Annotated in this window: 52 protein-coding genes and 1 tRNA gene (1 of these 53 only partly in view); 34 read left to right on the top strand and 19 right to left on the bottom strand. The window is 54.7% G+C overall.

Annotated features, from left to right (window positions below; genetic code table 11):
• Nucleotides 1-156: 156 nt before the first annotated feature.
• Nucleotides 157-558 carry a GNAT family N-acetyltransferase gene (locus OCA8868_RS15985; protein ID WP_093997600.1) on the bottom strand — a complete coding sequence of 134 codons (402 nt, stop codon included), beginning with the start codon at nt 556-558 and terminating at the stop codon, nt 157-159.
• Between the two features lie 318 nt (nt 559-876).
• On the opposite strand from OCA8868_RS15985, the gene OCA8868_RS15980 reads away from it, so the two are divergent.
• From OCA8868_RS15980 to OCA8868_RS15945, 8 genes are all read left to right on the top strand, one after another.
• Nucleotides 877-2,436 (top strand): 2-isopropylmalate synthase, encoded by a 1,560-nt coding sequence (locus OCA8868_RS15980; RefSeq protein ID WP_093997586.1) that lies wholly within the window; start codon nt 877-879, stop codon nt 2,434-2,436.
• Nucleotides 2,437-2,660: 224 nt separating this feature from the next.
• A complete protein-coding gene (locus OCA8868_RS15975) occupies nt 2,661-3,029 on the top strand; it encodes a hypothetical protein (protein WP_093997585.1) in 369 nt (122 codons plus the stop codon).
• A 113-nt stretch (nt 3,030-3,142) separates the two neighbouring features.
• Nucleotides 3,143-4,180 (top strand): rod shape-determining protein, encoded by a 1,038-nt coding sequence (locus OCA8868_RS15970; protein ID WP_093997584.1) that lies wholly within the window; start codon nt 3,143-3,145, stop codon nt 4,178-4,180.
• Nucleotides 4,181-4,195: 15 nt separating this feature from the next.
• On the top strand, nt 4,196-5,116 hold the full coding sequence (mreC, locus tag OCA8868_RS15965; protein WP_093997583.1) for a rod shape-determining protein MreC: 921 nt from the start codon (nt 4,196-4,198) through the stop codon (nt 5,114-5,116).
• Nucleotides 5,109-5,741, top strand: a complete 633-nt coding sequence (locus OCA8868_RS15960) for a rod shape-determining protein MreD (RefSeq protein ID WP_093997582.1) — start codon at nt 5,109-5,111, stop codon at nt 5,739-5,741. The genes mreC and OCA8868_RS15960 overlap by 8 nt, the downstream gene beginning before the upstream one ends.
• 10 nt (nt 5,742-5,751) lie before the next feature.
• Nucleotides 5,752-7,716 carry a penicillin-binding protein 2 gene (mrdA, locus tag OCA8868_RS15955; protein WP_093997581.1) on the top strand — a complete coding sequence of 655 codons (1,965 nt, stop codon included), beginning with the start codon at nt 5,752-5,754 and terminating at the stop codon, nt 7,714-7,716.
• A complete protein-coding gene (gene rodA / locus OCA8868_RS15950) occupies nt 7,716-8,855 on the top strand; it encodes a rod shape-determining protein RodA (protein ID WP_093997580.1) in 1,140 nt (379 codons plus the stop codon). The genes mrdA and rodA overlap by 1 nt, the downstream gene beginning before the upstream one ends.
• Nucleotides 8,856-8,866: 11 nt before the next feature.
• Entirely contained in the window at nt 8,867-9,793 is a 927-nt protein-coding gene (locus tag OCA8868_RS15945) for a 2-hydroxyacid dehydrogenase (protein WP_093997579.1), read from the top strand.
• Between the two features lie 47 nt (nt 9,794-9,840).
• Here OCA8868_RS15945 and OCA8868_RS15940 read toward each other — a convergent pair whose 3' ends face one another.
• Nucleotides 9,841-10,632, bottom strand: a complete 792-nt coding sequence (locus tag OCA8868_RS15940) for an SseB family protein (protein ID WP_093997578.1) — start codon at nt 10,630-10,632, stop codon at nt 9,841-9,843.
• The gene (locus OCA8868_RS15935; RefSeq protein WP_370738005.1) at nt 10,625-11,233 is read right to left on the bottom strand and encodes a uracil-DNA glycosylase family protein; all 609 of its coding nucleotides are present in this window, start codon (nt 11,231-11,233) and stop codon (nt 10,625-10,627) included. The genes OCA8868_RS15940 and OCA8868_RS15935 overlap by 8 nt, the downstream gene beginning before the upstream one ends.
• A 192-nt stretch (nt 11,234-11,425) precedes the next feature.
• Between OCA8868_RS15935 and OCA8868_RS15930 the strand changes: the two genes are divergently transcribed.
• From OCA8868_RS15930 to OCA8868_RS15910, 5 genes are all read left to right on the top strand, one after another.
• Nucleotides 11,426-12,121, top strand: a complete 696-nt coding sequence (locus OCA8868_RS15930; RefSeq protein ID WP_093997577.1) for an ABC transporter ATP-binding protein — start codon at nt 11,426-11,428, stop codon at nt 12,119-12,121.
• A complete protein-coding gene (locus tag OCA8868_RS15925; protein WP_093997576.1) occupies nt 12,063-13,733 on the top strand; it encodes a KpsE/RkpR family capsule polysaccharide export protein in 1,671 nt (556 codons plus the stop codon). Before OCA8868_RS15930 ends, OCA8868_RS15925 begins: the two co-directional genes overlap by 59 nt.
• Before the next feature lie 156 nt (nt 13,734-13,889).
• Nucleotides 13,890-14,723, top strand: coding sequence for a 3-deoxy-8-phosphooctulonate synthase (kdsA, locus tag OCA8868_RS15920; protein WP_093997575.1), 834 nt, complete (start codon nt 13,890-13,892; stop codon nt 14,721-14,723).
• A 70-nt stretch (nt 14,724-14,793) separates the two neighbouring features.
• Complete coding sequence (locus OCA8868_RS15915; protein WP_093997574.1) at nt 14,794-16,119, top strand: mechanosensitive ion channel domain-containing protein; 1,326 nt, start codon at nt 14,794-14,796, stop codon at nt 16,117-16,119.
• 62 nt (nt 16,120-16,181) lie between these two features.
• Nucleotides 16,182-16,256, top strand: a tRNA-Gln gene (locus OCA8868_RS15910).
• Nucleotides 16,257-16,581: 325 nt separating this feature from the next.
• On the opposite strand, the gene OCA8868_RS16710 is transcribed toward OCA8868_RS15910, so the two are convergent.
• Together OCA8868_RS16710 and OCA8868_RS15905 are read right to left on the bottom strand one after the other, a co-directional pair.
• On the bottom strand, nt 16,582-16,758 hold the full coding sequence (locus OCA8868_RS16710; protein WP_179214880.1) for a hypothetical protein: 177 nt from the start codon (nt 16,756-16,758) through the stop codon (nt 16,582-16,584).
• Nucleotides 16,759-16,792: 34 nt separating this feature from the next.
• Nucleotides 16,793-16,975, bottom strand: coding sequence for a hypothetical protein (locus OCA8868_RS15905; protein WP_093997598.1), 183 nt, complete (start codon nt 16,973-16,975; stop codon nt 16,793-16,795).
• A 384-nt stretch (nt 16,976-17,359) separates the two neighbouring features.
• On the opposite strand from OCA8868_RS15905, the gene OCA8868_RS15900 reads away from it, so the two are divergent.
• The 8 genes from OCA8868_RS15900 to OCA8868_RS15865 all read left to right on the top strand — a co-directional run bounded on the left by OCA8868_RS15900 (nt 17,360) and on the right by OCA8868_RS15865 (nt 26,099).
• Nucleotides 17,360-17,848 (top strand): hypothetical protein, encoded by a 489-nt coding sequence (locus tag OCA8868_RS15900; protein WP_093997573.1) that lies wholly within the window; start codon nt 17,360-17,362, stop codon nt 17,846-17,848.
• 599 nt (nt 17,849-18,447) lie between these two features.
• Nucleotides 18,448-19,479, top strand: coding sequence for a LacI family DNA-binding transcriptional regulator (locus OCA8868_RS15895; RefSeq protein ID WP_093997572.1), 1,032 nt, complete (start codon nt 18,448-18,450; stop codon nt 19,477-19,479).
• 116 nt (nt 19,480-19,595) lie between these two features.
• Nucleotides 19,596-20,876 (top strand): ABC transporter substrate-binding protein, encoded by a 1,281-nt coding sequence (locus tag OCA8868_RS15890; protein ID WP_093997571.1) that lies wholly within the window; start codon nt 19,596-19,598, stop codon nt 20,874-20,876.
• 158 nt (nt 20,877-21,034) lie between these two features.
• The gene (locus OCA8868_RS15885) at nt 21,035-21,973 is read left to right on the top strand and encodes a carbohydrate ABC transporter permease (RefSeq protein WP_093997570.1); all 939 of its coding nucleotides are present in this window, start codon (nt 21,035-21,037) and stop codon (nt 21,971-21,973) included.
• A gap of 12 nt (nt 21,974-21,985) precedes the next feature.
• Complete coding sequence (locus tag OCA8868_RS15880) at nt 21,986-22,819, top strand: carbohydrate ABC transporter permease (protein ID WP_093997569.1); 834 nt, start codon at nt 21,986-21,988, stop codon at nt 22,817-22,819.
• Nucleotides 22,820-22,828: 9 nt separating this feature from the next.
• Nucleotides 22,829-23,833 carry an ABC transporter ATP-binding protein gene (locus OCA8868_RS15875; protein ID WP_093997568.1) on the top strand — a complete coding sequence of 335 codons (1,005 nt, stop codon included), beginning with the start codon at nt 22,829-22,831 and terminating at the stop codon, nt 23,831-23,833.
• Nucleotides 23,830-24,603: an L-iditol 2-dehydrogenase gene (locus OCA8868_RS15870; protein WP_093997567.1), complete on the top strand. Its 774-nt coding sequence runs from the start codon at nt 23,830-23,832 to the stop codon at nt 24,601-24,603. The genes OCA8868_RS15875 and OCA8868_RS15870 overlap by 4 nt, the downstream gene beginning before the upstream one ends.
• Nucleotides 24,603-26,099: a mannitol dehydrogenase family protein gene (locus OCA8868_RS15865; protein ID WP_093997566.1), complete on the top strand. Its 1,497-nt coding sequence runs from the start codon at nt 24,603-24,605 to the stop codon at nt 26,097-26,099. Before OCA8868_RS15870 ends, OCA8868_RS15865 begins: the two co-directional genes overlap by 1 nt.
• Before the next feature lie 478 nt (nt 26,100-26,577).
• Here OCA8868_RS15865 and OCA8868_RS15860 read toward each other — a convergent pair whose 3' ends face one another.
• The gene (locus tag OCA8868_RS15860; protein ID WP_093997565.1) at nt 26,578-28,353 is read right to left on the bottom strand and encodes a beta-N-acetylhexosaminidase; all 1,776 of its coding nucleotides are present in this window, start codon (nt 28,351-28,353) and stop codon (nt 26,578-26,580) included.
• 1 nt (nt 28,354) lies between these two features.
• Complete coding sequence (locus tag OCA8868_RS15855) at nt 28,355-29,110, bottom strand: GntR family transcriptional regulator (RefSeq protein WP_093997564.1); 756 nt, start codon at nt 29,108-29,110, stop codon at nt 28,355-28,357.
• A 218-nt stretch (nt 29,111-29,328) separates the two neighbouring features.
• Here OCA8868_RS15855 and OCA8868_RS15850 point away from each other — a divergent pair, with 218 nt between their 5' ends.
• The 12 genes from OCA8868_RS15850 (at nt 29,329) to OCA8868_RS15795 (ending at nt 41,983) form a co-directional block, all read left to right on the top strand.
• Nucleotides 29,329-30,273, top strand: a complete 945-nt coding sequence (locus tag OCA8868_RS15850) for a carbohydrate ABC transporter permease (RefSeq protein ID WP_179214879.1) — start codon at nt 29,329-29,331, stop codon at nt 30,271-30,273.
• A 1-nt stretch (nt 30,274) separates the two neighbouring features.
• Nucleotides 30,275-31,117, top strand: a complete 843-nt coding sequence (locus tag OCA8868_RS15845) for a carbohydrate ABC transporter permease (RefSeq protein WP_093997562.1) — start codon at nt 30,275-30,277, stop codon at nt 31,115-31,117.
• 41 nt (nt 31,118-31,158) lie between these two features.
• A complete protein-coding gene (locus tag OCA8868_RS15840; protein ID WP_093997561.1) occupies nt 31,159-32,358 on the top strand; it encodes an ABC transporter substrate-binding protein in 1,200 nt (399 codons plus the stop codon).
• 87 nt (nt 32,359-32,445) lie between these two features.
• Nucleotides 32,446-33,546: an ABC transporter ATP-binding protein gene (locus tag OCA8868_RS15835; RefSeq protein WP_093997560.1), complete on the top strand. Its 1,101-nt coding sequence runs from the start codon at nt 32,446-32,448 to the stop codon at nt 33,544-33,546.
• A 10-nt stretch (nt 33,547-33,556) separates the two neighbouring features.
• Nucleotides 33,557-34,816 carry a Gfo/Idh/MocA family protein gene (locus OCA8868_RS15830; protein WP_093997559.1) on the top strand — a complete coding sequence of 420 codons (1,260 nt, stop codon included), beginning with the start codon at nt 33,557-33,559 and terminating at the stop codon, nt 34,814-34,816.
• Entirely contained in the window at nt 34,813-35,814 is a 1,002-nt protein-coding gene (locus OCA8868_RS15825; RefSeq protein WP_245848315.1) for an SIS domain-containing protein, read from the top strand. Before OCA8868_RS15830 ends, OCA8868_RS15825 begins: the two co-directional genes overlap by 4 nt.
• A complete protein-coding gene (locus OCA8868_RS15820) occupies nt 35,811-36,863 on the top strand; it encodes an SIS domain-containing protein (protein WP_093997558.1) in 1,053 nt (350 codons plus the stop codon). Before OCA8868_RS15825 ends, OCA8868_RS15820 begins: the two co-directional genes overlap by 4 nt.
• A complete protein-coding gene (locus OCA8868_RS15815; RefSeq protein ID WP_093997557.1) occupies nt 36,860-37,765 on the top strand; it encodes an ROK family protein in 906 nt (301 codons plus the stop codon). Before OCA8868_RS15820 ends, OCA8868_RS15815 begins: the two co-directional genes overlap by 4 nt.
• Nucleotides 37,758-38,987 carry a class II D-tagatose-bisphosphate aldolase non-catalytic subunit gene (locus tag OCA8868_RS15810; protein WP_093997556.1) on the top strand — a complete coding sequence of 410 codons (1,230 nt, stop codon included), beginning with the start codon at nt 37,758-37,760 and terminating at the stop codon, nt 38,985-38,987. The genes OCA8868_RS15815 and OCA8868_RS15810 overlap by 8 nt, the downstream gene beginning before the upstream one ends.
• The gene (locus OCA8868_RS15805; protein WP_093997555.1) at nt 38,984-40,123 is read left to right on the top strand and encodes an N-acetylglucosamine-6-phosphate deacetylase; all 1,140 of its coding nucleotides are present in this window, start codon (nt 38,984-38,986) and stop codon (nt 40,121-40,123) included. Before OCA8868_RS15810 ends, OCA8868_RS15805 begins: the two co-directional genes overlap by 4 nt.
• Nucleotides 40,110-40,853 (top strand): copper homeostasis protein CutC, encoded by a 744-nt coding sequence (locus OCA8868_RS15800; protein WP_179214878.1) that lies wholly within the window; start codon nt 40,110-40,112, stop codon nt 40,851-40,853. Before OCA8868_RS15805 ends, OCA8868_RS15800 begins: the two co-directional genes overlap by 14 nt.
• A gap of 29 nt (nt 40,854-40,882) precedes the next feature.
• Nucleotides 40,883-41,983: an MFS transporter gene (locus OCA8868_RS15795; protein ID WP_143849667.1), complete on the top strand. Its 1,101-nt coding sequence runs from the start codon at nt 40,883-40,885 to the stop codon at nt 41,981-41,983.
• 41 nt (nt 41,984-42,024) lie between these two features.
• Here the strand turns inward: OCA8868_RS15795 and OCA8868_RS15790 are convergent, their stop codons facing one another.
• From OCA8868_RS15790 to OCA8868_RS15750, 9 genes are read right to left on the bottom strand one after another with little or no spacing between them, the layout of a single operon-like run.
• Nucleotides 42,025-42,807 (bottom strand): aldolase/citrate lyase family protein, encoded by a 783-nt coding sequence (locus tag OCA8868_RS15790; protein ID WP_093997552.1) that lies wholly within the window; start codon nt 42,805-42,807, stop codon nt 42,025-42,027.
• 13 nt (nt 42,808-42,820) lie between these two features.
• On the bottom strand, nt 42,821-43,621 hold the full coding sequence (hpaH, locus tag OCA8868_RS15785) for a 2-oxo-hept-4-ene-1,7-dioate hydratase (RefSeq protein ID WP_093997551.1): 801 nt from the start codon (nt 43,619-43,621) through the stop codon (nt 42,821-42,823).
• Nucleotides 43,618-44,472: a fumarylacetoacetate hydrolase family protein gene (locus OCA8868_RS15780; RefSeq protein WP_093997550.1), complete on the bottom strand. Its 855-nt coding sequence runs from the start codon at nt 44,470-44,472 to the stop codon at nt 43,618-43,620. The genes hpaH and OCA8868_RS15780 overlap by 4 nt, the downstream gene beginning before the upstream one ends.
• On the bottom strand, nt 44,469-45,866 hold the full coding sequence (locus OCA8868_RS15775) for a pyridoxal phosphate-dependent decarboxylase family protein (protein ID WP_093997549.1): 1,398 nt from the start codon (nt 45,864-45,866) through the stop codon (nt 44,469-44,471). Before OCA8868_RS15775 ends, OCA8868_RS15780 begins: the two co-directional genes overlap by 4 nt.
• A gap of 3 nt (nt 45,867-45,869) precedes the next feature.
• Nucleotides 45,870-47,339, bottom strand: a complete 1,470-nt coding sequence (locus OCA8868_RS15770; RefSeq protein ID WP_218822690.1) for an NAD-dependent succinate-semialdehyde dehydrogenase — start codon at nt 47,337-47,339, stop codon at nt 45,870-45,872.
• Nucleotides 47,336-48,319, bottom strand: coding sequence for a 3,4-dihydroxyphenylacetate 2,3-dioxygenase (gene hpaD / locus OCA8868_RS15765; protein WP_093997548.1), 984 nt, complete (start codon nt 48,317-48,319; stop codon nt 47,336-47,338). Before hpaD (OCA8868_RS15765) ends, OCA8868_RS15770 begins: the two co-directional genes overlap by 4 nt.
• 9 nt (nt 48,320-48,328) lie before the next feature.
• Complete coding sequence (gene hpaD / locus OCA8868_RS15760; protein WP_093997547.1) at nt 48,329-49,183, bottom strand: 3,4-dihydroxyphenylacetate 2,3-dioxygenase; 855 nt, start codon at nt 49,181-49,183, stop codon at nt 48,329-48,331.
• Nucleotides 49,183-50,694, bottom strand: coding sequence for a 5-carboxymethyl-2-hydroxymuconate semialdehyde dehydrogenase (hpaE, locus tag OCA8868_RS15755; protein ID WP_093997546.1), 1,512 nt, complete (start codon nt 50,692-50,694; stop codon nt 49,183-49,185). The genes hpaD (OCA8868_RS15760) and hpaE overlap by 1 nt, the downstream gene beginning before the upstream one ends.
• Complete coding sequence (locus OCA8868_RS15750; protein ID WP_093997545.1) at nt 50,691-51,080, bottom strand: 5-carboxymethyl-2-hydroxymuconate Delta-isomerase; 390 nt, start codon at nt 51,078-51,080, stop codon at nt 50,691-50,693. The genes hpaE and OCA8868_RS15750 overlap by 4 nt, the downstream gene beginning before the upstream one ends.
• Nucleotides 51,081-51,255: 175 nt before the next feature.
• Between OCA8868_RS15750 and OCA8868_RS15745 the strand changes: the two genes are divergently transcribed.
• Entirely contained in the window at nt 51,256-51,624 is a 369-nt protein-coding gene (locus tag OCA8868_RS15745; protein ID WP_306456144.1) for a MarR family transcriptional regulator, read from the top strand.
• Here the strand turns inward: OCA8868_RS15745 and OCA8868_RS15740 are convergent.
• The 3 genes in view from OCA8868_RS15740 to OCA8868_RS15730 are tightly spaced (at most 5 nt apart) and all read right to left on the bottom strand, a layout consistent with a single transcriptional unit that may run on beyond the window.
• Nucleotides 51,621-52,853 carry a Tm-1-like ATP-binding domain-containing protein gene (locus OCA8868_RS15740; protein WP_093997543.1) on the bottom strand — a complete coding sequence of 411 codons (1,233 nt, stop codon included), beginning with the start codon at nt 52,851-52,853 and terminating at the stop codon, nt 51,621-51,623. The two genes, OCA8868_RS15745 and OCA8868_RS15740, sit on opposite strands and share 4 nt — an antisense overlap.
• Nucleotides 52,850-54,334, bottom strand: a complete 1,485-nt coding sequence (locus OCA8868_RS15735; protein ID WP_093997542.1) for an aldehyde dehydrogenase — start codon at nt 54,332-54,334, stop codon at nt 52,850-52,852. Before OCA8868_RS15735 ends, OCA8868_RS15740 begins: the two co-directional genes overlap by 4 nt.
• A 5-nt stretch (nt 54,335-54,339) precedes the next feature.
• Nucleotides 54,340-54,820, bottom strand: partial view of a tripartite tricarboxylate transporter permease gene (locus tag OCA8868_RS15730; protein WP_093997541.1) — the final stretch only. The gene runs 1,037 nt beyond the window's last position; only the last 481 of its 1,518 coding nucleotides appear in the window; its start codon lies off the right edge, out of view; it ends in the stop codon at nt 54,340-54,342.

Raw genomic sequence — 54,820 nt, 5'->3', positions numbered from 1 at the left:
CCGCAAACTAGCGAAGATCTTTCCTGCACCGCAGCAAGCGTGCAAAGCCTGATCAGAAAGGCGCTCGCGCTGTGTTGAGAATCGTACTTTCTGCGCTCGCAACACATTGTTTTTCAACAGAATCGACTGAGAGCGGACTTTCGCTGCGGATACACATCACCCAACCCTCTTCCTAAACACCACACTCGTCGGCCTTTGATACCCCTCATGCGTCGTTCGCATCACCTCACGAAACCCCAGCCGTTTGAACACCGCGTGAACTTCAACCAGTTCCACACGGCTTTCCAACTCTAACCACTCATACCCCAGCGCCACCGCCCGTTCTTCGGCCAGCGCCATTAGCCCGCGCCCTACACCTCGGCGTTGGTCCAGCACCGCCAGTTTCCCGACGTACAAAACTTTCTCCTTTGGCGTCAGGACCACGGTGCCGATCACCGGGTCCCCCGCCGCCCAAACCTCGGCCTCGCCTGCTGTCCGACGCAAGCTCTCCAAGGTCATCGATTTCAGCGACGAAGGTGGGTCAATCCGCCCTTCCATCCCCGCAAACGCTGTACACATCACATCAAACGCCTCCGCTAATGCGGGATCGTCCTGAAATAGTTGGCGAAAAGGCGGATTAGGGGCAGTGCGCGTGTACATACGCAATGTGTACAGGTTGTGTACGTGTTGTGCATCGGAAATCACTGCTCGATTTTTCCGCAAATCCCCCCTTTTCAATTCCGCGCTCTGGGCTATAGTCGCCCGCATGAACACTATTGCTCATACTCAGGCCCTCCTCGGCCTCCTCCTTAGTCGCCTCTGAGCGTGCCCTTCGGCGCGACCGCTCAGAGGGTGAGACGCGCCAAGAAATACTAAGGAAATCAAGGAAATACCAAAATGACCGATCAAGTTCTGATCTTTGACACGACCCTGCGCGACGGCGAGCAATCCCCCGGCGCAACAATGTCCCACGACGAAAAGCTGGAAATCGCAGAGATGCTGGATGAAATGGGCGTCGATATTATCGAAGCCGGCTTCCCCATCGCATCCGAGGGCGACTTCAACGCCGTCTCCGAAATCGCCAAACTGTCCAAAAACGCCCAGATTTGTGGGCTTTCGCGGGCGAATTTCAAAGACATCGACCGCTGCTGGGAAGCTGTAAAGCACTCAAAACGCCCAAGAATTCATACGTTCATCGGCACCTCGCCGCTGCACCGCGCGATCCCGAACCTCGACATGGATCAAATGGCGGAACGCATCCACGACTGCGTCACCCACGCCCGCAATCTGTGTGACAACGTGCAGTGGTCCAGCATGGACGCGACCCGCACCGAATGGGATTTCTTGAAACGCACCGTAGATATCGCGATCAAGGCAGGCGCGACCACGATCAACATTCCAGACACCGTAGGCTATACCGAACCTGTGGAATCCGCCGATCTGATCAAACGTTTGATCGCCGAAGTCGACCGCGCTGACGAGGTCATTTTCTCAACCCATTGTCACAACGATCTGGGCATGGCGACGGCGAACTCGCTGGCCGCCGTTCAAGGCGGCGCGCGCCAAATTGAATGTACGATCAATGGCTTGGGCGAACGCGCCGGCAACACCGCACTCGAAGAAGTCGTCATGGCAATGAAGGTCCGCAAGGACGTTATGCCATTCCGAACCGGTGTTGATACCACCAAAATCATGAACATCTCGCGCCGCGTCGCGACTGTGTCCGGCTTCAACGTTCAGTTCAACAAAGCCATCGTCGGCAAGAACGCATTCGCCCATGAATCCGGCATCCACCAAGACGGCATGCTGAAAAACCGCGAAACGTTTGAGGTCATGCGCCCCGAGGATGTCGGCCTGTCCGGCACGTCCCTGCCGCTGGGCAAACACTCTGGCCGCGCCGCGCTGCGCGATAAGCTGGAAAAGCTGGGCTACGAGATGGGCGACAACGAACTGAAAGACGTCTTCGTACGGTTTAAAGACCTGGCAGATCGTAAAAAGGAAGTCTTTGACGACGACCTGATTGCGCTGATCCGTCAAAACGACACAGAAGATGACCGTCTGAAGCTGAAAGACCTGACCGTTATTTGTGGCATGAATGGTCCGCAAAAAGCGACGATGGTTCTTGAGGTAGACGGGGAAGATCACACGACCCAAGCCACCGGTGACGGCCCTGTTGATGCAACGTTCAACGCCGTCAAAGCCTTGTTCGACCACACGGCACGCCTGCAACTGTACCAAGTTCACGCCGTCACTGAGGGCACCGACGCGCAAGCGACAGTTTCCGTTCGCATGGAAGAAGACGGGCGCATCGCGACGGGTCAGTCAGCGGATACTGACACTGTCGTGGCATCCGCAAAGGCCTATATAAACGCGCTTAACCGATTGATTGTGAAGCGCGAAAAGACCGCTCCGGGGTCCGATACCGCAGGTATCAAGTACACGGATGCTGGCGAATAATCGCGCGCACCCTCGCCGCGGCGCTTGTCGCCGCGGCCACCCCGCTCGCCGCAGGCGCAGATACTTGCCCGACAAATGCCGAACTTGATAGCGGAATTCGCTTAACGCGGAACGACCCATTCTTTTCGACGGTGCAAACTCAAACACCCAACGGCCTAACCGAGGCCCGCGTCACACAACGAGACGGTGTGCCGCTAAGTGTGTCGTCGACCTATGCCCATCCGATGGCTGTTACCCAACGTGTCTCGAATTCCGGGACGCTAACGTTGGATTACGATGCCGACGTCTCGGGCATCGACCGGATCAATCATACAATGACTTGGACCTCAGCCGTGACGCTTGGGTCCAACGAACGGTCTATAAACACGGGTATTGTGACGATCACATACCTAAGGTCTGATACCATTCAAATCGGCACATGTACTTATGACATTTGGATTTTGCATGAAAACATGGTCCTCAATGGTCGTGACCCAATCATGGCAGAGAAAACCTATGCGCCTGATCTTGGATTAGTCTTAAGTTCAATCAGTTTGAACCCAGACAGAAGCCCCCGAAGTGGTGTGTTCTTTGACGAAATCGCGGCGGAATAACGCCGCCTAGAACGCAACACCCTCTTCCCCCCAATGCCCCCGCGCCCTATAAGCGCGCAGGTCCGTATCCACAGGGGAGTCGCGGACGAACTTTCTATGGGAACGGCACTGTAATGTTTGGCTTAGGCAATCTCTTTTCGTCTGATATGGCAATCGACCTCGGAACAGCGAACACGCTGGTCTATGTCAAAGGTAAAGGGATCGTTCTGTCGGAACCGTCCGTTGTCGCCTACCATATGAAAGACGGCATTCGTAAAGTACTGGCCGTAGGCGAAGACGCGAAACTGATGTTGGGTCGTACACCTGGATCCATCAGCGCGATCCGCCCGATGCGTGAAGGTGTTATTGCTGACTTTGATACCGCCGAAGAGATGATCAAACACTTTATTCGCAAAGTGCATAAACGATCCACCTTTTCCAAGCCGAAAATAATCGTCTGTGTGCCCCACGGCGCCACACCCGTTGAAAAACGCGCTATTCGTCAATCGGTTCTTTCCGCTGGTGCACGCCGCGCCGGCCTGATTGCAGAACCTATCGCAGCCGCCATTGGTGCCGGCATGCCGATCACTGACCCGACAGGCAACATGGTTGTCGATATCGGTGGTGGTACGACTGAGGTCGCCGTGCTGTCCCTTGGAGACATCGTTTATGCGCGTTCTGTTCGCGTTGGTGGTGACCGCATGGATGAGGCGATCATTTCCTACCTGCGCCGCCAGCATAACCTGTTGATTGGTGAATCCACAGCGGAGCGCATCAAAACATCTATCGGTACAGCACGTATGCCTGATGATGGTCGCGGTCAGTCCATGATGATCCGTGGTCGCGATTTACTGAACGGTGTGCCAAAGGAAACCGAGATTTCCCAAGCGCAGGTTGCCGAAGCCCTTGCAGAACCTGTTCAGCAGATTTGCGAAGCGGTGATGACGGCCCTTGAAGCCACGCCACCCGACCTTGCAGCGGACATCGTTGATCGCGGTGTTATGCTGACAGGTGGTGGCGCGTTGCTCGGTGAACTCGACCTTGCGCTGCGTGAACAAACGGGCCTCGCGATCTCGGTTGCGGATGAAAGCTTGAACTGTGTTGCGCTTGGAACCGGCAAGGCACTGGAATACGAGACGCAATTGCGTCACGTTATCGACTACGACAGCTAGGATTAGGGGCAGGTTTTGGCCCGCGATAGACATCAATCAGAGGATTTCGTAAGCCCCGTCCGGCGTTTGTTGGTCGGTTTGCTGGTGCTGTTCATGCTCGCGACGTTTCTTATCTGGCGGATCGACAACCCCCGCGTCGAGCGCTTTCGCATGATGGTGATTGATGCTGTAGTGCCGAACTTTGACTGGGCAATGGCACCTGTCACGGGGATCGCGAACTTATTGTCTGATTTTCAATCTTATCAACGCCTTGCCCAACAAAATTCCGATTTGCGCCGCGAACTGCAGGACATGAAAAGCTGGCGCGAAGCAGCTATTCAGCTCGACCAAGAAAACGCCCGTCTTCGGGATTTGATCAACGTCCAACTCGACCCGCAGCTTACGCGGATTACGGGGGTGGTCATGGCAGACTCAGGCTCTCCGTTCCGCCAATCAGTGCTCCTCAATGTTGGGGCGCGTGACGGTATCCTAGATGGATGGCCCGCAATGGATGGTATTGGCCTTGTCGGGCGCATTTCTGGTGTAGGCGAAGAAACGTCACGTGTGATCCTTGTGACGGACACGTCCAGCCAGATCCCTGTGACCATACAACCATCCGGTCAACGTGCCATTCTGTCGGGTGACAACACGATCAACCCGTTACTTCAATTCATCGAAGACCCCGATTTGGTTAAACCCGGAGATCGCATCGTAACCTCAGGTGATGGCGGTGTATTTCCTGCTGACCTCTTGGTGGGCCAACTCGCACGTGGCACGGATGGTCGCCAAAGGGCCCGCCTATCCGCTGACCTAGAACGCCTAGAATTCTTGCGCGTTCTACGCAGCCAGCCAAATGTGCGGATCGAAGAAGCCGGCACTTTGCTGGCGCCGACTTTCCAACCTCAGCTTCCAGAAGAGCCGGAAACAGAGACCTCTGAGGACGGGACCAATGGCTGACAATGCCCTCAGCCGCCGAAGATGGGCCGGACGCGTAACGTTCGCAGTCCTGAGCCTTTTCATTATTTTCGCGCATTTGATCCCGCTTGAAACGGTACCGCCTAGCCTTGGCGGAAGTTCATTGTTGCCCATCGAACAACGCGGTGCAACGCAAGCTGCAGAAGTTGAAATCGAAGTATTTCACGATCCCGTTCGCTGGATCGCTCCTCATTTTTTGCTTTTGCTTGCAGTAACTTGGGTAACCCGCCGTCCATCGTTCGCTCCGGTTTGGGTCATCGCGGCAGTATTCCTACTTGCCGATTTCTTGTTCCAACGCCCTCCCGGGCTATGGGCGGCATTGATGGTTATATTGACCGAAATTCTGCGCTCTCGATCACGATCTATGCGTACTCTGCCGTTCTGGTTGGAATGGGCGACTGTTGCCGTCGGAATTGTAACGATATCTGTGATCTATTGGGTCACGTTGTCGGTAGTGCTTGTTCCGCAAGGCGCGCTGGGGCTGGCATTGATCCAACTAACCCTTACATTGCTGGCATATCCACTTATCGTGTTCGTGTCTTACGCACTATTTGGCGTAAGCCGCCCGGCACCAGGTGAAACGGACGAATTAGGACACCGCATATGAGGCCGATCATATGAAAAAAGGGCCCAAGGAAACCGAGGAAGGCGCTCGACGTTTATCCCGCCGTGCCATGCTGCTTGGCTCCGCGCAGGCCGCTATTGTTGCGACTCTTGGCGCTCGAATGGCATCTATGCAGGTCGAACAGGCGGACACGTTTCGCATGCTGGCCGAAGAGAACCGCATCAATATTGGCCTGATCCCTCCAGCGCGCGGGTTGGTTTATGACATCAATGGCGTCGTGCTGGCTGACAACGAACAGCACTATTCCATCACCATGACCCGCGAAGGTGCCGGCAATGTGGATGAGGTTCTTGCTCGTCTGGACCGAATTATCGCCCTCGAACCAGAGCGTCTGGAAAAGGCCCGTGAAGAGCTAAAGGCGCGCTCGCCATTCGTCCCAGTAACCGTCGCAGAGCGCATCAGCTGGGAGGACGTTGCCCGCGTCACCGTTAACGCCCCTGCGCTTCCTGGCGTAGTTGCTGAATTGGGCCGCAGCCGCATTTATCCACAAGGGTCCGATATGGCCCATGTCGTCGGTTATGTCGGCCCTGTGTCGGACTACGACCTAAGCCAAATCGACGACCAAGACCCGCTGTTACAAATCCCGCGGTTCCAGATCGGAAAAACGATGGTCGAAAATCGTTTGGAACGCGAGTTGCGCGGGACCGCGGGGACCAAACGGGTTGAGGTCAATGCCGCAGGCCGCGTCATGCGTGAATTAGACCGAGTCGAGGGCATTCCCGGTGCTGACGTTCAGCTGACAGTGGATGCACGCCTACAAAACTACATCCAAGCGCGCCTTGACGGTGAATCTGCAGCCGCCGTTGTGATTGATGTCACGAACGGAGACGTCGTCGGGATTGGCTCCGCACCCAGCTATGACCCCAATGTCTTTGTAACTGGGATTTCAACCACATTGTGGAACGAACTCAATGAGCGGGACGTCGAAACCCGCCTTCACCGTCGTCCATTGGCCGCTAAGACCGTGCAAGGCACATATCCGCCTGGTTCAACCTTCAAGATGGTAACGGCTTTGGCCGCGCTTGAGGACGGTCAAATCGAGGCGGACGATACGGTTCGCTGTGTCGGCCATACGGACGTTTTCGATGTGCGTTTCCACTGCTGGCGCCGTTCTGGTCATGGCAACATGAACCTCAACGAAAGCCTGAAACAATCCTGCGACGTTTACTACTACGACATCGCCCAGCGCGTCGGCATCGACAAAATCGCAGCAATGGGGCGCAAACTTGGCCTTGGCGAGCGCCACGAGCTGCCAATGTCCGCCATCCGGTCCGGCCTAATGCCCGACAAAGCATGGAAACGCGAAGAGCGCGGCGAGGACTGGCGGATCGGTGACACCGTCAACGCCAGTATCGGGCAAGGTTATGTTTCGACTTCACCGCTGCAACTGGCGGTGATGACAGCCCGTATTGCGACTGGTCGCGCAGTTAAGCCTCGGCTTGTGCGGTCAATCGACGGGATCGAAGAGCCGTCAGGTGCAGGTGAAAGCCTTGGCTTGAACGAAAACAACCTGCGCCGAATTCGTGCCGCGATGTATGACGTGTCCAACCATTCTCGCGGCACGGCCTATCGAACACGCATCGCCGCCCAAGAATACCGAATGGCGGGTAAGACTGGCACGTCTCAGGTTCGCCGCATCACCGCCGACGAACGCGCACGTGGCGTAACGCGAAATTCCGACCTGCCATGGAACCGGCGCGATCACGCGCTGTTTGTGTCCTTCGCCCCCGCAGATAACCCGAAATATGCCGTTGCCGTTGTGGTCGAACACGGTGGTGGTGGCTCGACCGCCGCCGCACCAATTGCGCGCGATGTCATGCTCCAAGCACTTTATGGCGGAACGCCGCCCCTGTCCGCCTACCCCTCAGCATCACGCGGTGCAATTCAGGCACAACAACGTCGCCTCGAACCGCTATTGCGTGAAATCCGGCCTGGCCGCGACACGGACGAAGCCTGATGAGCTATCTCGCATACCAATTCAAAGACGTGCCTGTTGGGTTTCGCAAACTGCTTTACCTTAACTGGCCCGTCGTATTTTTGATCACTGCCGTTTCCGGCTTTGGCTTCCTGATGCTGTATTCCGTTGCGGGCGGATCAATGAACCCTTGGGTAACACCACAAGTTCAGCGCTTTGGTCTAGGTTTGGCCGTGATGGTGAGCATGGCAATGGTCCCCATCTGGTTCTGGCGTAACATGGCCGTTGTTGGATATTTGCTCGCGCTCGTTTTGCTGGTTGCCGTTGATATCATCGGTGTTGAACGCAATGGCTCGCAGCGCTGGCTTGACTTGCGCTTCATGGATTTCCAGCCCTCCGAAATGATGAAAATCACCCTCATCATGCTGCTGGCGGCCTATTACGATTGGCTCCCACTGAGCAAAGTCAGCAAACCCGTCTGGATCCTCGTCCCTCTTCTTTTCATCGCCGCGCCGGCCTATCTGGTTCTTAGCCAACCTGACCTTGGAACAACGATCCTCCTTGTTTCCGGCGGCGGCGCGATCATGTTCTTGGCGGGCGTCCATTGGGCTTACTTCGCGACTGTGATCGGAGGCGTGATCGGCTTGGTGACTGCCGTGTTTCAATCTCGAGGAACGGCGTGGCAGGTGTTGAAGGACTACCAATACCGCCGCATTGATACGTTCCTTGATCCCACCCAAGACCCGCTTGGGGCAGGTTATCACATCACCCAAGCCAAGATCGCACTGGGGTCCGGCGGCTGGACGGGGCGCGGATATATGCAAGGCACCCAAAGTCGGCTGAACTTCCTGCCTGAAAAACACACCGACTTTATTTTCACCACCTTGGCCGAAGAGTTCGGCTTCATCGGTGCCTTTGGCCTGCTTATCCTCTATGCATTAATCATCATCTTTTGCGTTCAATCTGCTGTGACCAACAAAGACCGCTTTGCATCCCTCATCACGATGGGCGTCGCCGTGACCTTTTTCCTGTTCTTCTCGGTTAACATGGCGATGGTCATGGGCCTTGCCCCCGTCGTTGGGGTGCCGCTTCCGCTGGTCAGCTACGGTGGCTCCGCGATGCTCGTATTGATGGTGGCATTCGGGTTGGTGCAATCCGCACATGTCCACAAACCACGTTAATTGAGGTTCCTATGATCCGTGCATTGTTTTCGGCGGGCAACCACGCTTGGCCAGAGTATCAAGAAACTCTGCCGCCAGCATTCCGCGCTGCGGGTCTTACCGTCGATCTTTCGCGCGAACATGCCCCCGAAAAGGTGGACTACATCATCGCGGCCCCCAACGGCCCCGTTCAGGACTTTACGCCCTTCACATCCTGCAAAGCGGTGCTGAACCTTTGGGCAGGTGTCGAAGACATCGTTTCGAACACAACCCTTACACAACCTCTCGCGCGGATGGTTGACCCTGGTTTGACGGATGGGATGGTGGAATGGGTTGTTGGCCACACCATGCGCCATCACCTCGGCATGGACGCGCATATCCACGGGCAAGACGGCGTTTGGCGCACGGACTACCCGCCATTGGCGCAAGATCGCCCTGTTACGGTCCTCGGCCTCGGCGCATTGGGCGCGGCTTGTGCGCAAATGCTGGCATCACTCGGGTTTCCTGTGACCGGGTGGAGCCGCTCGCAGAAAGCCCTTCAAGGCGTGAGATGCCTATCCAGCGACACGGGCCTAACCGAGGCCCTGACAGGTGCAGAAATTGTCGTTCTTCTCCTGCCTCTTACGGATGCAACGACCGATATCTTGAACGCCGGCACCCTTGCGCTCCTCGCGGACGGGGCCTTCATCATCAACCCGGGCCGCGGCCCGCTCATCGATGATGCGGCACTAATCGCTGCGCTGGACACCAACATTGCACACGCCACTTTGGATGTCTTTCGCAGGGAACCCCTGCCTGAAAACCACCCGTTCTGGAAACACCCGCAGGTCACGGTCACACCACACATAGCCTCAACAACCCGCGCTAAAACAGCCGCAACCTGCATCGCAGAAAACATCCGCCGCGGCGAAGCGGGCGAGCCGTTCTTGCACCTCGTGGATCGTTCCAAAGGCTATTAAGCCCGCTCTTTCTTTGGCTCTTAAATACTCACTGCACCGGTAGCGGATCAGTGCAGCTTTGGCGGCTTATTCGGGTCCATCCCCGGGTTCGCCCCTGGTTGGCTCGGCATTTGCGGGCTTGGCAGGTCGAACCGCAGGCCGACCTTCGCAACGCGCTCAGACACCGGATCATCGCCTTCAAGGTGCGCCACATCCAACATGCCCGCATCAATGCCCGAAAATACCAGTGCCTCGTTCACGGCAGCCGTTAACGCACCTTCCGCGCCTTCAACGGTTCCAACAAACGCCAGCATGTGCCCGCGCCCGCCCCCGTCGTAAGTCACGCCACACAAGTAGGCCTCAACCGCCAGCCCAGCCGCCGTCGCCAGTTTGCGATCCAGGGCTTCTAGCAAAACCTCGGGCAACCCTTTGGGGGCCGTAAGCTCGGTGATTTGGCCGTCCACTTCTTCCGGATCATTGCCCAGCGTTTGTGCCAGCCAATCAACCGCGTCAGCGGGCACCAGCATCGCAGAAGGTGCGACACCCATATTCAGCGCCATGCCGATACGTTGTCCCGTCAGCATCTGCGCCATCCCGCGACCGGAAAGCGCGGCGTAGGGTGCAATGTCTTTGCCGTAAAAATCGACCATGCGTTCTTCGCGATCAAAAATCAGGACGAACTCCTGCCCTTCGACCTCAAACATCGCAGGCGAAATCTGGTCGCCTTCTGCTTCACCTTCCAACAACATGAACAGCTCACTCTCCGCGAGGCGTTCATAAAACCGCAAGCGTGCGATATCGTCGGCCTCATCGGCGACCATCGCAGCATGGGCCCGGTCGATCTCTGTTACATCAGTCATTCAAAACCTCTTTCACTCGGGCACGCAGGGCCGGCAAAACCTCTTCCCCGAACCACGGATTCTTCTTTAACCATCCGGTATTGCGCCAAGACGGATGAGGCAAGACAAAGGTGTCCGGCGCGTGTTCACGCCACCCTGCCACGGTTTCTGTCACGCCCCGTTTGACTCCCAAATGATACTTATGCGCCGAGGCCCCGACCAATACCCGCAACCGCACTTGGTTAAGCTCTGCCATCACGCGGTCATGCCATGTCTGGCCGCAAATCCGCGGCGGCGGCAGGTCAGATCCTTTGGCGTTATAGCCTGGAAAACAAAACGCCATCGGAACAATCGCAACGCGGGATTGGTCATAGAAATCAGCTTCATCCAGTCCCAGCCAGTCGCGCAATCTATCACCCGAAGGGTCCGTAAAGGGCCGCCCGCTTTTGTGAACTTTCATTCCGGGGGCTTGCCCGGCAATCAACATCCGCGCAGAGCTGGAAAACCACACCACTGGGCGCGGTTCATGTGCGGTTTCGGTTGCGTTAAACCGCTCGGCACATATTCGGCAGTTATTGATTTCAGCGCTTAGTGTCATTTGCGTCAAATTACGTGAAACCATCCCAATAACCAGCGAACACAGGCAATTTCGCGCGTCTTCACTCTCATTCCAAACAATAGCGTTGTAAATTAAAGGACAGCACCGACATATTATAGCCAGATTGTTCTCTTATTGGAGACAATGAAGGGGTAATCTGTCACGTAAGGCAGGAATACGAATTTCAGCCCCGAACCGAGGTAGTATAGGCATTCAATGCTTGAGTTTGTGAACGTCAGTAAGTCCTTTTGGACCGGCACCCAGCGCAAGGTTATCCTTGATCGCGCGAATTTTCGTGTGGAACTGGGAAACTCTCTCGGGATTTTAGCGCCAAACGGCACCGGCAAAACGACGATCATCAATATGATGGCGGGGCTGGAAAAACCTGATGAAGGTCAAGTAAACCGCACTTGCCGCGTGTCGTTCCCGCTTGGGTTTATGGGCGGCGTCGTGAACCGCCACACAGCTATGGAAAACAGCCGCTATATCGCGCGGCTCTATGGCCTAGATCCCGACTATGTCGAAGCGTTTTGTCGCTGGATGACTGGAATCGAAGAATACTTCGATATGCCTATCGGCACCTACTCTTCTGGTATGAAGTCACGTTTTACGTTTTCGTTGATGCTTGCACTGGATTTTGACATCTACCTCATTGACGAAGGCATGCCCCAAACCACTGATGCGGAATTCAACCGCAAAGCTGGTGAGGTTCTTAGGGAACGGCTGGCGACCACGACGGTCATCATCGTTTCACACCAAGCGGCAACGCTTGAAAAATTCGCCCGATCAGCCGCTGTCCTTCGGGATGGTCAGTTGATCATGTTTGACACCTTGGAAGAAGCGAAACAGCTCTATGACTACGAAACCCAAGGCACAGAAATTCCGGATACGACGCGGCTCCAGCACGGCTAACGCCACCGCTTCTTCGTCCAATCCGATGCCCGAAACGGCCGCCCCGAATTCACCATCGGCGCAGGGCCATTCTCAAAGTGCGGCCAATACTGCCCCTAATGCGGTGTCTGGTGCAGTGGACAGTCCGAACACAGTGTCTGCTGAAACAGACATCGACGCGATCCGCCAAGAAGGGCTGACGGGGCGCCAATTGCGCATGGCCCGTCGTGTCGCACAGAAAAACGGCCTCGCAGTGACATCCGATTTTGATGCTGTGCGTCAACTTCGCCAGCAAGGTATTGATCCCTTCCAGCGTGCTAATGTGCTTGAACTCGTCACCCCTAATGACGGACAGACCAATGCAGCATCGGGCCAAATGCGGGCCGCTACAGCTAAGGTTCCTGCACATCAAGCGAGAGTGCAGTTGCCCCAAACCGTGCAACGAAAGCAAAGCCTACCGTCAACGCAACTAGGCCCGGGTGAAAACCCTGCCGAGCGTCGTGCCAGCGAAATCAGCCGTATCCAGCGCGACATCGCAAGACGCCGCCGCCGCAATATCATGTCCTTGTTGGGGCGTTTGGCAATGTTCGTTCTTCTGCCAACCATCGCTGCAAGCTTTTATTTCTACACAATCGCAACACCGATGTACGGCACCAAATCCGAATTCATTATCCAACAGGCTGACAACCAAGGTAGTGGTGGCTTGGGCAGCTTGTTCCAAGGAACTGGCCTTGCCACGCAAACAGACAGCACTACGGTGCAGTCCTACATGACTTCACGAGAAGCGTTTTTGCGTCTGGATGAAGACTACGGATTCGTCGAGCATTTCTCTGATCCTAATATTGATGCGATCCAACGCTTAGACGAAGGGGCTACACGTGAAACAGCCTATGCAATGTTCCAAGACCACGTTCAGATCGGGTTAGACCCGACAGAAGGCATTCTCAAAATGGAGGTCATCGCCGCGGATCCTGTGAAAAGTCAGGAATTCTCCGAGGCCCTGATCGCGTATGCCGAAGAACAAGTCGATCAGCTGACCCAACGTGTACGTGAGGACCAGATGTCAGGCGCGCGTACGAATTATGAATTGGCCCGCCAAAACCGCGAAGCGGCCTTAGCTGAACTGGTCGCCATTCAACAGGAAACCGAACAAGGTCCCGTCGGCGCCGAACAGGCTGCATTGCAGCAACGTATCACATCCCTTCAGGTCGAACTCGATCAGGAACAGTTGAATCTTGCCGGATTCGCAAACGTGAGCCGCCCCAATGAAGCGCAAGTGCGAGCAACGGAAAACAGTATTGAGCAGATCGAAAACCAAATCGCTTTGCTCAGAAGTCAAATGTCTAGCGGCGGTTCCTTGATCACAAACGATGCACGTTTGCGAGTCGCAGAAGAAAACTACGCCTTTGAAGTCGTGAACGTCCAAACGGCACAAGCCACGCTGTCCACGGCTGAGATCGAAGCCAACCGTCAGGTACGTTATCTGTCCGTTTCCGTCGCCCCGATCGCGCCAGACGAGCCCACCTACCCACGGGCGTTTGAGAACACGTTTTTGGCCTTCCTGATTTTCTCAGGCATCTATTTGATGATCTCGCTAACGGCCTCAATTCTGCGCGAACAGGTCAGCTCGTAAATAGCGATCAAAAGATGGAAACCAGTGAAGAGCATATCCATAGGAATGCAGAGCTCGAGATAATCATGCTCGAGGAATACTTTAAGCAGATTGACTGCGCGACGGCCAAGCAATCGACGTCACGATGGTCAATCAACAGACACGGATGGCTATAAGATGAAAGATGTTAAGATCGGGTCGATTACGGCCTCCAACGACCGCCCGTTGACGGTTATCGCCGGGCCATGTCAGCTCGAAAGCCTTGATCACGCCCGTATGATCGCAAGCGAAATGGCGCGCGTTTGCGACGCTAACGGCGCGCAATTTGTATTCAAAGGAAGCTACGACAAAGCAAACCGCACGTCTCTTTCGGGCAAACGTGGCCTAGGGTTGGACGAAGGTTTGGCGATCCATGCCGCCATCAAGGCAGAGTTTGGTTGCCCTGTTTTGACAGACATCCACACCGCCGAACAATGTGCACCTGTCGCCGAAGTGGTCGATATTCTTCAAATTCCAGCGTTTTTGTGCCGCCAAACAGACCTGTTGATTGCCGCGGGTGAAACCGGTGCAGTTGTGAATGTCAAAAAAGGCCAATTTCTCGCGCCGTGGGATATGGCCAATGTGGTCGGCAAAATCGAATCCACGGGTAATGAGCGCATTATGCTGACCGAACGCGGAGTGTCTTTTGGTTATAATGCGCTGGTAGCCGATATGCGTTCGCTACCGGAAATGATGAAAACGGGTTATCCCGTTGTAATGGACGCCACCCACGCCGTCGCACAGCCCGGCGGCCTGGGTGGATCAAGCGGCGGACAACGGGAATTCGCCCCCGTGCTGGCTCGCGCCGCTGTTGCGCAAGGCATCGGGGCGGTTTTCCTTGAAACCCACGAAGATCCCGACAATGCCCCATCTGACGGCCCGAACATGATTGCACTATCGGACATGGACAGCGTCATGAAAACGTTGATGGCAATCGATGCCGTCGCAAAGGCCGACCCTATTCGCCTTTAACGCTTGCGCTCTGGTCAGTCAGATTCGAACCGAATAAGGTCGCCGTATTAATTTCAAACGGCGACCTATTATGCATTTTCTTCGCGTTCTCACTTTCCTTGCCCTGCTTCTTCCTGCCCTCCCCATGGCAGCCCAGGAGGCACCATCCGGAACAATCACCACTGAACAAAGCGGTGAAATGGACGCGAACATCGCTGTTCGCATTCGTGAGATCCTTGGTGAATTAGGCAACTACGAAGACGTAACAGTCACAGTGGCCGATGGCGTTGTAACCCTGCGGGGCACCGCAAACTCCCGCAATGAAGCACATGACCTTGACGCGCTTGTGACCCGTGTTGAAGGCGTGGTCGCCATTAAGAACGATGTATCTGAAACCACCGACATTGTACGTCGCCTTGATCCCGCTATTGAACGTTTCATGGGGCGGGTCGAACAACTCCTCATCCAGCTCCCCCTCGCCCTTATCGCGCTTACGGTCTTCCTGATCATCATCTGGATTGGTATGTCAGTGGCCCGCTGGAATAACCCGTGGAACCGCCTTGCGCCAAACGCCTTTATCGCTGACCTTTTCCGCACGATTGTTCGCATCGCATTTGTGATCGCCGGCATTGTCATTGCACTGGACATCATGAACGCAACGGCACTGCTGTCGACCATCCTCGGCGCCGCGGGCCTCATTGGTTTGGCGATTGGTTTTGCGGTGCGCGATACTGTTGAGAACTTCATCGCCTCTGTAATGCTGTCCATTCGCCAGCCGTTCCGCCCGAACGATGTTGTGGAAATCAACGGCGACCAAGGCAAAGTCATCCGTCTAACCAGCCGCGCGACCATTTTACTGAGCTTCGATGGCAACCACATCCGCATCCCCAACGCGACGGTTTTCAAAAGCCGGATCATCAACTTCAGCCAAAACCGCGAACGCCGCTTTATGTTTACGATAGGCGTCGACAGCAGCGCGGACCTGGGCGCGACACGCGAACTAGCGGTTAAAACAACCCAAGACCTTCCCTTTGTCCTGGGCGAACCCACGGCAAATGCTTGGATCGGAAATATCACGGATTCAGGCGTCGAAATCGTGGTTGTCGGTTGGATCGACCAAATCGAAACCTCAATGAGCTTGGCCCGTGGTGAGGCCCTTCGGCTTGTCAAACGCGCCATTGAGGCCTCCGGCGTAGCGCTCCCGAATACGACTTATACTTTGCAGATAGATAGCACCGCCCCCTCAATGGATGAAACGTCTGCCACAAGCGCGCCTAAGCAACCAGCGATTCAGGAAAGTGCTAAAGTAGCTGTTGTGAATGCCGAAGCCGAAGGCGCACTTGACCGTATGATTGACGCCGAGCGCGAGGAATCCGACGGCGAAGACCTGCTGCGCGATGACGCCGCAAAGGAATAGCAATTTAGCGATTTTTCAGGGTTGATCCCCTGTCAGGATTTGCGTATCACCCACCTCGCTGATGGGGTGTAGCCAAGTGGTAAGGCAACGCTTTTTGGTAGCGTGCACCGTAGGTTCGAATCCTACCACCCCAGCCAGCTTTCTTCTGACATTGTAAGTGACGCGAGTAGCCGTCCACAGGGTTCCTCCGGCTGTCAGAATGCCCCAGTAAATGCCCCAGTCGGGTTTAACGGGTGTTGTCTGAGGGTGCTGGAGCCCCAAGATTGCTCAAGGGGGCCCTGCCACGGTCTAGAGCAGATCGTAGTCGACACCGTTAGCCCAGTAGTCCCAGTCGTCTCGCTTGTTATCAGCCGCTGATCCCTCGATCAGGCACGCAGCGTTCGTTATGGCATCGGTGACGAACGACTACATCCTCTCTCAGAGTGGCCCGATTTACCACGCAGTAGACGAACCTCGCAGAGGCTACCTGTCGCCCCCGAAACCGCGTCTTTGGCCGCCGTTGAGTGGGCAAAACCCAGCATCCGTCGGCGTCCTCCGATGACCGTTGGCGGAGGGTGGAAACGCTACGGCCTCAGGGTAGTTGCGACGAAAGATCCACGTTTGATCCTTCAAATAGGCATACTTAATGCGAGCAGACATACGTCTCCTCCTTTCAGATTTGGTGATGTTGGGGCTACTTCAGAACGTACTTGATCAGTTCGAGCGAGGGCTCGCCGTACTGTCCTACAAGTGATCCCGTGAGGGCCATTCCAGTCACACAGTCGTCTTCAACTGAGTGGATCTGGAAGCGGTGTTCGGGAACGTCATCGAAGGATTTGATCACAACGATGGTTCCGGGTTGCAGGTCATCGGACATCGCTACGACATCCATTTGATCAACAGAATGACGAAGAACCAGGTCAGTAGGCTAGACGCGGCACTTGGTTTACGTCCGCGCTTTTCCTGAAACAGAAGGGATTTTATAAAGAATGCTAACATGAGAATACTCCTTTATTGTTCTCATGTTAGATACTTGTTTTCCCTCAGTTTCTTTGTGCTGTTGATGACTCCGTCTTCAGTATTGGAGACACCGGGCGTTGTGCTTGACTGTGTATTATTCTCAGTTCTGGTAACAAGTTACGATGGATGCCTTAGACTCACTATCGCTCACTTCCGGACGCCCGCACCTACCTTAAATTCCAATATTGTGTTCGGCTCGGTGTGATCTAGTATCTTCGGATTTAGTGAGGGATCTTTCGGCATGTCATCAATCAAAAACCAGCGAGCTGCTCTGACGCAGGCAAAGCAAAACGAAGATGCAATGCCACTTGTCTTGTTAGAGGTATTCGGCCTTGGAGGATTTGTAGGTTGGCAAAGTGGGGAGTGGCTAGTCGGATTAGTAGTTGGGGTCACCTTCTTAGTCTTACTTTCGATTCCATATATTCGAGTTTTCGCGGCATTGATTGTTTCTTTGCTCTGGGCAGTCCTTGCTGGAGCCCTCGGTATTGACTTATTCGAGCTCTCTGAAAGCTCAGCGGTCGTCGTTGGTATCTTGGCGTTTGTAATTTCGCTTTCGGCTCATTTTGGATTCATCACGTGGTCTAAAGATATTGATGCAAAGGATCAGGACCCTTCTGGCTCTCCCGCCGAGAGGAAAGAGGAAAAGGAGTGCCCCGACTGTGCAGAGTGGATCAAGAAAAAGGCTCTTAAATGCCGTTTCTGTGGACATGACTTCCGAACTTCGACCTGATCCTCCTACGCCACCAACAAGCACAGCACCACCACACCACACGCACCAGCCCCTCCACCAATCCGCCCCGAGACAAACCCGCCAGCATCGACCCACAGTGCTCACCACTGATGGCTGACAGAGAGACCGTGGGCAGGTTGAAGGCTGATAGCGATTGAGGGCGACCGTGGGCGCAGTGAGTTGCAATTTCGAAATCCGACACCCTTGGCACCCGTTCTGCCCCAGAAAGTGCCCCAGTTGTTGGCTGGCTTCGGCTAAGGGAAAGAAAAGAAACGACTAGCTAGGTTTCCTACCACCCCAGCCAGCCTTTCCCAATTGAACAAGACCCGTACTAGAGCTTCCAGTCTTCCACTGATGCATCCGCTGCTCGCGCAGCGTTTTGGCACCTATCACGGAGTTATGAAGTGATGCCATTGGTAAAGCTAAACAGGATTTTGGGCACTTCTACGAGACGCTACGTGCTACTTATTCTCTGCAATGGTTAGCCGTAATCGGCAAGATATTAATTTACGCGCGGAAATGATTAACTTTACAGAATTCAAACTTCCAGACATCCTCGGAAATTAAGGAAAACGACTCCGCAACAGAGGGATTCGGCAATGACGGGTCAGAAGATCAAGAACATGGAAGACTTTGCCGCGGTGAGCGGGATATCCCGCCCGACGATTTCAAAGTACTTCAACGATCCCGAAAGCGTTCGCCAGTCCACCCGCAAGAAGATCGAAGAGGCGTTAGAGAAACATAACTATCGGCCTAACATTTATGCCGTCAATCAGAACAGGCGCCAGACAAAGAACATTGGCTTGGTTGTTCCAAACCTGACGGACCCCTTCTTTGCCGAGATTGCGCGTACGATCGAAGGGCTTATTGTTGAAGCAGGATTCAACCCACTCCTCCTCAGTTCCCACGGCGGGCCGGACCAAGAGATCGCCAACCTTGACAGCTTGCGCGCGATCAAGCCAGCGGGCGTTTTGTTGGCGCCGCTTGGCCGGGCATCGCTGGACAAACAGATTGCAGAGTTCACACGCGAAGTTCCAACCGTCCTGTTTGACGCTAACCTAGAAGACTTAGGCGAGGCCTTCTTTGGTTCGGACAACCACCAAAGTGTCGGCTTGATCGTTGACTACCTTTGCCGGTCCGGTGAGCCGCCTGTCTTTTTTGAACTCAAAACGCCTATCAACCCAAACGCCTACAAACGGCGTTCGGCCTATATTGCTGCTATGGAACGGTTGGGGCATGAACCGCAGTTGATCCAGGTTGATGGCCAAGGCTGGAATTTTGAGGAAATCGGGTTTCGCGAAGGTGGGCGGGTTCTGAACAGCGGGCAGCTTTTAACGAATACGGTGCTGTGCTCAAACGACAGGATCGCGATTGGACTTCTTTCTGCGGCATTTGAGAGCGGTATCAAGGTTGGACGGGATGATGGCGCGGCTCTCCGGATTGCGGGCCATGATGACCACCCATTCTCTCGTTTCACCTGTCCGAGCCTGACGACAGTGTCACAAGACTACGATGCGATTTCCGCAAGTAGCGTTGAAGCGATTCTGTCCATGATCAGCTCGGGGGTACGCATTGAAGCGCGTAAGGAAACCCTGTTCGAAGGCAAGTTAGTGATGCGGGGGTCAGCGTAACCTGCTAACAAAAAAGACAAATTCTTAATGTTTGCGCGCGTAAATTTTATGATTGACGCGAAGCAACGAGGATTGCTACCGTCGTTCCACAACATCCAATCTAGGGAGGAACCCGGATGTCTTTTAAGAATGCACTTTGTGCGGCAAGCACAATTGCCCTCATGGCAGGCTCTTCTGCGACAGCAGAAAGCCTGACAATCGCGATCGTGAACAACGGTCACATGATCAACATGCAAACAGTTGCAGAAGCCTACACCGCTGAAACCGGTGTCGAGCTGAACTGGGTGTCGCTGGAAGAAGGCGTTCTGCGCGAGCAGGTTACGTCCGACACAGCAACCGGTGGTGGTCAGTACGACATCATCAACATCGGCATGCAGGAAGCTCCTATCTGGGGTGCTGCAGGCTGGATTGAGCCACTCGAGTTCGGCGCTGACTACGACGTGGACGACATTCTGCCAGCCATGCGTGAAGGTTTGTCCCACGACGGCACACTTTACGCAGCACCGTTCTACGGTGAGTCCTCGATGGTTATGTACCGCAAGGACCTAACGGATGCTGCTGGTGTAACAATCGCTGACAACGACAGCTGGGACAACGTAATGGCGGCTGCTGCTGCGATGCACGACCCAGACAACGGCGTTTACGGTGCATGTTTGCGCGGTAAGCCAGGTTGGGGCGACAACATGGCGTTCATCACAACTGTAGTGAACTCCTTTGGTGGCGCATGGTTTGATGCAGACTACCGTCCACAGCTCGACTCCACTGAGTGGAATGCTGCGATCAATTTCTACGTTGAGCTGCTGGGTTCATATGGCCCTCCCGGATCCGAAGGTAACTCCTTCAACGAGATCCTGGCTCTTTATAACGAAGGCAAGTGTGGCCTGTGGATCGATGCTACAATCGCTGCCTCCTTCCTTGAAGTCGACGGTGTTGCATACGCGCAGTCGCCAAACGCTGGTAACCCGGTTGGTGCGAACTGGCTGTGGGCATGGGCCATGGCAATTCCTGCCGGTTCCCCTAACGCTGAAGCCGCTTCAGACTTCATCGAGTGGGCAACGTCCAAAGACTACGTTCAGGCTGTAGGCAACCACCCAGACTTCGGTTGGGGTTCTGTTCCAACTGGTCAGCGTGCGTCTACATACGCAATTCCTGAGTTCCAGGCCGCTGCTGCATTCGCGGACGCTGAAATGGCAGCCATCGAATCTGCTGCTCCTGGCGCAACTGATCTGAAGCCATATGTTGGTGTTCAGTTCGCTGCGATCCCTGAGTTCCCAGAGGTTGGTTCCGCTGTTGCACAGGAAATGGCCGCTGCACTATCCGGTGCCAAGTCTGTAGAAGATGCTCTGGCCGCTGCTCAGGCTGCTGCTGAAGCGATCATGACAGAAGCTGGCTACTAATAGCCTTCGGAAAGACCCGGTTCCGCCGGGTCTTTCCACTCCCCTATTTTTCTTTCGCTTGTTTAGTTGTTTCAACCCAGCGACACTCAACACCTTGAATTCGTAGCTTCACCATTACGAGCAAAGCGCAAAAGCCGTTTTGCCGGGAGGACAGAATTATGCCAGACAGAAAGCTTCCCCGTCTCCTTCAAGCACCAGCGGTTCTGCTGCTCTTGGTTTGGATGCTGGTCCCACTTGGGATGACATTGTATTTCTCGTTCATTCGATACGTATTGAACAACCTTCGCCACCCTGAATGGACAACACCTAGCCCAAGCAACTGGCGCGGTTTTGGCAACTATCAATTCGTTCTGAACTCTAAGGATTTCTTGCTCGCCATTCAGAACAGCCTGTTCATCGTGTGTAGCATTTTGTTCCTGACGGTCACTCTGGGCATCCTCATCGCGGTGCTGATCAACAAGGCCTTTCCGGGCCAAGGTATTGTTCGGGTCCTTTTGATTTCACCCTTCTTTGTCATGCCAGCGGTCAACGCGGTGCTTTGGATCAACATGATCCTCGACCCTGTCCTCGGCCTTCAAGGGATCGCAGTTTCGGGAATAAATGATGTTGTAGACGGACTGAGACAAGCACCCGTCTTGGGCAGTTTCTTCTCACTCTGGCCAGAGTTCGAGCCGATCTCATTCCGCGCAACGCAGACATCAGCTATCGCCGTGATCATGATGGTGACATGGCAATGGACACCCTTTGCGGTCCTGATTTTCATGACCTCGCTTCAGTCCGAGGATCAGCAGCAAAAAGAAGCGGCTGTTCTGGACGGTGCTGGCACCTGGTCACAGTTCCGCTTCCTCACCCTGCCGCATCTGGGCCGACCGATTGCGATTGTGGTGATGATCCAAGCGATTTTTCACCTGTCGCTCTATGCGGAAATCGAAATCGTTAGTCGCGGTAACGGCAACAAGAACCTGCCTTACCTAATCGGTGAATTCGCCAACAACAACATCGGCGCTGCCAGTGCTACGGGCATTTTCGCAGTCATCCTTGCCAACATCGTCGCGATCTTCTTGCTGCGCGCGGTTGGCAAGACATTGATGGAATAGGAAGGATAACTCATGGCAATCGTTGCACAATCCTCGAAATTCAGCACCTACGGGCGGCCAATATTGGCCTGGGGTGTTGGGCTGCTTTTCTTCTTTCCAATCTTCTGGATGATCCTGACAAGCTTCAAAACAGATGCCGACGCGGTAAAGCCGGAGCACCTGATCTTCTTCACGCCGACGCTCGAGAACTATCTCAACATGACACAGAACTACGACTATTGGCGGTTCGCTCGCAATTCGGTCATCACCGCTGTAAGCGCAACAGTGTTTACCCTGTTCGTCAGTATCCCAGCGGCCTATGCGATGGCGTTCAACCCCACGAGACGCACAAAAGACGTTTTGATGTGGATGTTGTCGACCAAGATGCTTCCGGCGGCGGCGGTGCTGTACCCGATGATCTTCCTTGCGAAAGGCATCGGGCTGTATGACACCCACATCTTGGTCATCGCCGTGCTGAGCCTGATCAACCTTCCCATCGCGATCTGGATGCTATTCACCTACTTTAAGGAAATCCCCAAGGATATCATCGAAGCCGGCAAGATGGACGGCGTCAACACATGGGGTGAGATCAAGGAAATCCTGATACCGCTGGCATGGGGTGGCATCGCCTCAACAGCGCTTCTAATCTTCATCTTTTGCTGGAACGAAGCCTATTGGACGGTACGACTTACAACGGTCGACGCGGCGACGCTTTCCAAACTAATCGAAGGTAACCGAGCCCCGGAAGGTCTGTTCTTTGGACGTCTTTCCGCTGTCTCAACCGCAGCCGTCGGGCCCATCGTTGTGCTTGGGTGGTTCTGTCAAAAACAACTTGTCCAAGGCTTGACCTTCGGCGCAGTGAAATAAGGAAAGACCATGGGACGTATTGTACTAGATCAAGTGTCAAAGTGCTTTGGCGACGTGGAGGTTATTCCACCACTAGACCTGACTATCGAAGACGGAGAGTTTGCGGTCTTTGTTGGCCCGTCAGGCTGCGGTAAATCCACACTTCTGCGAATGATCGCAGGGCTTGAGGATCTGACTTCGGGGGCCATCGCGATTGATGGCGAAGACGTCACCGAGGTGCCGCCTTCTAAGCGGGGTCTGGCGATGGTGTTCCAGTCCTATGCGCTTTACCCGCATATGACTGTGCGCAAGAATATAGGCTTTCCGCTTCGTATGGAGAAGATGGGTCAGGCTGAGATCGACAAACGAGTGGAAACAGCGTCACAGTCACTGAACTTGACCGACTATTTGGATCGCAAGCCTGGACAACTGTCCGGCGGCCAACGCCAAAGGGTTGCCATCGGTCGCGCCATTGTGCGTGATCCGTCAGCCTTCTTGTTTGACGAGCCGTTGTCGAACCTTGATGCCGCTTTGCGTGTCGGCATGCGTCTTGAAATCAGCGAAATGCACGCGCGCATGAAAACGACCATGATCTATGTAACTCACGATCAAGTCGAAGCGATGACCATGGCCGACAAGATTGTTGTGCTTCAAGCTGGTGTGATTGAGCAGGTCGGTTCGCCGCTTGACCTGTATCACAAGCCGCAGAACGTCTTTGTTGCGGGCTTTATCGGCTCTCCGAAGATGAACCTGTTTTCGGGGCCAGAGGCGGCTAAGCACGGTGCCCACACGATCGGCATTCGCCCAGAACATACTGACGTCAATACGACGGATGGCATGTGGGAAGGGCGCGTTGGCGTCGCTGAACACTTGGGGTCTGACACGTTTATCCACATCCATGACACCGGTCTTGCCGATATGCTTACCGTGCGCATCACCGGCGATATCGCAGTGAAGCATGGAGATAAGATTTTCCTGACACCACAGGCCGACCAGATCCATAAATTCGACGCGCAAGGATTACGGATCGAATGAAACGCTTGGACGGTAAATCCGCGCTGATTACAGGGGCCGCCCGGGGGATCGGACTGGCGTTCGCCAAGGCCTATGTGGCCGAAGGCGCGCGGGTTGCTATTGCTGACATCAATATTGATCGCGCTCGTCAAGCGGCGGCCGAGATGGGTCAGGCGGCCGTTGCCATCGAACTGGATGTCACCGACCAGGCCAGCATCGACGCGGCACTCGAGTCGGCCGTCCAACAGCTTGGCCAGATTGATATTCTGATCAATAACGCTGCGGTGTTCACTGCCGCCCCGATTGTTGAAATCACACGTGAGGACTACACGCGGGCGTTTGACGTCAACCTCGCCGGGCCCTTATTCACTCTTCAGGCCGTCGCGCGCCACATGATCAAACGTGGCATCAAAGGCAAAATCATCAACATGGCCAGTCAAGCTGGACGCCGTGGAGAACCCCTTGTTGCGGTCTATTGCGCGAGCAAGGCTGCGGTGATCAGTCTGACCCAATCTGCAGGTCTGAACCTCATCCAACACGGGATCAACGTGAACGCAATTGCCCCCGGGGTCGTGGACGGAGATCACTGGGACGGCGTCGACGCCTTCTTTGCCAAATACGAGGGCAAGGCCGCTGGACAGAAGAAGAAGGAAGTTGGCGCTAGCGTTCCATTTGGACGAATGGCACGGGCCGAAGACCTAACTGGGATGGCAGTGTTCCTCGCCTCTGAAGAGGCCGACTACATCGTCGCGCAAACGTACAATGTCGATGGCGGGAACTGGATGAGTTGATGGAAGAGTTACTGCAGGAAACCGATCTCATGAAACTGAGCAACTCGACCCTTGATAGGCTCCCTGAGGGCGTGTTGCGCCCGCAATACGACCGCACGCAGCTGAAGCCCGGGATTGTTCATATCGGCCTTGGGAATTTTCACCGCGCCCATCAGGCATGGTATCTGCACCGCCTGATGCAACAGGGTCTCGCGCTGGACTGGGCGATTATCGGGGCCGGTGTACGCCCATATGATACCATCATGCGGGAAAAATTTCTCGCTCAGGATTGCCTGACAACTCTGATCGAGCTGGACCCATCCTCGAGCACTGCAGAAGTTATCGGCTCAATGATCGACTACCTGCCAATCGAGAAGGGCAACGGCCCCCTTATCGAGCGCATGGCCCAGCCGGACATCCGGATTGTCGCGATGACCGTGACGGAAGGCGGGTACTTCATCGACCCTGCCACAAAAGGATTTGACCAAACGCACCCTGACATCGTTTACGACAGTCAGAACCCGAGCACGCCCCGCACCGCTTTTGGCGCAATCGTCGAAGCGCTCCGTCTTCGTCGCGCGGACGAAACCGGACCCTTCACGTGCCAGTGTTGCGACAATTTACTGGGCAATGGGGACGTGTTGCGCCAGACCGTTGTATCCTTGGCGCGATTATCCGACCCTGAGCTGGCAGACTGGATTGATAGCAACTGTTCTTTTCCGAACGCTATGGTTGACAGCATCGTTCCTGCAACGGGGCCAAACGAACTGGCCTTGGTACGCGAATTGGGAATTGAAGATAACGTCCCAGTGACACATGAAAACTTCCGCCAATGGATCATCAAAGATGACTTCTGTGCCGGTCGACCCGATTGGGACAAAGTGGGCGCAACATTCACCAATGATGTGCATAGCTACGAAGCGATGAAAATCCGCATCCTGAACGGTGGGCACCAGGTGGTTTCGGTGCCAGCTGAGGTGTTGTCCGTCGGTACGATTGCAGACTGCATGTCGCATGATCTAATCGGCCGCCTGTTCACCAAAGTCGCGACAGAAGAGATCGCCCCATTGGTTCAGCCCGTTTCAGGGATGACGCCGAAAGATTATGTTTCACTGATCCATGCTAGGTTCTCAAACCCGAAGATCGTTGACACCGCACGCCGCGTAGCCTTTGACGGGTCATCCCGCCATCCCGGATTCATCCTACCGTCGATCCGCGAAGGTTTGGCCAATGGCACGCCCATCGCTGGGCTTGCTCTGGTCGAGGCTGCATGGGCGCGCATGTGCGAAGGCACGCGCGAAGACGGCAGCACGATAGAGCCCAACGATCCGTTTTGGACTGTTTTGAACGAAAGCGCCAAGGCCGCCCGGAAGGACCCTAGCGCTTGGCTTGAGATGCGCCAGATCTACGGGGATCTTGTGGATGCCCCCCGATTTGCAGACAGCTTCGCCCACTGGCTTGGTTTGATCTGGGATAACGGGTTAGAAGCCGCGTTGTCTTCCTATCTTGACGCCTAGGGCGCTCCTCAAATTCAGTTTTGGGTGAAGCCCAGTGCATCCTTATCCAGTCAGTAAGGAAACGCCATGATCCTAGGTTGCGGAGAAGCCCTTATCGATATCATCCCGGACGTAACAATTCAGGGCCCTGACGGCTAGCATTTCTACAACGACTGAAGGCGTCAACGCGCTTTATTTTGGCGGCATCTGCCTTGCCTGTGAACCAGAGGGCGAAGACCACTAGAGCGCTTGAGTCGTGATGGTTGCCCCCAACATCCGTCCGAACCTCATCAACGATGAAAACAAATTTCACGACCGCATCGAACAGCTACTGCGGCTGGCCGACATTGCCAGAGTCTCCGACGAGGACTTGAACTGGATCTTTCAGACACCGGGCCAGATTGAAAGTAAAGTAACACAATTACAAGGTCTTGGGCCTTCAATTATAATTTTGACCCGCGGCAGCTTGGGCGCTCATGCGTGGCTGACAGATGGGCGCTCAGACAAAGCGTCCTGCATCATTCAGGTTGTAATGTGGCACGAGAATATTCAGAGTTTCTGGTTTCGGCCGATCTACTTGCCAAGCCATCATTGCAAGGCCCAACATTCGTGGCATCAACATTGGCCACATCTGGGAATCTTGCGTGGTGAACTCGGACCAAAAGGCGCCTTGGACGCCAATAATCCGGTCAGATAATACCGGATCCGGAACTGGGTCCCACGAAATCGTATCGGGTAGATCAACAAAAGCAGCCCAGTTTGCCCCCCAATCATCAAGCGCGTCGGTGTGGGCCATATCGAAGTATAGATTTTGCGCAGGTGTCATCACCACATCATATCCTGCTCGCGCAGCCTCAAGGCCTGGGCCTTGCCCAGTCCAACTGAACAGGATCGCGTTGTTTCCAATTCCCCCATTGCGCCCTTGTGCGGCTTCCTCCCATGCTGCGGGTCGATATCCCTTACTGGCTGCGTAGCTGGCAAGTCTGGCGATGGTCCAGCCCTGCAAATCTTGTGTCGTCTTTAACTCGTGTTCAGCCATGAGTGCGCGGGCCCGTGGGCTACCCTTCCATGTATTCTCTGGCAGCTCATCACATCCAAGATGCAAATGCCCGAAGGGAAACAGTGCACCAATTTCATCAACGATGGCCTCGAGAACCTCCCAAGTTTTCGGCATTGCCGGGTTCAAGGCATTCCTTTGGTATCCTTGGACAGATGTTTCTAGACCATTATCATCCGGGTCGCGGGTATCAGGGTAGACTTCAGTAAGACCCAAGGCGTGCGCCGGTGCTTCGATCTCGGGCAGTACCTCGATATTCAGCGCTTTAGCATGCGCGATAATGGCACGTACGGTCTCTTGTGAATAAGCCCCCCCTTGTACAGGTGCGCCTGCAAAGATCGCTGGCAAAAGTTGGCCTTCACCACGCAACTTCAGTTTCTGTGAAAGCTCTGGGAGGCTCTCAAGTTCGATCCTGAATGCCTCGTCATCGGCAAAGTGCCAATGAAACCGGTTCAGTTTCAGCATCGCCATTACATCGAGCAAGGCCCGTATTGATTCAGGCTGATAGTAGTGCCGCGCCGTATCAAGATGCTGGCCACGCCATGAGAACCTTGGTGCGTCGTAGATCTCACCACACGGGAGCGGCCCTTCCCGCAACAGAGTAAGCAGCGTGACACCCGCGTAGAATTGCCCCCCAAAGGAGGATGCAGCGATCGTCACACCATCATTGTCGATCACGAGCCGGTATGCGTCTACGGGTAGATCCTCATTCAATATTGCGACCGGATGCGCACCGCGAAATGCTAACCCTTGCCGGTCGGCCAATGCAGCGACCGCGTTGAGAGCATCGCCCGAAACAACAAAGCCATCAACTGCAACCGTTTCGCCGGTTGCTTTCCAATTTTGGGGTTGAGGGACGATTGGCAACAGGTCGTGATCCGGTACATCGCCACGCTCCGGCACATGACGACCTAATTCTGTAGCGGGCAGAGCGATCACATTATCGCCAACACGCAAATAGGGTCCAAGGGGCATCCAAGCGCGGTTTGCCGGAAGAAAGCCGCCTGCATACTTAATCGCGATCTTATGAGGCGTATCCGCGGATAGGTTGGGCAACGCAATTTCTGTGTAGCTGCCTAATGCGCGACTCAGCGTGCCGACTTCCACGGGATGCAGTGGTGACATGCCGGAGAAACAAAACACCGCCTCGTCCAGCGCGCGATCCGGGGTAATGGTGCAAATCAAGAGCTCGCCCGCGATGCGACAATCATACTGCATATCAATCCAATCGTAGTTCAGAAACGAAGTCGTAGGCATCCGAGCGATAAAACCCACTGGTGAATTCAATCGGCCGCCCCGACGCGAGAAAGGCTGTGCGTTCTATCTGAAGAACGGCCGCGCCTTCCGTCAGGTCGAGGTGTTTAGCCACGGGCGCCGGCGCGTTTACGGCTGTAACGCGCTGGATCGCGCGGACTGGCGCATTGCTGCGGGCGCGCAGTAATTCATATAACGAAAGCCCGATCTTGTCGGGGCGGGGGAGTATATCCTCAGGTAAAGTCGAATGCTCCAATGCCATGGGAACGCCATCACCACGCCGTAAGCGGTGAACCCGCGCAACTTGATGATGGGAAGAAAGACCCAATACCGTGGCCTCTGTCGGCGTCGGGCGGAAGACGCCCGTCAACAACACTTCACTGGTCGAAACAATGCCGCGCGCTTGCAGGTTTTCCGTGAATGACACAAGAGATGAGAGCGATTGCTCGAACCGTTCACCGCCACCGCGCACAAAGGATCCAGCGCCTTGACGCTGCTCGATTAGCCCGTCCGCCACCAGATCGGCGATGGCTTTGCGCACTGTGACACGGCTAATTTTTGCGATTTCAGCAATGTCGCGTTCAGATGGCAGTTGATCATCAGTAAGCAGCGAGCCTGACGCAACCAACCCGCTGATATGACGGCAAAGCTGCTTGTAACGCGGCCCGCGGCCTTGTTGATACCAAGTGCCTTGGTCAAATTCGATCAAGAAGTCCGCCATCCCGCCATCCGTCGCTGCTGTTGGGCGGTGGTATCAAAAAGAAATACCAATGGAAACTATTTTTACCGCCTACCTAGCTCGAAATACTCCTAATAGTATGTTTTAGCGTGTATTTTTGCAGGTAGTTACTTTTGGTATTAAAGTGGTAGCAAAGATCAAAATTCGCGATAGGGTAATTGTGAAAGATCGATTCGAGATCGTTCATGCGGGGGGAAAAGATGACTGAAGCAACACACGCGACAGGCCAAGAAGCTGAGTCTTCTGTCGCCAAGAAAAAGGCAAAGACGCTATCTGAGCCTGTGTTTGCTTGGCTGTTGATCGGCCCAGCGATGCTATTCATTGCTGTAATTGTGGCTTGGCCACTCGCCGAAACGATCCGTCTTTCATTCATGGAAGCAGGCCTTGGTGGCGAAGAATATGTCGGGCTCGCCAATTACCAAGACCTCGCCGATAGCCGTAAGTTCCATCAAACGATCGTGCGGACCTTCTATTGGATGTTTTTGTCGGTTGGACTGAAGCTGATACTTGGTCTTATTGGCGCAACGCTTTTGAACGCCGCTGTGCCGGGGCGCGGACTGTTCCGGGTTTTGGTAATGCCCCCTTGGATCATTCCCATGGCAATTGGCATGATTGGCTGGCTCTGGTTGTACAACGGGTATTTCGGCGTCCTGTCTGGCACGATGATGTCACTCGGCATTACGGATGGGCCTTTCGAATTCCTCGCCTACAAGCAATCGGCATTTTACTCGGCGGTCGTCGCTGACGTCTGGGTTGGCACACCGATGGTGACCCTGTTCTTTCTGGCAGCCATGCAGGGCGTAAGTCGCGACCTATATGAGGCCGCGTGGGTAGACGGCGCTGGCCGTTGGTACCGCTTCCGACGCATCACAATCCCGCAGATCATGCCGGTCATCGTGTCTATGTCGCTCTTGTCTGCGATTTTCACTTTCAACAGCTTCGAGATCATCTGGATCTTGACCGAAGGCGGGCCACGAGCCGCCACCACCACGCTTATCGTTGACACCTACAAGACAGCCATCGGCAACTTCAAATTCGGCGAAGGTTCGGCGCGCGCAGTTATAATCGTGTTCCTGCTCGGGGTGTTCTCAATTCTCTACCTTCAGGTGCTGAAAATCGTGAACCGCAAATACGGGACCAAATAAGATGATGGATAAGTATACAAAGCTGCAGATGGTCGGCATCTACGCCGCGATCACGGTCTTCCTGATCTTCATCCTGCTGCCCTTTTTTGAGATGTTCATGGCATCCTTGCGCCCATTAGAGCACCTTTTCCGCAGTCCCTATCAGTTCTGGTCAGAGGACTTCAGCTTTCAGGCCTACAGCGACATGTGGGAAACCGTACCGCTGCTCGGGCGTTATATCTTCAACTCGGTCTTCATCGCCTTTTCTGTAACTTTCCTGACGATGATTTTCGTGGTGCCAGCTGCCTATGCCTATGCCCGTCTCGAGTTTCCGTTCAAGAACGCAACGTTGGCTATATTCCTCGGTGTGAACATGTTCACCGGTGCTGTGTTACTGATCCCGCTTTACCGTGTGCTGCGCACGATGGGTCTGCTCAATACCTATTGGGCTATGATTGTGCCCGGTGTCGCCTTCCTGATCCCTACGGGTATCTGGTTGCTGCGTTCCTATTTGGAAAAAATTCCCAAAGAGCTGGAAGAAGCCGCTTTCGTGGATGGCGCGTCCCGCATGTATACTCTTCGACGCGTGGTTCTGCCGCTGGCGACACCTGGCCTGATCGTCGTCGGCACCGCCGTGTTCATCGGCGCCTATGCCCAGCAATTCCTGTTCGCGATTACATTCAACCAGCAACGTGAGTTGCAACCCCTGCCCGCCGGTCTATTCGAGTTCATCGGCTATCAGGATGTCACATGGAACCAGATGATGGCTGCAGCCCTAACTGGCATCCTTCCGGTCCTACTCATCTTCTTGTTCCTGCAAAAGTATCTCGTAGCAGGCCTCACGGCCGGCGCGGTCAAAGAATAACCAACGCACTAACCAGACTACCAACAAAGGGAGACTACCAAATGAAACTTATGAACCTAACAATGGGCGCGCTGCTGCTTTCGGGCACTGCTATGTCAGCACAGGCAGAAGAGTTGCACTTTATCATGTGCGGCGGCGAAGTCCGCGAAGCCGATCAGGCTGTTGTTGATCAATTCGAAGCCGACCACGACGGCGTGACGGTAAACCTCGAGGCTGTGCCGTGGGGTACATGTCAGGACAAGTCACTGACGCTGGCTGCTGCGGGTGATCCACCTTCCATCGCATACATGGGCTCACGCACATTGCGTCAGTTGGCCAACAATGACCTGATTGTTGCAGCCGACATTCAAGAGGACGTGATCTACCAAGACGGCGTTCTGAACACAGTGACAATTGAAGGCACACAGTGGGGCTACCCGCATGCGTTTTCGACCAAGGCTCTCTATATCAACTGTGATATCGTCGAAGAGTCCGGACAGGAATGTGTTGCTCCAACAACTTGGGCCGAGATGTCCGCTATGGCGCAAGGTGTTGTCGACAATACAGATGCCGCAGGCGTTGGCCTCGCCGGTAAAGATTTCGACAACACAATGCACCAATTCCTGAACTACCTCTATTCAAACGGTGGCGTGGTGATCGATCCCGTGACGGGCGAAAACATGCTCGACAGCCAGCAGACACGCGAAACGCTTGAGTTCTACGGCAGCCTCGTTGCGGTTGCTCAGGAAGGCCCGACCGCTTGGGAACGCGACCAGCTGAAAGACCTGTTCAACGATGGTCAGATCGCAATGTATGTTCAGGGTCCTTGGGGTCACGGACAGCACAACGAGGACATCAACCAGCTGGTTGCGCCTGTCCCTGCTGGCCCATCCGGTGAAAGCGGCACAATCCTGATCACAGACTCGATCGTTGTATTCAAAGGATCCGGCCATGAAGAATTGGCGCATGATCTTGCCCAGCGGATTACGTCCGGTGACAGTCAGTACGACCTCGACAGCTCTTGGGGTCTGACACCAATCCTTGATTACGAAGCGATGGGCATGACTGACGTTTACTACAAAGATGGTATCTGGCCAAACTTCACAGCGACGATCTCTACAGGTGGCCCAGAGCCGCTTCTGGAAGACTTCAAATCGCTGCAGTCCGTATTCACGAACATGATCCAAGGCATCATTCTTGAAGATGACACCGTGGACAACCTTGTGACTATCGCCGGCGAAGAGCTCGAAGAAGCGCTTTAAAAACAACTCCCTTCCCCGGGCTGCCCGCATCTTGGGTGGCCCGGGGGCCCTCACTTTCACTACATTTATTGACGATTGGACGAACCCATGGCCACGCTTAACCTGAATGCCATCAATAAATCCTTTGGTTCAGCCAAAGTGCTGCATGACATCAGTCTCGCGATTGAGGACAAAGAATTCGTCGTTTTCGTCGGCCCCTCAGGTTGCGGAAAATCCACGCTGCTGCGCATCATCGCCGGCTTGGAAGAGGCAACGGATGGGTCCATCATTATCGGCGGTGAAGACGTTAGCGACGCCCACCCAGTAGATCGCGGAATTTCGATGGTGTTCCAGTCCTACGCGCTTTACCCGCACCTTTCGGTTTACGAAAATATCGCGTTTCCTTTACGTGTGCAAAAACTTGAAAAATCAGATCTCGATGGCCGCGTACAACGCGCCGCCGAGATCCTTCAACTAACAGACAAGCTTGACCTGAAACCTGGCCAATTATCTGGCGGCCAGCGGCAACGTGTTGCAATTGGGCGTTCGATTGTGCGTGAACCTAAAGTGTTCCTGTTTGACGAACCTCTGTCCAACCTCGATGCGGCCTTGCGCGGTGATATGCGAGTGGAGCTAACACAATTGCACCGCGACCTAGATGCCACGATGGTATATGTGACCCACGATCAGATTGAAGCTATGACTATGGCCGACCGGATTGTTGTACTGAACGGCGGACGGGTCGAACAATTTGGCTCACCGATGGAATTGTATCACCACCCAAAGACAAAATTTGTGGCTTCGTTTATTGGCCAACCGAACATGAACCTGATCCCCGCAACCGTACTGGGCGTTGATGCGTCAGGCATCAAGGTTGACCTCAAAGGCGGTCATCAAATGGTACTGCCAGTCGAGACCGCGACCGTTAGCGTTGGCGACAAGGTCGAAGTCGGAATTCGCCCCGAACATGTGCAACTTGGCAACGAAGGGCTAGAGATTTCCGTCAAGGTTCTTGAGCGGCTGGGTGGCGCGACGATCACGTATGGCACGGTTGGTGGCGATACACGGTTCTGCGCCTCACTTCCGGGTGACGCGTTGATCGAAGAAGGCGCTCCGTTGAAGCTTCACGTTGCACCAGAAGCCTGCCACGTTTTTGATGCTGCCGGTGACGTGTTGCGTCGCAAAGCAGCGCCAGAGCTGGTTGCCTAAGGGGAAAGGCATGAAAGTCATAACAGCAGGCTTGGGGCTGCGCGCCTCCCATGTGCTATCCATTCTGAAAGAAGCGATGCCGGAAGCGGAGTTGGTGGGTTATTACGACCCGCAACCGGCCTCAGCGCTTGAGGTTGACGGCACAACGATCGACACCGATGCGGTGCGTGCGTTGATCCCAGATCAAGTGTTTCCAGGGTTCCCTGATGTACCCAAGATAGCACAACTTCGGGCCGGATTTGCCGCATGTGCTGAATTGCGGCGTAATACGCCCCGCTTTGACGACATAGAAACGATGTTGACAGAAACCAAACCCGACCTTTTCTTCGTCGGTTCACCCAACAGTTTCCATCTGGATCATATCAAGATGGGTTTGAAAGCAGGGGTGCGCATTTTCACCGAGAAACCTGTCGTCACGACCAAAGAAGACACTATGGAACTGGCGTCTCTGCTTGCGGAGTACGGTACGGATCGGGTGATGGTTGGACTGGTTTTACGTTATTCTCAGCATATGGTTGATCTGCGCGCTGTGCTTAACGATCTGGGCCCTGTCGTATCGCTTGAAGCCAATGAACATATTGCACCCTATCACGGCGCGTTCTTTATGCGCGACTGGCGGCGTATGACATCTTGGTCCGGTGGATTCATGCTGGAAAAATGTTGTCATGACATCGATATTTACAACATGGTGACGAAGTCCCGCCCGACCAAAGTCGCTAGTTTTGGTGGCCGTAAGTCCTTCGTTCCGGACAACGCTCCGTTCTCTAATGTTGAAAATGAAATCATGCATCACAAGCCGTCGGTGTGGAACAGCACCAATGATGCATTCCACTCAGACGGTGACATAATCGACTATCAAACAGCACTGTTGCAGTACGAAAGCGGCGCATCTTTGACCTTTCACACCAACTTAAACGTTCCCGATGAGCACCGCAGGTTCTGTGTGATGGGGACACATGGCATGGCTGAGGGCGACTTTGTCCGGGGAAAACTGAAAGCAACCGCGCGCGACGGTTCGGTTATCGCAGCGCATGACTACACTCAGATGAACGCCGCTCGCGCGTCATCACATTATGGCGCCGACCATATGATGGTCGATGACATCGTCGCATTCCTACGCGGAGATGTAGACGACCTACCGGTTGGCGTTGTTGATGCCCTTGAAGCAGGGTTGGCGGCTATGGCCCTCGATGAGGCTCGGATCAGCGGCGGCATAGTTGATTTAACTGCCACATGGCGAGAATTTGATAAGTTTGGACTAAGAGCATGACACTAGAAAACAAAACGCCTGGCTGCTTGATGGCGGCGGAATCAGCGCAATGTCTTGAGGTGTTCGCGAAGTCCGTGACGCAGACCGTATCTGGCCCAATTGAGATGCCAAACGCGATCTATACAATTGCGCGCGGATCATCAGACGCTGCGGCAAATATATTGTCCTATGAATTCATGCGTGAACTGGGTGTGCCCATGACATCGCTGCCACCTTCGGTCTTTTCAATTGGTGACGGCGTCGCGATGGCAGGTTGCGCGACGTTGGTTATCAGCCAATCAGGTGCAAGCCACGACCTTGTTCATTCTGCCGAAGGGGCAGCGAAAGCCGGTGCCCGAGTTTTGGCACTGACCAACCAGGAAAACAGCGCCGTTGAAAAAGTCTCTGACGTGACCCTCCCGATAGATGCGGGCCCAGAACTGGCAGTGCCAGCGACCAAATCTGTGGTTGGCGCCGTTGCTGCAGGCATGGCCTTGCTGAGCAAACTTCAACCCAGTTACGCCAACAGAGCACAGCATGCTGCGAATGCCGTGGGCGAAATGACCCTGCCGCATGGTCAAGCTGCAGGGCTGCAGGCAGCATTCCTTCGGGCGCGTCATGTCTATGTCATTGGACGCGATACCGGATATGGGGCTGCGCATGAGGTCGCGCTCAAGCTCAAGGAATGTTGCGCTATTCATGCAGAAGCTTACTCGAGCTCAGAAGTGCTTCACGGTCCTTTGCAGCTCGCCACGAATCCGTTGATGGTGCTGATGTTGGATACGGGGCTTGACGATATTCAAGACAGCCTAGATCAGGCAGAAGCGCGCTTCCGTTCAGTTGATTGCGATGTGCATCGCGTGCGGCTTTCCGATTTAGGCGGTGAGGCCGTAACGCCGGCAGCGGCAGCGGCCGTATTGCTGGCGATGCTGTATCCTGTGATCTTGAACACAGCACTTGCGTTGGGGCTTGACCCCGACATGCCTGAAACTTTGTCAAAGGTTACGAAAACAACATGATTGAAGGGCTTACAAATTGGGCGACTTGGCGCGAAATCCATAGCCAGCCTGAAATCTGGCGTAGCTGGGGTGCGACGCTTGATGTGGCAGGCTTGCGCGGCTGGATTTCTGATCAGGTCTTTGATGAAGTCTGGTTCTGTGGTGCAGGTACAAGTGCCTATATCGGCGACATTGTTGCCGCATCTGTAAAAGGTACGCGATCTGTGCCCAGCACCGATCTTGTCGCTGATCCGGCTCATGTCTTAGCAGGTGCACGCCCTCTCGTTGTCAGTTTCGGTCGTTCGGGCAACAGCGCCGAAAGCATCGGAACTATGGATGCGCTAGATGCTTTAGTGCCTGACGCGCCACGGCTGAATATAACATGCAACAAGGATGGCGCGCTTGCGACGCGGGTTAGTACTGGTCCCGCTCAGGTCATCATTTTACCTGACGCAACGCATGATGCTGGTTTCGCAATGACATCGAGCTTTTCGACGATGTTGCTGACAGCGCTCGCGCTTTTTGATGTTAAATGTGATGTTCCGGCCCGTTTAAATGCCCTTGCTGATCAGCTGGACAACTTGCTTCCGCAGCTCATCGCAGGCGATCGCCCCGGCCGCGCGGTCTATGTTGGTGCCGGTCCGTTGACCTTTGCTGCACGCGAAGCTGCGCTGAAAGTTATGGAACTTTCCGCAGGCCAAATGCCGGCACTTTGGGACAGCACGCTCGGGTTTCGGCATGGGCCAAAAGCATTCGTTACGGACAGCACCGCAATCACCATTTTCCTTAACCCCAATCAACCAACGCAGAATTACGGCACAGATCTTGCTAAAGAGTTGCAGCAACAATTCCCTCGCTCAACAGTACAAACAATCGGACCAGGTGGAGACATCGATGTTGCCATGCCTTTCGGTGCCGCATGGGCTGCACCGCTTTGTGTCGCACAAGCCCAGGTGAAAGGGGTGATGTGGGCCCATTCCCTTGGCTTGAACGTAGATGATCCGTTTTCAGGGCAATCCACGCTCAGCCGTGTTGTGTCTGACGTCAAACTATATCCAGTGACGACATGACAGCGATTGGGATAGACCTTGGTGGAACGAAGATCGAGACGCAGATCTTTGACGAAAAATGGACAGTGATTGCACGCCAAAGAGTTGACACGCCACATGACTATGACGCGTTGGTCAATGCTGTTGCTTTACAGATCAATTGGGCAGTTGGCCAAACGGCCACTGGAACACCGGTCGGTATCGGTGCGGCAGGCTTGGTTAATCCTAATAACGGTCAGGCCCTAACAGCCAATCTGGTCGCTACGGGTCACCCATTTCCGGCAGATATTGCGCACGCGGCCGGTTGCACCATCAAATATGTAAACGATTGTCGTGCATTGGCGCTCTCGGAGGCGGTATTTGGCCTCGGAAAAGGCCATCGCACAGTGATGGCGCTCATCCTTGGTACTGGCATTGGTGGCGGCATTTCGGTTGATCAACGCATCCTGCAAGGCCCAACTTTAACGGGGGGTGAGTTCGGACACACCTCAGCGCCTGCCCATCTGGTGGCGCAATACGACTTGCCGATCTGGCAATGCGGATGTGGGCGTACGGGATGTATTGAAACCTATATCGCCGGTCCTGGTCTTGTGCGACTGGCGAAACATATAACAGGCCAAGAATTGACCACACATCAGATTGCGGCGGCACGCGATAACTCAATGGAATATGTATGGCGGGTCTGGTGCGACCTGACCGCCGACTTGCTACATACGTTAACTCTGACGGTCGACCCTGACCTGATCATTTTAGGGGGCGGTTTGACCCAAATCGATGGAATCGTTGATGACTTGACCGCCGCTGCCAAAGCAGCGCAGCTGCCCGGCTTTGGTACATCTAGATTGGTCTTGGCCGAGGGTGGGGACACAAGTGGTGCACGTGGCGCCGCTTTTGCCGCATGGCAGGAGCAACTCAATGTTTGATGTGCTAAGAGATATCATCAGGCGCAACCGCGCAGGTGAACGGGTGGCAATCCCTTCCGTTTGTTCGGCGCAACCGGATGTTTTGAAGGCGTCTTTGGCTATGGCGCAGCGTTTGGATCGTCATGTCGTAATTGAGGCCACTTCAAATCAGGTCAATCAGGACGGCGGGTATACCGGAATGACGCCTGCGGGCTTTGTCAGTTTTGTGAATGGCTTAGCCGATGCTGAAGGGGTCGATCGCGAACGTATAGTTTTTGGAGGTGATCATTTGGGGCCGCAGGCTTGGCGCGCGAAAGATGCCAACTCGGCGATGGCTAAGGCCGATGTGATGGTTCGCGACTATGTCGCTGCAGGGTTTAGTAAAATCCACCTCGATTGTTCCGAAGGGTGCGCTGGCGAGCCTTCGCAATCGGATGATGAAGTGACCGCTGCGCGTTCGGCCAGGTTAGCGAAGATTTGTTGTGACACCCGCGATGACCTCTTGTTCGTTGTCGGCACTGAGGTTCCGCCCCCTGGCGGTGCGCGGGTTGATGAACATGGTGAAATTCCGCCGACGTCACCCAGCGCGGCCCGAAAGACGCTCGCGGCTCATGATACGGCTTTTGGTGACATGGCAGACAAAATTGGTGGATTGGTTGTGCAACCCGGTGTGGAATTTAGCCCGACAGCCGTGCACGCCTTACCAATGGAGCGCGATCCACACTTGCTTGACGCATTGGAAGACCACCCTCACGTTTGCTTAGAGGCGCACTCGACCGACTATCAAGACCCCGCCGTATACCCCCGTTTGGCCGAACTCGGTTTCGCCTTTCAAAAAGTAGGCCCCGCGTTGACCTTTGCCTATCGCGAAGCTCTGTACGCTCTTGATCAATTGCGGCCATCCAAAGGTGCTCTGCAAGCAACGATGGAAGAGGTAATGGGGGCTGACCCAACCCATTGGAAAGGACATTATAGTGGCGATGATCACGCGCTATTTGCACAACGCCACTTCGGGCTAGCGGATCGTATCCGCTACTATTGGCCGCTACCAGATGCTCTGTCAGCGGTGCAGGATCTTTTGGCAGAACTAGACTCGTCAATCCCTGACGCCCTTTTGCGAACGGCCTTTGACCAGATTGTTCTCGACCGTGCCGAAGGACTACAAGGCGGGCAGGCACGAAGGCTAATTCATGCGCAAATTGAATGTGCCTTAGCCCCATATTTCTTTGAGGAAACAGCATGACGGATGTTTGGGTTGTACCGGATCTACTATTTGATGGCCAATCTCTGACGTCTGGGCAAGCCATCCGTATCGTCGACAACGAAGTCGTCGATATTGCCCACGAACATGAAGGCGGATTGCGCTTCAAAGGGTGCATTTCGCCTGGTTTTGTTGATCTTCAGGTCAATGGCGGCGGTGGCGCAATGCTCAATTCAACCCCGACCAGAGAAGGCATTGCCACCATCGCTCAAGCGCACCGTCGCTTTGGGACTGTTGCCGTAATGCCGACAGTTATCACCGACGCACCCGACGTGTTGGATCGCGCTGTAGAGGCGGCAATTGTATCCCAGCACGGTGAGGGCATTGTCGGGTTGCATATCGAAGGTCCGCATATCTCAGTTGAACGGCGCGGCACACACAACAGGGATTTCATTCGCGATCTGGACGCACGGACGATGGATGTCGTGGCGAAGCTGCGCAAACACGATCTCGCAGTGATAATCACGCTCGCGCCGGAGGCCGCTTCAACGGATCAAATCGCAGCCCTTTCTGACATGGGTGCCACTGTTTCCATTGGTCATACTAATGCCAACGCCGAGTTGGTGGAGGCCGCGATCGCAGCAGGCGCTTCATGTGCGACCCACTTGTTCAATGCAATGTCACCAATGGCCGGGCGCGCGCCTGGTGCTGTAGGCGCGATAATCAATTCACGGGTGCGATCAGGCATAATCTGTGACGGCTATCATGTTGATGACCGTATGGTTGCTTTGGCAATTCAAGCTCGGCCTGCACGGGACCTGATGTTTCTTGTATCCGATGCAATGGCGACTGTCGGTGGTCCTGATCACTTTGATCTCTACGGACAAGATGTTCGCTTGGATCAGGGGCGCCTTATAAATGTAGAGGGCAATCTGGCGGGTGCACACATCACCCAAGCACAAGGCGTTGCGCGTTTGGTCAATCAGGTTGGCATTTCTCCCGAAACAGCGTTGCGCATGGCCATTTCGACCCCTGCGGAAATTGTCGGACAAAGCGATCTCGCATCATTGATAGGACAGAACATTCGTAATCTCATCTCGATGACCGACGACTTCTCCCAAACCGAAGCGTTTGTAGATGCTTTTGCGCTGGCCGTGGCAAACGATGCCGCAGAATAGCCCCTACACGTTTGAAATCTGCGCTGAATCACCCGCCGCAATAGCAGCCTCAGCCGCCTTTGCTGATCGTATCGAACTTTGTGGTGCCCTCGATGTCGGTGGTGTTACTCCGGATATCGGCATGATGGAGTTTGCGGCCTCTCTCGGTGTCGAAACCCATGTGCTGATCAGAACCCGTAGCGGAGACTTTACGATGTCATCCGACGATATCACGGTTGCCATTCACAGCATCCGTACCGCGCGTGAGCTGGGTTTGAAAGGCATCGTAATAGGCGCCGAGCGGAACGGAGCATTAGATCGCAAAGCAATGGATGCAATGATCAGGGCTGCCGATGGTCTTGACGTGACCCTTCATCGAGTTGTGGATGTCGTGGATGATCCCGAAGCCGCAGTAGACATTGCCGTCGATCTGGGCGCCACTCGTATCTTGACGTCTGGGGGCACAAGGTCAGCAGAACAGGGAATTGAGGGCCTAAACCGCTTACATGCAAAAGCCGCTGGAAGGATCGAGATCATGGCGGGAAGCGGCGTTAATAGCGCCAATCTTCCTCTCCTTATGGAAAACACGCCGATCACAGCCTTTCACGCGTCTTGCTCTCAGCAAACACCGCTTGGCACCCGATATGCCGAGGTTGGACTTGGCCAAACCAAACGAGAATTTGATCCGCTAGAGGCCGAAAAGATCGCCTCAATACTGAGGGCGAAATTGCCGGAGCCAGCAGGCCAGTGAATGATATCAAATCCTTAAGGCTGGTATTTTTGTTGCAACCTCTCGCGTTGGGCGCATGGTTTCCCCGCATTCCACAAGTGCAGGAAAGTATCGGCTTGAGCGAAGGAACCTTGGCGATTGCACTGATGGGGATGCCATTGGGGTTGTTGGTCGCCCTGTCATTTGGCAGTAAATTGGCAGAACTTTTAGGAACGCGCGGTTTGCTCACTTTTGGGTTGGGCGGCTATCTTATCGCAATGCCGGCGCCAGCCTTTGCGACGTCGGGGCCTGTTTTGTTCGGCGCACTTTCCCTTGCGGGCGTTTGCATGGCAATCGCCCAACTTAGCCTCAATGTGACGGCCTCCGAAGTTGAGGCACGCAGCGACAGTTCAATTATGAACGGCTGCCACGGTTACTGGTCGATTGGTGTGTTACTTGGGTCTGCGATCGGGGCAGCGATGGCGGAAGCACGGGTGTCCCCTGGTGCCGCTCTGTCTATAGTTTCCGCCGTAAGTTTCATCCCTCTCATCTTCGTTGCTCGACATATAACCAACTATCCACTGCCAGCCGCGCCAAAGCTACAAGCGCGCAGCGGACGTCCCTCTAGGCCCTTGATTTATATCGCGCTCTTTGGGTTTGGGATTGCGACTACTGAAGGAGCGATGGCCGATTGGCTGGCCGTCTTCATGACCAATATATTTGATGCTTCACCTGGCATCGCAGGCGCAAGCTATACAGTATTCGCCCTGTCTGTGGCTCTGGGCCGGTTTCAAGGAGACGCACTGAAGTCACGCTTTGCCGTCGAAAAACTGGCGCAATGCCTTGTTGTTCTCGCATTGGCTGGGTTGCTGATCGCGTTGGTTAGCCCCACTATTTGGCTGTCATTTGCCGGGGTGGCACTTCTGGGATTTGGCGTTTCATTGGGTTTCCCGTTAGCCGTGAGTGCCGCCAGTGTGCTGAAGGGGCGATCAAGCGCGGCTAACGTCGCGATCCTGACCCAATTGACACTATGCGGCTTCTTGATTGGACCACCAATCATTGGCTTGGTCGCCGAGTTCAGCAATATGCGCATTGGTTTAGCCGCGCTGATACCGGCGCTGTTGCTCGCGTTTTTGTTCGCAAGAGCACTAAAGTCGCAACCGCCCTCGTAGGAAGTCACCAATCATGCCGAAAGCTAAGTAATGGAAGGTTTCTATTCACCTTGAAGATTTTGACGCGCTTCATTTGATGCGCTACGCATGTTTCGCGCGAACAGTGTGACATCAATCTCTGTTGCGATAAATGTCGCACCGATTTCGCGGCAGTCATTCTGCAAGTCTTTATCCAACGTCAAAATGCCTGCAGCCTTGCCCGATGCAACAATCTTCTCCATCGCGCCCAGAACCGCCGCCTGAACCTCAGCCGCGCCAGCCTGCCCGATAAACCCCATATCAGCTGCCAAGTCGGACGGGCCAATGAAAACACCATCAATACCGTCAACCTCCAGAATACGATCTAGTTCTGACATGCCCTTCTGGTTCTCAACCTGTGCCAGCAAACAGATTTCGTTGCGTGCCGTGGTCAGGTAGTCGCCAATCCCTGAAAAATCCGATGCCCGCGCGAGGGCCGATCCAACACCGCGCACTCCGTGCGGAGGGTACGTCACGGCATCAACTAGGTCTTGAGCCTGCGCGGCACTTTCGACCATGGGAACCAATAGCGTCTGCGCACCGGCATCAAGCAGCTGCTTGATAATCCATGTTTCGCCAATTGGAGGGCGCACAACGGCATGGCTATCGCGCGCGGCAAGAACCTGTAGCTGCGCCACAATAGACCGCAGATCATTGGGCGCATGTTCGCCATCGATCAACAGCCAGTCAAATCCGGCACCAGCCGAGATTTCCGCAATGTAGGGATCAGCAAGACCCATCCAGCAACCAATTTGCAATTCACCATTGGCGATGGCGTGTTTGAACGAATTATGGGGTGCTGGCATGATGGCGCTTCCTTTAGTCGAATGAAATGTCTACGTGGCCGAAGGGGCCAAAGTCCGCATGAATTTGCGTACCGGCAGGGCATTCGACAGGGCGAATAAAGCTACCTGATAGGACGATCTGTCCAGGTTCAATGCTTTGGCCATATTGCGCCATTCGGCGGGCCAACCAAACCACGCTTTCGATCGGATCATTGAGCACCCCTGCCCCGAGGCCGGTTTCCTCAACCTCTCCGTTGCGCGACGTAATCGCACCGACCCAACGTAGATCAAAGGCATCTATGGCGTGTTTTTGCGGGCCAAGGACAATGCCCGCGTTGGCAGCGTTGTCACTGATCGTGTCAAAAACCTTGCGTGTTTCACCGGTTTCCGGATCGCTTCGCAAAATCCTCGTATCGAGGATCTCGATCGACGGTGCCACATAATCCGTCGCAGCAATCACATCACCGCGCGTAACATCTGCACCGCCCAGCGGGGATTTCATGACAAAAGCAATTTCCGCCTCGATCCGCGGCTGAATAAAGCGGCCTGCGGGCACGTTTGCGCCGTGTTCAAACGCCATATCGTCGAACAAAATACCACTGTCAGGAATATCGATGTTCAGCGCATATTGCATCGCCTTAGACGTCAGCCCGATCTTCCATCCGATCACGCTGCGCCCTTCGGCTAGCTTGGCGCGATAAATCGCGTTCTGAACGGCATAGGCATCATCCATTCCCATTTCAGGGTGGGCCTTGGTCAACAGTCCGATCTGTTCGCCAGACTTTTCGGCGGCAAGCAAATCAGCGGCTGCTTTTGCATGATCTTGCGGCATCACAGGCGTTCATCCTCAACGGTGTTGCGAAGGGTGCCGATCCCGTTCACTTCTACCTCAACCACGTCACCGGGCTTGAGGTACTGTGGCGGGTCAAGACGTGCGCCAGACCCCGTCGGCGTTCCGGTGACAATGATATCGCCGGGCTGCAACGTCATGAACGTCGAGATGTATTCGATCTCGCGGCGGATTGGGTGCATCATGCGCGACAGCACGTCGTCTTGGCGTACTTCACCGTTCACGCGCGTGATGATGCGCGCCTCGTCAAGCTGCGCTGCGTCCGTGAATGGCACGAGCCACGGACCGATCGAACCGGAATTATCCCAGTTCTTACCCTGTGTGACGTTGAATTTCGCGTGGCGAACCCAATCGCGGATCGTGCCTTCATTACACAGTGTCAGTGCGGCGATGTGGTCATAGGCATCAGCTTGGCTGATACGGCGCCCGGCCTTGCCGATGACAATCGCGACCTCACCTTCGTAGTCCAGCGTTTCGTTCTCCGGTGGGCGGATCAAAGGGCGATTGTGCCCGGTAAAACCGCTCGCAAACCGTGGGAACAGCGACATGTATTTCGGCTGCTCGGATCCGTCTTTATATTCTGCGTTGCGGTCGGGAAAGTTCACACCGACGCACAGGATGCGTGGGGCGTTTGGCAGCACCATTTCGTATTCGAATTCTGTGTGCGTTACCGACTGGCCTTCTGCGGCCTTTTCCAATGCATCAAACCCGCCTGCACGCACAACATCCAACAGCGTGGGCCACTGCGGTAAAGCGCCATCCAGCGCGATCATTCCCCCATCAGCGACGGCGCCGTAGTGGGTTTGCCCATCGGCTGTGTAGGTCGCGTATTTCATTGAATTTTCTCCCAAATATCTTGGATCACGGTTTTGGCCATCATCACATCATCACGTGTTGTATCGAATTGCCCCACTTGAAAGCGGATCACTTTACGTCCCTGAATTTCGCCCTGTGTCAGGTAAATTCTGCCATCATCATTAAGCGCATCAACGAGACTTTGTTGCGTGGCATCATCGCCCGGGCAGCGGAACGAAAACAGGCTGAGTATTGGTTCGCTCGCGATTTCAAACCCATCCATCGCGCGGATTTCCTCGCACAACTCACCCGCCCATGCGACGTGATTTCGAATTCTCTGACGCAACCCTTCAAGCCCGTAGGACCGGAGCAAGAACCATATTTTGAGTGCCCGAAACCGCCGCCCTAGCGGGATCGTCCATTCCGAATAGTTAGTGACCGGCGCACCTGTGGTCTTTAGGTACTCTGGCTCGATCTTAAGCGTGTTCAATTGCGGCGTCGCATCACGCAAGAACTGGATCGAACAATCGAATTGCGCCCCAAGCCATTTGTGAGGGTTGAATACGATGCTGTCGAAGCCATCAACATCCTGCCAAAACTCGTCCCTGAATTCTGGGCAGATCATGGCCGATCCTGCCCACGCCGCATCAAGGTGCGTGTAAAGGTCATGCTCCTTGGCGACCGCTAATATCGGCCCTAACGTATCGGAGCCTCCAACGCCTGTTCCACCTGTAATCGCGATGATGCCTGCCGGCGTGTGACCTGCTTTGAGATCATCAGCAATTGCTTGCTGCAGTGCATCTACGTCCATCTCAAATCGCGGGCCTATCGCGGGGATTTTGACCAAGTTGGCCTGTCCGATCCCAGAGACCCAGCAAGCACGATCAATGGAAGAATGCACCTGGTCGGAACAATAGACTCGCAGGTGGCCCTTGTTGGACAGCCCATCTTTGTTCCCCGTATACCCCGTCGCGCGTTCACGCATGGTCAACACGGCCGAAAGGGTCGCAGACGAGGCGCTGTCTTGGATCACACCTGTGAATCCATCCGCTAACCCAAGCGCCTGACGCAGCCAATCGACCATAACGCCTTCGACTTCTGTCGCCGCCGGAGAAGTTTGCCACAGCATGCATTGCGCAGCGACGGTGTTCACCAATTGCTCTGCCAACATCGAAGGAGGCGCCGCATTGGCAGGAAAATACGCAAAGAAACGCGGGTGCTGCCAGTGCGTCATGCCGGGCATCACAATGGTTTCGAAGTCTTCAAGGATCGCCGCCATGTCTTCGCCGTTTTCAGGGGGAACCTGATTCAGCTGGGCCGCGATATCCCCAAGAGCAGTTTGGGCGCGAACAGGAGTGTCGGGCAGTGCCTTGTGGTACTGTGCGCCCCATTCCGAAATATGCTTACCCCAATGGGCGAACTCGTCCCAATCCATCAATTAGCCCTCCGCCTCAATTCCACCCATGCAGATGTATTTTATTTCCAAGAAATCATCGAGCCCATGGCGCGATCCTTCACGCCCCAAACCCGACGCCTTAACTCCGCCAAACGGGGCCTCGGCGGTTGAAATCAAACCAGTGTTCACACCAACCATACCGTAGTCCAATGCCTCAGAAACGCGCCACACGCGGGCATGGTCCTGACTGTAGAAATACGAGGCCAGCCCGAATTCTGTGTCATTGGCCGCGGCAACAACCTCTGCCTCAGTCTCAAACTTAAAAAGCGGCGCGACCGGACCGAAGGTTTCTTCGGTTGCGATTGCCATGTCCTTGGTCACATCCGTCAGGATCGTAGGTTCAAAAAAGGTGCCGCCTATGGAGTGTGCCTTACCGCCCAGCGCGACAGAGGCCCCTTGTGACGTGGCATCAGCGATATGGCTTGCGACCTTCGTAACAGCGGCGTCATTGATCAGAGGGCCAAACACGATTCCCTCGTCAAACCCGTTGCCTGTCGGAAGACTTGCAACCTTATCTGTCAGTTTGGCCGCAAAAGCATCATAAACATCCGCCTGCACGTAAATACGGTTCGCGCATACGCAGGTTTGACCGTTGTTCCGAAACTTCGCGATCACGGTTCCCTCAACGGCAGCATCCAGATCTGCGTCATCAAACACGATGAACGGCGCGTTGCCACCTAGCTCGAGGCCGAGTTTCTTGATCGTCGGCGCACATTGCGCATAGAGTTTTGCCCCTACCCCGGTCGATCCCGTGAACGTGAGTTTACGCACGATCGGACTGTCAGTCATGACCTGACCAATGGTCGCGGCATCGCCAGTTACGACGGAAAACAGACCACTCGGCAGACCCGCTTCTTCAGCTAGGACAGCCATCGCTATGGCCGAGAACGGAGTCATTTCAGACGGTTTCAAAACCATAGCACAGCCTGCGGCAAAGGCAGGCGCTGCCTTGCGTGCGATCATTGCATTTGGAAAATTCCAAGGTGTGATCGCTGCAACGACACCAATGGGCTGGCGCACCGACAGAATCCGTTTGTCGGGCGCATGGCCGGGGGTGATGTCGCCGTACGCACGGCGCGCTTCTTCTGAAAACCATTCGATGAAGGACGCGCCATACGCGATTTCACCTTTGGCCTCAGCCAAAGGCTTACCCTGCTCTGCCGTTAGGATGCGCCCAAGGTCGTCTTGGTTTGCCATCATGAGATCGAACCAACGGCGTAAGACATTGCTACGGTCTTTAGCCGTGCGAGCAGCCCATGCTTTCTGGGCGACCCGCGCCGCATCAATCGCTTCTGACGTTTCCGCAGTCCCGAGATCGGGTACATACCCGAGCGTTTCGCCGGTCGCTGGGTTGGTCACGGCAATGCCGGAACTGTCCGCATCGATCCAACGGCCCCCAACGGGGGCCGCTTGACGCAATAGATCGGGGTTCTCCAGGCCCAAGTCCATCATGGCGCGATAATCGGGCTTGCTTTGATGTCGGAGCCCTTTTGGTCGACGCCAACAAACGCTGTACCATGCTTGAACCAGCTTTCTGGTGCTTTCGCGCCCCAAAGGGTCTGGCGTTGCGGGTCCTGCAGATCCCATTTGATGGGCTCTAGATCGGGATCAACTGTTTGATAATCAGAACAGTAAATCTCAATCCGGTGACCATCTGGGTCAAGGACATACAAGAAGAAGGCATTCGAAATCCCATGGCGGCCGGGGCCACGTTCGATGTTGTCGACGTAGCCTGTCGTGGCCATCAGATCGAGCAAGTCGATGATGTTAAGCGGTGTCGGCACCCAGAACGCAACGTGGTGCATTCGCGGGCCCGTGCCATTGGTGAACGCCATATCATGAACGCCGCCCTTGCGGTGCATCCAAGCAGCCCACAGTTTTTTGCTGTCGTCGTCTTCGGTGTATTCGGTCACACGGAAACCGAAATCACTATAGAATTCTACAGACGCATCGACGTCATGGCTAAAGCAGTTAAAGTGATCAATCCGCAGCGGTTTGACCCCGCGATAGAGCGCATATTTTTGATGGATTGGTTCAAGGCGATCCATTTTGTGGTAGAATTCCAGTGGAATGCCCATGTTGTCAGACGTCAGCAATGTTTTGCCCTGATAGGGACGGTCAACCCACGACGTAGGGCGGCCTTTGCCTTTGAAATAAGCTTCGGCTTTATCCAGATCGGCTTCATCAAAGGTCTTGAACCCCATGACCTCAACCGTTCCCGGTTGATCTGACTTTTGCAGAATGATGCAGTGGTGTCCGCGTTCTTCCATCGCGCGCAAATAGACGTGGCTATCGGATTCGTCTGTTACCTGAAGACCAATGATCTCTGTGTAGAATTTACGCGAGGCCGCCAAATCTTTCACGTTCAGACAAACGTGGCTCAAACGGATGGTGTTAAAGTCGGGGTACAGGTTTGGAGCAGGTACGGGCATTTTGGCCTCCTATTGAACGGGGAAAATTACGTTTGTCTGACCTGTTCCCGATGACGGGAAGTATTCGGTCACGACCTCGCATTTGGCGTCATAGGTATCCCAACCTAACGCACCATAAAGCATAGCTGTGTCATGCATTGAGCCTTCACCACAGCAAAAATCAGCGTATTCCCCCAACATCTTGAGGAACGTCGCGTGATCACCGCATTGCCACATGTCCAGCACATGCAGGTCCATCTGCCGGTTAAATTCAGAGCTTATCGTAAAGGTGCCGTTGTTGGCGGCATAGTCCTTGTTCGGCCAAATCTTGTGGCTGAGCGATCCAGACGCGACCAGCAATACTTTGCTATCTGATGCCTCAACGGCAGCACGGATTGCCTCACCTACGATGCGGCTTTCATCGTGCCCGTGAACGGTACACCACGCAGCGACGGACACAACTTTCATGTCATGCGCCCGTGACATGAACCGCATTGGAACAAGCGTTCCGTATTCCAGTTCGAGGCTGTCCAGCTTGTGAGCCAAAGTATAGGCGCCGCGCTCGGTAGCCTCTTTGGCAATAGCGTCGCCTAGATCCGAATTTCCAGAATACGCATACGGCATATTCTGGATAAACTGCGGAAATTCGTTGGACGTAAATAGCCCTTCAAAACGATCGTTTGCATTGATGTGGAAACCGGCATTGATCACCCAATGTGTGTCCAGAATAACGATCGTATCCGCGCCAAGTTCTTTGGCACGATGCGCAATTTCAAAATGGCCGTCAATGGCACCTTGACGGGCACCTTTCACGGGACCTTCTTGTTCAGACATCAACATTGTCGGAACGTGCGTGCACTTCGCGGCTAGGACAATCTCACCCATCAGCTTGCTCCCAGTCTGGTGATTTTGTGCTGCCCTGTTGCAAAGCCGATGTGCTTTTGCTCCATGTAAAATTCAAACGACCAATCACCGCCATCACGCCCGATGCCACTGGCCTTTACGCCACCAAATGGTGTGGGCAGGTGGCGAACGTTTTCGGAGTTCACCCAGATCATGCCAGCCTCAAGTGCTTCGGTAAAACGCAGAGCGCGGGTCAGATCGTTGGTCCAGACATAGCCAGTTAGGCCGTAGTCAATGTCGTTCGCCATTTCTAACGCTTCCTCTTCCGTGGAGAACGGAATGGACGTCAGCACAGGACCAAAGATTTCCTCTTGGGCGATACGCATCTTGTTATTGGCATTGGTGAACAGCGTCGGGCGAATAAAATAGCCTTCGTCGCCAACTTTCACACCGCCAGCGGCAACGGTCGCACCGTCTTCTTTGGCGATGTCGAAGTAGCTCGTGACTTTGTTATAGTGCTCTTCGGTCACAAGCGGGCCAATTTCCGTGGCCGGATCTAATGGATGGCCAACTTTGATGTTGTTGACGCGTTCAATCAGCTTGGCTTCGAATTCTTCGCGGATCGTGTCTTGGATCAGCAGGCGGGACGAGGATGTACACCGCTCGCCGTTGATCGAATAGATCATGAAGATCACGGCATCCAAAGCGCGATCCAGATCGGCGTCTTCAAATACGATGACAGGGTTCTTGCCACCAAGTTCAAGGTGGTTGCGCTTGAGAGTATCCGCGCCCTGTTTCGTGATAAGCGAGCCCGTGCGGCTTTCACCGACGAAGGCAATCGCCTTGATCTTGGGATGTTCGCACAACGCTTTGCCGGCGCCCTCACCGAACCCGTTAACAGTATTCAGAACACCCGGCGGCAGGCCTGCCTCTTCGGCAATCTCGACCAACAAACGCGCCGTTAGCGGTGACGCTTCGGCTGGCTTGTGAACCACAGTACAGCCAGCAGCCAATGCAGGTGCGATTTTCCATGTAGAAAGCATGAACGGCGTGTTCCAAGGTGTAATAACACCGACCGGACCGATAGGTTTGCGCGTTGTGACGTTCATCAACGTGGGCGATTGGAGTTGCTGACCATCACGCGCTTGCACAACCTGATCCGCGAAATAACGGAAGTTCTCAGCCCCACGCAAAGCCGCCTTGGACATGAACTTATAGGTCTGACCCGTGTCCCAGCATTCACACAGTGCGATTTCCTCGGCGCGGGCTTCAATGCCTTCCGCTACGCGGATCAAGATTTTCTTGCGCTCAAGGGCTGGCATGTCACGCCACGCAGCAAAAGCATCATGCGCGGCATTGGCCGCCGCATCGATGTCCGCAGCGGTGCCGTGGGCCACATCGCAGATAACGGATTTATCAACAGGGGATGTGTTCTCGAACACGCCATCACTACCGGCCGCGTCCTGCCCCGCGATCCGGTTCAGAATACCGGTTTTGCGGAACCGCTCTAGGAATCCGTCGAGCTTGGCGATGTTGTCGTTAAGAGCAGTCATGAGGGATCCTCCAAGTGATCGCGAACAGTGCCGAACTTCGGCGATAAATCGGCATTAATGTCGCGCATTTCGGCAGAAAGCGCGATGGAACGGGTGGCGAGAGCGGGCGCCATGAAATCTTTGAGTGTCGCAAAAATGCGCGTGATCGCATCGCGCTTCACATCATCTGCACGCCCTTCTCGCAGACGTACGGACAGATCAATAAAGCCGTGTTTTGGATCGCCGTCTGCCATTGCAAAATGATCGACGCGCTTGGCGCGGACTCGAATGCCGGCCATTGGGAATGTGTCGATTGTCGCGGCCTCTGCACGGATCGCTTCGCACAAGGCGGCGATATCCACGACGTCTTCAAGGTTGGCTGAATATTCAAGATGAAAGTGAGGCACAGCATTTCCTTAACATGTTAATTGTTGCTAAGTTAAATAACGGTATCATGCATTGTCAACACCTTCTTTGTCGTGCTTTGAAGGGGAAACGAGATTTAAGGTAAATATGACAAAACAACTTCCGTCTACAGCAAGATCCCTACCCATCGCGCTCATCAGGGCACGCGAGGGCGTGATGTCTCCAATCCGTGAAATGTTGTCAGAAACCGGAATAACCGAACAACAGTGGCGAGTCCTGAGGGTGCTGGCAGAGTTCGGACGAATGGACACCAAAACACTCGCCGATCGCTCAAGCCTTCTGTTTCCAAGCTTAACCCGTATTGCAGCCACGTTGCGCGACAAAAAACTGGTGACGCAGACCCGTGACGACAAAGACAGGCGACGCCAGTTCATCGAAATCACGGCAGCCGGGCAGCGGATCATTGATGAACGCAGCCCCCACGCTGCCCAGATCGTAGCGGGCTTCAAAGACGTTTTAGGTGAAGATGACTACGAGAGATTGCTCGATCTCTTGGAACGCCTCGACCCCGGAGCACAGCCTTAAAACTTAATCGTGCCATCGGCGCACCACCCATCGAAAATCTCAAGCGCCTTGTCGGCGAAACCTGCATCATTGATGTGACAAGGAATTCGATGCTTGGCGACATTGGTGGGTAATGTCGCTTCAATCTCAGCCAAAAATTCCGCAAGGCCAGCGGCATTGTGTAGGTCGGCGCCTTCTCGGTCCCATTCACCCAACCCGTCTTCGGGCAGGATCATCGCGACTGGCCCCTTGGCGGTAGCCAATTGAGCTGAATGCGCGCGGGCGACCTCTTTGCGTTCTTCGGCCTCCAAAACGATCGACGTTAAAAGGCGGTTGTGTTCGTGCTTCATGTGGCTGTCCCACTTCGCTGCCATCGGCTGCCAGCCAACAACGTCAACGAGGTCATAACATCCCGGAGCTACGATTTGTGGCGTGCCGCTTTTGCCAGCGTTGGTCAACCGGTCCGCCCCTGCAGAAATGTTAGAGCCATTGACGAAATTCCCCAGCTCCTGCGTGCAAAGGTCAAACACACAGGCAAAGGCGCCTTGCCCCGCAAGGCTTTCGAACGCCCGCCCCCCCATGCCAGTGGCATGGAACACGGCGACCTCAAAACCGCGTTCTTCCAGCGCAGGTTTCAGCGGGATCACATATTTCAACGCAGATGTTCCGAGTGACATCATCCCGATGAGGGGTTTGTCAGGGTCTGGCAACTGCACAGCGCGCGCAGCCCCCAACACGGCACCTGCCGCTTGGCTTAACGACGCTTTGCAAACAGAGTTCAAGCCATATAGCCCACCCGCCCAGAGGATCATCTGTGTATCCGCGGCAAGGCGCTCAGCGGGGATAAGCGGGGAAAACGACACGGTTGAAACAACATATTTTGGAACGCCAAGCGGTAGCGCAGTTGTCACATCCAACGCCAAATCGGTGCCCATTGTGCCGCCAAGAACGATCACGCCATCAAATTTGCGCTCACTGTATAGCCGCGCCACCAACATCGATGCGCCCTTGGCCATGATCTGCATCGCGGTGTTTTCGTTCCCCGATGCGATAGCGGCTTCAATGGTACTTCCACCCTCTTGCGCCACGTCATGTTTGGAGTAGTTGCATGGGCTTGTGGGATCGCCAAGCACGGATACATCCATTGTCAAAACGCTTCCGCCTTGGTCGCAAATTACGTCCGCCAAGAAACCCAGTTCATCATCCTTGGTATCGTAGGTGCCGATCACGAGAATGGTTTTGTCGCTCATAGCTTGATCCACGCTGTCTTGAGGTTGATATATTTTTCAATGGCATGAAGCGACTTGTCCGATCCATTGCCCGATTGTCCAACACCACCCAAAGGCACTGTGCCATCGGCGCCGCCGTAGGTGTTGACGTGCATCACGCCTGTGCGAACGTCACGCACCATGCGGTGCGCACGGCTTAGGTTTGTGGTCCAAACGCCACCCGCCAGCCCATAAACCGTAGCATTCGCGATCTGTACGGCTTCGTCATCAGAGCTGAACGGGGTAACGCCCAACACAGGGCCAAACACTTCTTTTTGGGTCAGTGTCGCGCCTGGCGTGATGCCCGTCACAATTGTAGGCGCCATGTAATATCCGCCGGTATCCTGCAAAATGCGGTTACCGCCCGTAACGACCTGCCCGCCTTCGGCCTGTGCCGTTTCAACGAAGCCTAGGTTCTGCGCCAATTGGATTTCGGAATTCACAGCACCGATCGTCGTGTCCACCTTTAGCGGATCACCAACGCGCATCGCCTCTGTCGCTTTAACAACGGCTGCAACAAAATCATCATGGATCGACGCCTCGACCAACAACCGCGAGCCCGCAACGCAAACCTGACCGGAGTTGCGGAAGATGCCACCAGCAGCAGCTTTTGCAGCTTCGTCGAGATTTGGCGCATCGGCAAAGATGATGTGGGGGGACTTGCCACCCAGCTCCAGATACACGCGCTTCATGTTTGAGCGCGCAGCGTATTCCATCAGCCGCCGGCCTGTAGCGCCCGACCCCGTAAAGACCAATACATCGACATCCATCGACAGGCCCATCACTTCTCCGACGACCTTACCCTCACCCGTCACAGCATTCAGCACGCCAGGCGGCAATCCGGCTTCAAGCGCGAGGTCGCACATTTTCATCAACGAAAGCGACGCCGTTTCGGAAGGCTTCAGCACGACCGAATTGCCCATGGCCAGCGCAGGCCCAAGTTTCCATGCGCCAATCATCATTGGAAAGTTCCATGGGATGATAGCGCCCACGACCCCGACGGGTTCCTTGTGGACCATGCCTAAAATATCGGATGCAGTCGGAGCGATCTCGCCGTAAATCTTATCGAGTGCTTCGGCGTAATACCGGATCGTGCTAGCCGCTGACCCCGGTTCGGCCTTCAGCGCCATTCCAATCTCGGTGCCGTTGTCACGGACACCAAGCACCGCAAGTTCAAGGGCATTGGCCTCGATCAGATCAGCCCACTTTAGCAGGACTTTCTTACGCGCAGCTGGCGATTGCCCCGCCCAACGGCGGTCCTCAAATGCGGCGCGCGCAGACGCGATGGCAGCTTCCATATCGGCCGCCGTCCCTTTCGCCACGGTCGTCAAAACCTGACCATCGATCGGGGAAAGAATATTCATTGTGCCGCCATCCGAAGCGGGCACATGTTTCCCGTCAATCAGATGTAAAAAATCCGGAACGGGCTGCGCGCGGAGCGCATCAATTTTAGTCTGGTCCATGGGTCCTACCGTGTTTGACTGTCATGCATGTCGTGATCTTCAATAGGCTCGTGGGCGCGGTACTCTTTTATAAGGGTACGCACATGCAGCGCCAAAACGAGCAAGATGATTGCGAACAGGATGAAGGTGATAGGCCGGTCGATCATGTCGAGCGGCGAGTTAAGGCGCGGCATCGCGGAGCGTAGTTTGACCTCCATGATACCACCAAGAACCATACCGAGAATGATCGGTACAATCGGCAGGTTCAGGCGTTTCAAGATCAGACCAAACACACCGAACACAGCCGAAATCATGCAATCTGTCAGCGAGTTGCGAAGGCTATAGACCCCGACGAACGACAAAATCAGGATCATCACACCAAGGAACCGTGTCGGCACGCGGATGATTTTCGTCAACAGGTTCGTGGAAAACAGCAAAAACACCATCACGATGATATTTAACGCGATCAACGCGAAATACAGCCCATAGACCAGATCGATATTGTTC

Origin of the sequence: Octadecabacter ascidiaceicola (assembly GCF_900185015.1) — a bacterium.
In the GTDB taxonomy this organism is placed as follows: domain Bacteria; phylum Pseudomonadota; class Alphaproteobacteria; order Rhodobacterales; family Rhodobacteraceae; genus Octadecabacter; species Octadecabacter ascidiaceicola.
The sequence above is the reverse complement of the archived record's forward strand: the minus strand, read 5'-3'. Positions and strand labels throughout refer to the sequence as shown.

Bases quoted from the DNA above. Each gene is read 5' to 3' on its own strand.
- OCA8868_RS15985 (WP_093997600.1), bottom strand. From the start codon at position 558: ATGTGTACAGCGTTTGCGGGGATGGAAGGGCGGATTGACCCACCTTCG.
- OCA8868_RS15980 (WP_093997586.1), top strand. From the start codon at position 877: ATGACCGATCAAGTTCTGATCTTTGACACGACCCTGCGCGACGGCGAG.
- OCA8868_RS15975 (WP_093997585.1), top strand. From the start codon at position 2,661: ATGGCTGTTACCCAACGTGTCTCGAATTCCGGGACGCTAACGTTGGAT.
- OCA8868_RS15970 (WP_093997584.1), top strand. From the start codon at position 3,143: ATGTTTGGCTTAGGCAATCTCTTTTCGTCTGATATGGCAATCGACCTC.
- OCA8868_RS15960 (WP_093997582.1), top strand. From the start codon at position 5,109: ATGGCTGACAATGCCCTCAGCCGCCGAAGATGGGCCGGACGCGTAACG.
- mrdA (WP_093997581.1), top strand. From the start codon at position 5,752: ATGAAAAAAGGGCCCAAGGAAACCGAGGAAGGCGCTCGACGTTTATCC.
- rodA (WP_093997580.1), top strand. From the start codon at position 7,716: ATGAGCTATCTCGCATACCAATTCAAAGACGTGCCTGTTGGGTTTCGC.
- OCA8868_RS15945 (WP_093997579.1), top strand. From the start codon at position 8,867: ATGATCCGTGCATTGTTTTCGGCGGGCAACCACGCTTGGCCAGAGTAT.
- OCA8868_RS15940 (WP_093997578.1), bottom strand. From the start codon at position 10,632: ATGACTGATGTAACAGAGATCGACCGGGCCCATGCTGCGATGGTCGCC.
- OCA8868_RS15935 (WP_370738005.1), bottom strand. From the start codon at position 11,233: ATGGTTTCACGTAATTTGACGCAAATGACACTAAGCGCTGAAATCAAT.
- OCA8868_RS15930 (WP_093997577.1), top strand. From the start codon at position 11,426: ATGCTTGAGTTTGTGAACGTCAGTAAGTCCTTTTGGACCGGCACCCAG.
- OCA8868_RS15925 (WP_093997576.1), top strand. From the start codon at position 12,063: ATGACTACGAAACCCAAGGCACAGAAATTCCGGATACGACGCGGCTCC.
- kdsA (WP_093997575.1), top strand. From the start codon at position 13,890: ATGAAAGATGTTAAGATCGGGTCGATTACGGCCTCCAACGACCGCCCG.
- OCA8868_RS15915 (WP_093997574.1), top strand. From the start codon at position 14,794: ATGCATTTTCTTCGCGTTCTCACTTTCCTTGCCCTGCTTCTTCCTGCC.
- OCA8868_RS16710 (WP_179214880.1), bottom strand. From the start codon at position 16,758: ATGTCTGCTCGCATTAAGTATGCCTATTTGAAGGATCAAACGTGGATC.
- OCA8868_RS15905 (WP_093997598.1), bottom strand. From the start codon at position 16,975: ATGTCCGATGACCTGCAACCCGGAACCATCGTTGTGATCAAATCCTTC.
- OCA8868_RS15900 (WP_093997573.1), top strand. From the start codon at position 17,360: ATGTCATCAATCAAAAACCAGCGAGCTGCTCTGACGCAGGCAAAGCAA.
- OCA8868_RS15895 (WP_093997572.1), top strand. From the start codon at position 18,448: ATGACGGGTCAGAAGATCAAGAACATGGAAGACTTTGCCGCGGTGAGC.
- OCA8868_RS15890 (WP_093997571.1), top strand. From the start codon at position 19,596: ATGTCTTTTAAGAATGCACTTTGTGCGGCAAGCACAATTGCCCTCATG.
- OCA8868_RS15885 (WP_093997570.1), top strand. From the start codon at position 21,035: ATGCCAGACAGAAAGCTTCCCCGTCTCCTTCAAGCACCAGCGGTTCTG.
- OCA8868_RS15880 (WP_093997569.1), top strand. From the start codon at position 21,986: ATGGCAATCGTTGCACAATCCTCGAAATTCAGCACCTACGGGCGGCCA.
- OCA8868_RS15875 (WP_093997568.1), top strand. From the start codon at position 22,829: ATGGGACGTATTGTACTAGATCAAGTGTCAAAGTGCTTTGGCGACGTG.
- OCA8868_RS15870 (WP_093997567.1), top strand. From the start codon at position 23,830: ATGAAACGCTTGGACGGTAAATCCGCGCTGATTACAGGGGCCGCCCGG.
- OCA8868_RS15865 (WP_093997566.1), top strand. From the start codon at position 24,603: ATGGAAGAGTTACTGCAGGAAACCGATCTCATGAAACTGAGCAACTCG.
- OCA8868_RS15860 (WP_093997565.1), bottom strand. From the start codon at position 28,353: ATGCAGTATGATTGTCGCATCGCGGGCGAGCTCTTGATTTGCACCATT.
- OCA8868_RS15855 (WP_093997564.1), bottom strand. From the start codon at position 29,110: ATGGCGGACTTCTTGATCGAATTTGACCAAGGCACTTGGTATCAACAA.
- OCA8868_RS15850 (WP_179214879.1), top strand. From the start codon at position 29,329: ATGACTGAAGCAACACACGCGACAGGCCAAGAAGCTGAGTCTTCTGTC.
- OCA8868_RS15845 (WP_093997562.1), top strand. From the start codon at position 30,275: ATGATGGATAAGTATACAAAGCTGCAGATGGTCGGCATCTACGCCGCG.
- OCA8868_RS15840 (WP_093997561.1), top strand. From the start codon at position 31,159: ATGAAACTTATGAACCTAACAATGGGCGCGCTGCTGCTTTCGGGCACT.
- OCA8868_RS15835 (WP_093997560.1), top strand. From the start codon at position 32,446: ATGGCCACGCTTAACCTGAATGCCATCAATAAATCCTTTGGTTCAGCC.
- OCA8868_RS15830 (WP_093997559.1), top strand. From the start codon at position 33,557: ATGAAAGTCATAACAGCAGGCTTGGGGCTGCGCGCCTCCCATGTGCTA.
- OCA8868_RS15825 (WP_245848315.1), top strand. From the start codon at position 34,813: ATGACACTAGAAAACAAAACGCCTGGCTGCTTGATGGCGGCGGAATCA.
- OCA8868_RS15820 (WP_093997558.1), top strand. From the start codon at position 35,811: ATGATTGAAGGGCTTACAAATTGGGCGACTTGGCGCGAAATCCATAGC.
- OCA8868_RS15815 (WP_093997557.1), top strand. From the start codon at position 36,860: ATGACAGCGATTGGGATAGACCTTGGTGGAACGAAGATCGAGACGCAG.
- OCA8868_RS15810 (WP_093997556.1), top strand. From the start codon at position 37,758: ATGTTTGATGTGCTAAGAGATATCATCAGGCGCAACCGCGCAGGTGAA.
- OCA8868_RS15805 (WP_093997555.1), top strand. From the start codon at position 38,984: ATGACGGATGTTTGGGTTGTACCGGATCTACTATTTGATGGCCAATCT.
- OCA8868_RS15800 (WP_179214878.1), top strand. From the start codon at position 40,110: ATGCCGCAGAATAGCCCCTACACGTTTGAAATCTGCGCTGAATCACCC.
- OCA8868_RS15790 (WP_093997552.1), bottom strand. From the start codon at position 42,807: ATGCCAGCACCCCATAATTCGTTCAAACACGCCATCGCCAATGGTGAA.
- OCA8868_RS15780 (WP_093997550.1), bottom strand. From the start codon at position 44,472: ATGAAATACGCGACCTACACAGCCGATGGGCAAACCCACTACGGCGCC.
- OCA8868_RS15775 (WP_093997549.1), bottom strand. From the start codon at position 45,866: ATGGATTGGGACGAGTTCGCCCATTGGGGTAAGCATATTTCGGAATGG.
- OCA8868_RS15770 (WP_218822690.1), bottom strand. From the start codon at position 47,339: ATGATGGACTTGGGCCTGGAGAACCCCGATCTATTGCGTCAAGCGGCC.
- hpaD (WP_093997548.1), bottom strand. From the start codon at position 48,319: ATGCCCGTACCTGCTCCAAACCTGTACCCCGACTTTAACACCATCCGT.
- hpaD (WP_093997547.1), bottom strand. From the start codon at position 49,183: ATGGGTGAGATTGTCCTAGCCGCGAAGTGCACGCACGTTCCGACAATG.
- hpaE (WP_093997546.1), bottom strand. From the start codon at position 50,694: ATGACTGCTCTTAACGACAACATCGCCAAGCTCGACGGATTCCTAGAG.
- OCA8868_RS15745 (WP_306456144.1), top strand. From the start codon at position 51,256: ATGTCTCCAATCCGTGAAATGTTGTCAGAAACCGGAATAACCGAACAA.
- OCA8868_RS15740 (WP_093997543.1), bottom strand. From the start codon at position 52,853: ATGAGCGACAAAACCATTCTCGTGATCGGCACCTACGATACCAAGGAT.
- OCA8868_RS15735 (WP_093997542.1), bottom strand. From the start codon at position 54,334: ATGGACCAGACTAAAATTGATGCGCTCCGCGCGCAGCCCGTTCCGGAT.